This is a genomic window from Roseateles sp. P5_D6, assembly GCF_054049415.1.
Window position 1 is genome coordinate 1 of record NZ_JBFUMK010000032.1, and the last position, 54086, is coordinate 54086.

Sequence of the window (54086 nt, forward strand, 5' to 3'; positions counted from 1 at the left end):
ATGCTGGGTCTCGGATGCTGGGTCTCGGGCGCGCGCTCGGTGAGACGATGGCCGTCACCTTCGTCATCGGCAACATGAACCAGCTGAACTCGCTGTCGGTCTTCGAGGCCGCCAACAGCATTACGTCCACGCTGGCCAACGAGTTCGCGGAAGCCGGCGAGGGCCTGCACCAGGCTTCGCTGATGTACCTCGGCCTCGTCCTCTTCCTGATCACCTTTGTCGTGCTGACCATCTCCAAGCTGCTGCTGATGCGCCTGAAGAAGAGCGAAGGAGCCCGTTCATGAGCTCAACCACCCTCGACGCTCGCCGCCTGGCGATGCACAAGAAGCGCAAGCGCACCAATGTCATCGCGCTGGCGCTGTCCCTGGGCGCCATGGGCTTCGGTGTGTTCTGGCTGGTCTGGATCCTGTTCGAGACCATCTACCTCGGCATCGGCGGCCTGACCCTGTCCACCTTCACCGAGATGACGCCGCCGCCGCAGGGCGAGGGCGGTGGCCTGGCCAACGCCATCTTCGGCAGCTTCGTCATGGTGGGCCTGGCCACGCTGATCGGCACACCGGTCGGCATCCTGGCCGGTGTCTATCTGGCGGAGTACGGACAGAAGACCTGGTTGGGCAGCGCGGTGCGATTCATCAACGACATCCTGCTGTCTGCGCCGTCCATCGTCGTCGGGCTGTTCGTCTACGCGATGGTCGTGGCCAAGCTGAAGAGCTTCTCCGGCATGGCCGGCGCGCTGGCCCTGGCGCTACTCGTCATCCCGGTCGTCATCCGCACGACCGAGAACATGCTCAGCCTGGTACCCAACGCGTTGCGCGAAGCCGCCTACGCCCTGGGTACGCCGAAGTGGAAGGTCATCCTGACCATCACGCTGAAGGCGGCCCGCGCTGGCGTCCTCACCGGCATCCTGCTGGCCCTGGCTCGCGTGTCCGGCGAGACCGCACCGCTGCTGTTCACGGCGCTGTCCAACCAGTTCTGGACCAGCGACATCAGCTCGCCGATGGCCAGCCTGCCGGTCACCATCTTCAAGTTCGCAATGAGCCCTTACGAGAACTGGCAGAAGCTGGCCTGGGCCGGCGTCTTCCTGATCACCGTGGGCGTGCTGCTGCTGAACATCCTGGCCCGCGTGCTCTTCAAGAACAAACACTAAGGACTGACCCACATGGACGCCAAGATCGAAACGCCCGTGGGCGAACGCGCCAAACTCTCGGTGCGCAATCTGAATTTCTTCTACGGCAGCTTCCACGCGCTGAAGAACATCAACCTCGACATCCCCGAGAAGAAGGTCACCGCCTTCATCGGCCCGTCGGGCTGCGGCAAGTCCACGCTGCTGCGCACGCTGAACCGCATGTTCCAGCTATACCCCGAGCAACGTGCCGAAGGCCAGATCCTGCTCGACGGCGACGACATCCTGTCCAGCAAGGACGACGTCTCGCTGATCCGCGCCAAGATCGGCATGGTCTTCCAGAAGCCCACGCCCTTCCCGATGTCCATCTACGACAACATCGCCTTCGGCGTGAAGCTGTTCGAGACGCTGCCGCGCGTGGAGATGGACGAGCGCGTGGAGTGGGCGCTGAAGAAGGCCGCCCTCTGGGGAGAGGTGAAGGACAAGCTCAACCAGAGCGGCTCGGGCTTGTCCGGCGGCCAGCAACAACGCCTGTGCATCGCACGCGGCATTGCCATCAAGCCCGAGGTGCTGCTGCTCGACGAGCCCTGCTCGGCGCTGGACCCGATCTCCACCGGCAAGATCGAGGAGCTCATCCACGAGCTCAAGGCCGACTACACGGTGGCTATCGTGACCCACAACATGCAGCAAGCCGCGCGCTGCTCTGACTACACGGCCTATATGTACCTGGGCGACCTGATCGAATTCGGACCGACCGCTGAGCTCTTCATGAAGCCCAAGCGCAAGGACACCGAGGACTACATCACCGGCCGCTTCGGCTGATCAAGGAGGACGGTATGGTGGACAAACATCTCTCGACCCAGTTCGATGCCGAGCTCAGCGGCATCTCGACCCGCGTGCTCGAAATGGGCGGCCTCGTGGAGGCCCAGGTGGCCCAGGCCGTGCAGGCGCTGGTGGACTTCAGCGCCGCATCGGCCGATGAAGTGCTGACCAAGGAAAGCCGCGTCAACACGATGGAAATCGAGATCGACCGCGATCTCTCGACCATCATCGCGCGCCGCCAGCCGACGGCCCGCGACCTGCGCCTGCTGATCGCCATCAGCAAGAGCATTGCCAACCTCGAGCGCGTCGGCGACGAGGCGGCGCGCATCGCCCGCACCGTGCAGCGCCTGGTGGCCAGCGGCGTGTCGAGCCGCATGCGCTTGCCGATGTCCGACCTGAGCTTCGAAGCCGAGCTCGCCACGACGCAGCTGCGCAAGTCGCTCGACGCCTTTGCGCGCCTGGACGTGGAGCGGGCGCTGGACGTGCTCAAGCACGACGACGAGATCGACAAGGAGTTCGACGGCCTGCTGCGCAAGCTCATCACCTACATGATGGAAGACCCGCGCACCATCTCCTCGTCCATCGACCTTGTCTTCGTCGCCAAGGCGATCGAGCGCGTCGGTGACCATGCCAAGAACCTGGCCGAGGTCGTCATCTACGTCGTCAAGGGCCAGGACGTGCGACACAACTCGCCCGAGGCGGTTGAAACGATGGTGCGCTGATCATGAGCCGAGTCCTTGTTGTTGAAGACGAATCGGCGATTGCTGAGCTGATTTCCATCAACCTGCGCCATGCCGGTTTCGAGGTGACGATCGCCGGCAGTGCCACGCAGGCTCAGTACGAAGTGGACCGCGTGCTGCCCGATCTGGTGGTGCTGGACTGGATGCTGCCCGGCCAGAGCGGCGTGGCCCTGGCTCGCCAGTGGCGCGGCGTGGCCCGCACCAAGGAGCTGCCCGTCATCATGCTGACGGCGCGCGCCGAGGAGGGCGACAAGATCGCCGGCCTCGACGCGGGTGCCGACGACTACATCACCAAGCCCTTCTCAACGAATGAGCTGCTGGCGCGCATCCGTGCAGTGCTGCGCCGCAAGGCGCCCGAGGCGCTGGACAGCGCGGTCGAGGTTGGCCCGCTGCTGCTGGACCCGGGCACGCGCCGCGTCAGCCGTGAGGGCAATGAGGTCAAGCTCGGCCCCACTGAATTCCGCCTGCTGCACTTCCTGATGACCCATCCGGAACGTGTGCACAGCCGCTCGCAGCTGCTGGACCGCGTCTGGGGCGACCATGTCTTCATCGAGGAACGCACCATCGACGTCCACGTCAAGCGCCTGCGCGAAGCATTGGAGCGCGTGCAATGCGCGCGCATGATCGAGACCGTCCGCGGTGCCGGTTACCGACTGACCCAACAGAGCAGCGCGCTCTCCGCTTGAGCTTTTCCCGCCCTACATGACCTGGTTATTGCCCCGACTGCTGATGGCCCTCGTGGCCGCATTGATCGGGTTTGTCATTGGCGTGGTGGTTCGTACGACGACTGGCATCGACAGCCTGGGCCTTGGCATCGGTGTCGTCAGCGGCGTCGTGCTGACCCTGCTGGTCGACGCGGTGCGGGGCCATCGCCTGCTGAGCTGGCTGCGCGGCAACCAGCTCGAGAATGCGCCGCGCGACACCGGTTTGTGGGGCGAGGTCGGCTACCGCATCGAGCGCGCCGTGCGCGACCGCGATCGCAGCGTGGCGCGCGCCCGGCTGGAACTGGAGCAGTTCCTGTCCGCCATCGAGGCTTCGCCCAATGGCGTGCTGATGCTGGACCCGCAGGAGCAGATCGTCTGGTGCAACCGCGTTGCGGCCGACCATTTCTCGCTGGACCCGCAGCGCGACCTGCGCCAGCGCATTACCAATCTCGTGCGTGCGCCGGCCTTCGTCGCCTACCTGCAGGCCGGCAACTTTGCCGAATCCCTGGTGCTGGGCAATGGCCGCGGGCCGGGCACGCTGTCCATCATCGTGCGCGAATACGGCGAGGGCATGCGCCTGGTGTTGTCGCTGGACGTCACCGAACGCGTGCGCTCCGAAGCCATGCGGCGCGACTTCGTCGCCAATGTGTCGCACGAGATCCGCACGCCGCTGACCGTGCTGTCCGGTTTCATCGAGACCATGCACTCGCTGCCGCTGACGGCTGTCGAGCGCGAACGCGTGCTGGTGCTGATGAACCAGCAGACCCAGCGCATGCAGACCCTCGTGGCCGACCTGCTGACGCTGGCCCAGCTCGAAGGCAGTCCGCGCCCCGCGCCGGACCGCTGGGTGGGCCTGGATGGCCTGCTGCTGCGCATTGCCGCGGATGCCGAGGTGCTGTCGGCCGGGCGGCATCAATTGCACCTGAGGCCGGAGACCAACGTTGAGCTGGCCGGCATCGAGAGCGAGCTGCTCAGCGCCATCGCCAACCTCGTGACCAACGCCGTGCGCTACACGCCGGACAGCGGCGAGGTCGAGGTGGCCTGGCGGCTGCTCGAAGGCGGCAACGGCGAGCTGACCGTCATCGACACCGGCCTGGGTATTTCGCGCGAGCACATTCCGCGCCTGACCGAGCGTTTCTACCGCGTCGACGGCAGCCGCTCGCGCGAGACCGGTGGCACGGGCCTGGGCCTGTCCATCGTCAAGCATGTCATGCAGCGCCACGGCGGCGAGCTGATGATCCAGAGCGACGTTGGCAAGGGCTCGCGATTCCGTCTCGTCTTCCCGGCCGCGCGTGTGCGCCAGGCCAGCGATTCGGCGCTGGGCGATGAGGCGGCTTTCAACGCAGCGGCCCTGTCAGATCATTGACGCTTCAAGAGGACCAGGCCGGCGCTGCCGCTGCGGTCCGTCGGTCGCTTCACCTGCGCAACGACCTGCCAGCCCTTGGGCGTCGGCTGGCCCGCGCTGATCACGGCATGACTGCATCCTGATGCATTCAGGGGCCCGCGGCCTTTCACCTGCCAGCCGCCATGCCATTCCAGTGCCGCCAGCGTGGCGAGGTTCTGGCCCGTTGCGGCCAGGCAATTGGCATCGGCGGGCACGCGCGTCTTCAGCCGAGCCACCAGCGGCGCCAGGCTGCGCGCGTAGTCCAGCGGCGGCAGCAGCAGGCTCATGACGAGCAGCCAGCCCAGCGCGACGCCGCCGGCCGGCAGGGCCAGGCTCTTCCATAGCGCATGGCGATGGCGGGCTGTGCGCCAGCGCACCAGGGCCAGCCAGGACAGCGTCGCGGCGATGGCAAACAGCAGGGCCAGCGGGCTGAAGTGCGGCTCGAAGCCCTCGGCCAGCCGACGCAGATTGGCCATGGGCCGTGCCGGCCAGCCGGTGTGCATGGAGACGTAGTAGAGCCAGCCGAACAGCGCCACCGCCGAGAAGATGAACACGCAGAACCAGTCCACTGCTGCCGAGACGCTGCGGCGCAGTGTGGGCAGCGCGAAGGCGGCCAGGATGGCCAGCGACGGCAAAGCCAGCAGCAGCGCCCGCTCGGAAGCGTCCATCAAGATGCAGGCAGCCAGCGGCACCAGCAGTGCAATGGCGGGCACCGTGATGTGGCGGCGCAGGCCGTGGCGGCGCCAGCGCCACAGCGTCCACAAGGCCAGGGGCCCCGACGGCCAGCAGAACCAGGCCAGCAGGCTCAACAACGAGGCGAACTGGATGCCGGGCAGGACACGCCAGGCCCAGCCATTGAAGACCCAGGCCGCCAGGACCGCCAGCGTCAGCGAGGCCAGCAGCCAGACCCGTTGGGCCTTGGCCTCGTCATGGCTGGAGCGGTGGTTCAGCAGCAGGCCGAGCAGGCCGAGGGCGCAAGCCACGGCGGGGGCACCGCTGGCGGCCAGCACGGGCAGGGCGAGCAGGATGGCGACCCGCGCACGGCCTCGCTTGAATGGTGCCGCGGCCAGGCCGTAAAGGTAGACCGAGACAGCCAGCAATTGCATCAGCTCGGGCGTCGTCTCATGGCCGAGCTGCAGCAGGCCGAGCGACGCCATCAGCGCAAGCAGGGCACCATCGGCCAAGGCCCGGGCGTAGTCGACGGCCTGTGCTTCGCCGCCGAAGGCAAAGGCCACCGGTTGGGCAGCCTCCGTGCGGGCGAGATGAAAGCAGGTGTACCAGACCGCCACCAACACGCCGACCAGCACAAAGGCATAAGGCAGGCGGGCGGCGACCGGTGCGTCCAGGAAGGGCAGGGCCTTGATGGCCAGCGCGCCCAGCCAGTAGGGCAAGGGGCCGCCCTCGGCCGGAATGCCGGCGATCGCCGGCTGCCACCAGGGCGCGTGGCCCTGGGCGATGCTGGCCATGAAACCGAAGCTGCTCAAGTCGGCATTGCGCCAGGGGTCGCGGCCGAACAGGCCGGGCAGCACATATGCCGCGCACAGCAGCAGCAGGGCCAGGCGCGGCAGGCGCTCGACGCCGCGCTCGGCGACGATGGCAGGGGTGGGGAGATTCACGCGCTTAAGTTCGATGAAACCGGCCGGCATGATGCCGTCAAACGGCGGTCAAAAATGAAAAATGGCAGCCCATGCTGCCAAATGAGAAAAGGGCAGCGCGAATGCCGCAGCAAAACAAAAGGGCAGCCTGAGCTGCCCTTTGGTCGTTGGCGCGGCGAAACGCCGCCAAGCCGATTACTTCTTGAGGTGCGAGAACTTGTTGCGGAACTTCTCGACGCGGCCACCGAGGTTGTCGATGCTCTTTTGCGTACCCGTGTAGAAGGGGTGCGACTCGCTGGTGGTTTCCAGCTTCACCAGCGGCAGCTTCTTGCCGTCCAGCTCGATCATTTCCTTGGTCTGGACGGTGGAACGCGTCACGAACTGGAAACCGTTGGACTGGTCGACGAACACGACGTCGCGGTAGTTGGGGTGAATGCCGTCTTTCATGGGAACCTCTTGGCTAGGTCGGGAGCCACGCCGACGATGTCAATCGCTGGTCGGCGCACTTTCCGGGGGTGTCTGGGCGGAAAACCCGCGATTGTAGCGGGCTTCCCTGCGGTTTGGCTAGTTTGGGCTGAAAGTGCCCGCGCATGCGAGACATGCGCGGGCGTTTGACGGGCGTCGGACAGGACGCAGGTCCTGTCCTCGGTCCCGTCTCACTACCCGCCGCGCCGCATCATGTCGAAGAAGTCATGATTGTTCTTCGACGCCTTCATCTTCTCGAGGATGAACTCCATCGCCTCGATCTCGTCCATGTTGTAGAGCAGCTTGCGCAGGATCCAGCTCTTTTGCAGGATCTCGGGCTTGAGCAGCAATTCCTCGCGGCGCGTGCCGGACTTGTTGATCAGCAGCGAAGGGTAGACGCGCTTTTCGGMCAKGCGGCGRTCCAGGTGGATTTCGCAGTTGCCGGTGCCCTTGAACTCTTCGTAGATCACCTCGTCCATCTTGGAGCCGGTGTCGATCAGCGCGGTGCCGATGATGGTCAGCGAGCCGCCTTCCTCGATGTTGCGSGCCGCGCCGAAGAAGCGCTTGGGGCGCTGCAGYGCGTTGGCGTCCACGCCGCCGGTCAGCACCTTGCCGGAGCTGGGCAGCACGTTGTTGTAGGCACGGGCCAGGCGGGTGATCGAGTCCAGCAGGATGATCACGTCCTTCTTGAGCTCCACCAGGCGCTTGGCGCGCTCGATGACCATCTCGGCCACCTGCACGTGGCGGGCGGCCGGTTCGTCGAAGGTGGAGCTGATGACCTCGCCGCGCACGGTGCGGATCATCTCCGTCACTTCCTCGGGGCGCTCGTCGACGAGCAGCACGATGAGGTGGCAGTCCGGATGGTTGGCCACCAGCGCATGCGCCAGGCTCTTCATCATCTCGGTCTTGCCCGTCTTGGGCTGGGACACGATGAGGGCGCGCTGGCCTTTGCCGATGGGCGCCACCAGGTCGATGATGCGACCGGTGATGTTCTCTTCGCCCTTGAAGGCTTCACGCTCGAGCTTGAACTGCTCCTTGGGGAACAAGGGAGTCAGGTTCTCGAACATGATCTTGTTCTTGCTCTCCTCCGGCGTCTGGTTGTTGACGCGGTCAACCTTGACCAGAGCAAAGTAGCGTTCGCCATCCTTGGGCACGCGCACTTCGCCTTCCACCAGGTCACCGGTGTGCAGGTTGAAGCGGCGGATCTGGCTSGGCGASAGRTAGATGTCGTCCGTSGASGCCATGTAGCTGGCSTCGRKCGAGCGCAGGAAGCCGAAGCCGTCGGGSAGCACTTCGAGCACGCCGTCRCCGAAGACCTGCTCGCCAGCCTTGGCGCGCTTCTTCATGATGGCGAACATCAGCTCCTGCTTGCGCAGGCGCGTGACGTTGTCGATCTCCAGCGCCTCGCCCATCTCGATGAGGGCGGAAACGTGGAGCGCTTTGAGTTCGGAAAGATGCATGGGTGAATACCCGTCAGGGGCCGCAGCGCCAGCCAAGGCGCAACGGCGATTCCACGGCCGCCCCAGAAAAGGATCGAATGGCTACCGCTCAAACGGCGAGCGACGCAGATTCGACAACTGACTCAGTGGTGGGAGGGGGAGCCGAGTCCACGCTGGCTGGGTGCTGAATTCGTATCCAGGAACCCGGGGCGTGTTGGCTTTGGCTGCTGCAGTGACCGCGCGGAGAGCGCCGGCAACACTGCAGCAGTTGGACGCGATTATAGGTTCGCGTCGAGGAAGGCCGTCAACTGGGCCTTGGAGAGGGCACCGACCTTGGTCGCGGCGAGCTGGCCGTCCTTGAAAAGCATCAGTGTCGGAATGCCACGGATACCGAATTTGGCCGGCACTTCGCGGTTCTCGTCGACGTTCATCTTGGCGATCTGCAGCTTGTCACCGTAGCCGGTGGCGACCTCGTCCAGGATGGGCGCGATCATCTTGCAGGGGCCGCACCACTCGGCCCAATAGTCCACCAGCACGGGCTTGCCCGACTGGATGACGTCGGCGTCGAAGGACGCGTCGGAAACATGCTTGATCAATTCGCTGCTCATGGGAGGGTTCCTTGGCCTCAAAGGGTTGGCGGTCGCCGCAGTGGGCGCCGTCCGAATAGGCAAAATGATTGTGACATAGCCACTTTTGTCCGGACGGTCGCGAGGGTGACCGAAACGGTGGCAAACATGCGGGCGGGAGGCCTGCTTTACAAGTGCAGCAAGCTTTGAATCTGGGCCTGGCGCCTGGCGAGGACAACGAAGCCTTCTGGCGCCGCGTCGCGGCCGTCAGTGCCGACTGGCTGGAAGGGCGAGGCGCGGCCGTGCGCGATGCCGTGCTGCTGCTGCCTTTCGCCCAGCAGATCGCGCCGGCGCGCCGCGCCTGGCTCGCCCACGGCGGCTGGCAGCCTCGCATCACGACCAGCCGCAGCCTGGCTTCGGCGCTAGGCCCCACGACGCTGGCCGCACCGGACCAGCTCTCCGGCGATGCGGCCATCGACGCCTTCACCGCCGACCGGTTGCTGGCCGAGCAGAGCTGGGTCCAGCCCCTCAAGCGCAGCAGCCCGCGCGACTACCGTGTGGCGCTCGCCCGGCTCGTCGACACCGCCCACGCGCTGGCCCGCGCCGCCGCCCAGGTGCCACCGATTGAGCGCCTTGCGTTCATGGACACCGCCCGGCAACGGCTTGCGGCCCTGGACGCCGGCCCCGGCCTGCTGGAGCGCGCACTGGCCCAGGTCGCGCTGGCCTGGGTGGCCTCTGACGAGCGCCGCCCAGCCACCGACACGCTGTTCGCGCTGCGCCCCAGCGCCTGGATCTGGCTGCGCGCCGGCGGGCCCGACCCGCTGGCCCAGGCGCTGCTGGCGGGCGACGTGCCAGCGCTGTGCCTGAACGCCGACCTGGACCTCGACCACGCCTGGGCCGGTTTCACGCCCGCAGCACGCGTGGAAGAGGCTGTTGCGCCCGACTTCGAGACGCTGGCCCAGCAGACCGCCACGGCCGTCGTCCAGCACCTCAACGCGGGCCGGCGGCCGGTGGCCTTGCTTGCGCAAGACCGCGTCGTCATCCGCCGCGTGCGGGCGCTGCTGGCGCGCCAGGGCGTGCCGATGCATGACGAGACCGGCTGGACGCTCGCGACCACCCCAGCCGCCGCCGCATTGATGGCCCTGCTGCGCGCCGCGCTGGCTGGTGGCGCAGTTGACGACTGGCTGGCCTGGCTGAAGTCCGCGCTGGCCACGGGTTGGGATGCCGAAGGCCTGTCCGGCCTGGAGTCGCGCTGCCGCCGCTTCGGTTGGCGCCAGGCCGCCCAGCTCGATGCTGCGACGCTGCCGCCGGCCGTCGGTGCGGCCTGGCAGCGGGCTCGGCGCCAACTGGAGCCGCTGGCCGGCGGCGCGCGCACGCTGGGGGGCTGGCTCGCTGCATTGAGCCAGGCGCTGAGCGGGCTGACGCCGCTGGCTGAAGTCGAAGGCGGCGAGGCCCTGCTGGAAACGCTGTGGATTTCGCGCAACCCCTGGGCTGGCAGCGCCCACGAGGCGGCTCTGGCGCAGACGCGGCTGCGGCCCGACGAGTTCCTGGCCTGGGTGGACGACACCCTGGAGGCGGCGCAGTTCGAGCCGACCGAAGCAGCGGGTGCGGTCGAGGTTGTCATCACGCCGTTGGCGCGGGCCATGCTTCGGCCCTTCGGCGCCGTCGTGCTGCCTGGCGCGGACGCCGCCACACTGGGGCCGGTGAACCCGCAAGCGGGTCTGCTGGCCGATGCCGACGCGGCGGCCCTGGGCCTGCCCAGCCTGGCCGAACGCCGCGAGGCCGAGGGCTTCAGTTTCGCGCAGCTGCTGCGCGCGCCGGTGCTGACGCTGCTGCGCTGCGCCTTCGCAGGCGCCGAGCCGCTGCCCGCCAGCCCGCTGCTGGAGCGGCTGGCCGGCGCGGCAGCGCGCAGCGGTCAGGGCCTGCATGAATGGCGCGACGGGCGTGAGCTTCTGACGCCGCCGGGCCAGCCCCAACACCGCGCTGCCGCTGATGCCGATGGCCGCTTGCCGGCGGCCCTGAGCGCCAGCGCCATCGACGCGCTGCGCAACTGCCCCTACCAGTTCTTCAGCCGCGTGCTGCTGGGCCTGCGCGAGGCCGACGAACTGGAGCAGGAGCCTGACAAACGCGACTACGGCACCTGGCTGCACGCCGTGCTGAAGCGCTTCCACGACTCGCGTGGCGAGGGCGATGACGACGCCGCATTGCGCGCCGCGGCCGAGGCCGAGCTGGCGTGGCTGGACGCGGCGGACTTCCTGCCTTTCTCGGCCGCCTTCGAGCGGCTGCGCCCGCTGTATCTCGCCTGGCTGGTCGAGGCCGAGGCGGGTGGCCAGCGCTTCGCCGCCGGCGAGGTGGACCGCGACTGCCAACCATTCGATGCGCCACTGGACGCGCTGACGCTGCGCGGCCGCATCGACCGCATCGACGACGCTGCAGGCAAGACTTGGCTGCTTGACTACAAGACCGGTGATGCCAAGGGGTTGAAGGAAAAGCTGGCCGCGCCGCTGGAGGACACCCAGCTTGCCACCTACGCGTTGCTGATGGGCGCAGAGCCGGGGCTGCAGGCGGCCTATCTGGTGCTCGACGACGGCAAGGGCATTGCGCTGCTGCCGCATGCCGACGTCAGCGACACCGCGCTGGCACTGCGCGGCGGGCTGCAGGCCGACCTGATGGCCGTGCGCGATGGCGCGCCGCTGCCGGCGCTGGGCGAGGGCAAGGTCTGCGACTACTGTGAAGCGCGCGGCCTGTGCCGAAAGGATGATTGGGTATGAGCGCAGAACTCGCCTACTGGGCCGACGGCCTGCGCGTGCCGCGCGAGCACTTCTACGCGCTGGCCTGCAATCCTTCGCGGAGCATCGTCGTGGAGGCCTGTGCCGGCGCCGGCAAGACCTGGATGCTGGTGTCGCGCATCCTGCGTGCGCTGCTGGCCGGCGCCGAACCGCAGCAGATCGTCGCCATCACCTTCACCCGCAAGGCCGCCGGCGAAATGCGCCAGCGCCTGGCCGAGTGGTTGGCCGAGTTTGCGCAGGCGCCCGATGCCGAGCAACTGGCTGCGCTTCGCCAACGCGGCGCGGCCGAGGCCGACGCGCCGATGCTGCGCCCGCGTCTGGCGGCCCTGCAGGCCGAACTGCTGCGCGGCGGCCGGGCTGTCGAGGTGCGCACCTTCCATGGCTGGTTCTCGCAGCTGCTGCGGGCCGCGCCGCTGGCCTTCCTGCAGGCCCAGGGCATTGCGCCCGAGCTGCAGCTCATCGAGGACGAAGAGGAGCTGATGCCGACGCTGTGGCGGCGCTTCCACGTCGCGGTGCTGGCGGACGAGGCGTTGCGCGCCGACTTCCAGGCGCTGACCCAGTCGCGCGGCCGCTTCAACCTGCGCGAGTGGTTGCTGGGCGCGTTCGCCAAGCGTGTGGAGTTGCGGCTGCCCGAGATGGCTGGCGTGCTGGAGGCCRGCCTGCCCGGTGCAGTGGATGTGCTGGGCACCACGCCGGAGCAGTTCTTCGAGCATCTGCGTGAACCGCTGAAGGCACTGGCCCGGCTGCTCGGCGCAGCCAAGGGCAAGAAGGCGCAGGAAGCGGCCGCGTCAATTGAACAGGCCGCCGATTTCGACGGCTGCTTCGCGGCGCTGTTCACCCTGAAGGGTGAACCGCGCAAGCTGGGCGTCGACCACCCGGACCTGGACGAGCTGTGCGATGAATTGCTGCATTTGCGCGCGGCAATAGCCCAGCAGCGCGCCGCCGACGAACACGCCGCGATGCGCCGCCTGGCCCTGGTGCTGGTGGACGCCTTCGAGGCCATCAAGCGCGAGCGCGGCCTGGTCGACATGAACGACCTGGAGCGCGGCGCGCTGGCCCTGCTGGCTGATGCGCAGACCGCTGGCTGGGTGCAGCAGCGCCTGGACGCCCAGGTGCGCCACCTGCTCATCGACGAGTTCCAGGACACCAGCCCGCTGCAATGGCAGGCGCTGCATGGCTGGCTCTCGGCCTATGCCGGCGCGGGCGCGGGCTCGCCGCTGTCCGTCTTCATCGTCGGCGACCCCAAGCAGAGCATCTACCGCTTCCGACGTGCCGACCCGCGCGTGTTCGCAGCGGCGCAGGCCTTCGTCTGCGACGGCCTCGCCGGCGTGCGCCTGGCCTGCGACCACACGCGGCGCAACGCGCCCGAGGTGCTGGCCGCCGTGAACGCCACTTTCGACAGCGCCCAGCGAGCCGGCGCCTACCAAGGCTTTCGCGTGCACACGACCGAGGTGGCCGAAGTGGACGACCTGGCCGGCTTGTGGGCCCTCGACGCCGAGGTCATGGCGTCGCCCGCCCAGGCGGACGTTGACCCGCTGCGCTGGCGCCCCAGCCTGACCGAGCCCCGCCGCGAGGCGGAGATCAGCCGCCGTGCGCCGGAATGCGAGCGCGTCTGCGGGGCCATCGTCGGGCTGCTGCAGGCCCGGCCTGAACTCAAGCCGGGCGACCTCTTCGTGCTGGCCCGCAAGCGCGACCCGCTGCGCCAGCTCAGCGAGGCGCTGACCGCCGCCGGCGTGCCGCATGCGGCGCCCGAGGAGCAGCCACTGGCGGGGCTGCCCGACGTGGCCGACCTGCTGGCGTTGCTGGACGTGCTGGCCTCGCCAGGGCACGACCTGTCGCTGGCCCGCGCGCTGCGCAGCCCGCTGTTCGGCGTCGATGAGACCGACCTGCTGACGCTGGCCGAAGCCGCTGGTACAGCGCAGTGGCTGGGCCATGCGCCCGCCGAGCGACGCTCCTGGTGGGCCGCGTTGCAAGGCCTGGCCGCACCCAGCCCGGCGCTGGCGCGCGCTCAAGGGCTGCTGCGCTGCTGGGCCGAGCAGGCGCGCCAGCGCACGCCGCACGAGCTGCTGGACCGCATCGTCCACGAGGGCGAGCTGCTCATGCGCATCGCGGCGGCTGTGCCCGCAGCAGATGCAGCCGTGCGACTGCAGAGCGTGCAGGCGCTGCTGCGTGCCGCGCTCGACCTGGATGGCGGTCGCTATGCCCAGCTCTACGGCTTCGTGCGCGCGCTGAAGAGCCGGCCCATCAAGTTCGTGCCGGCTGCTGCGCCGGACGCGGTGCAGCTGCTGACCATCCATGGTGCCAAGGGCCTGGAGGCCGAGGTTGTCTTTTTGCTCGATGCCGACGCCGCGCCGCCCAAGGCCGAAACGCTGGGCTTGCTGCTGGACTGGCCGGTGGGCCAGCCGGCGCCGCGGCGCGCGGCCTTCCTCGCCTCAGAGGCCAGGCCGCCGCCGTCATTGCAGGCATTGGTCGATGAGGAGCGTGCTGAGCGTGAACGCGAAGAGCTGAACGGCCTGTACGTTGCCCTGACGCGGGCGCGGCGTGCGGTGGTGCTCAGCCACACGCCGAGCCGCAGCCAGGCCACCAGCTGGTGGGACCGGCTGCAACCGCTGGCCCGCCGCTGGCCCCTTGCGATGACACCGGGCGGCCGGGCCAACACCGCGCCGCCAGCCATTGCGCCGCTGCCAAGCTGGCAGCCTCCAGCGGCAGTGGCTGCACGTGATGGCACGGCCCGTGACGACCGCCTGGCCCGCGTGGGCGAGGCCTTGCACCGCGTGCTGGAGTGGGCCTCGGCAAGCGGCCAGACGCAGGCGCTGGTGGCGCTGATGGCATCTGCCTCGCAGGCCTTCGGCCTGGACGCCAAGTCACGCGAGCAACTCGCCCAGGCGGCCCAGGCCATCCTGGCCAGCCCCGACTGCCGGCCCTTCTTCGACCCGGCCGAGCTGATCTGGGCCGGCAACGAAGTCGCGGTGGGACAGGGCGACGACGACCAGCGCATCGACCGCCTCGTGCAGCGCCGCGATGGCTGCTGGTGGGTGCTGGACTACAAGCTCGGCGCCACGCCGGAGCGCGAGCCGGCCTATCTGGAGCAGATGCGCGGCTATGTCGCGGCAGTGCAAATGCTGCAGCCGGGCGAGCCCGTTAGAGCCGCTTTGATCAGCGGAACGGGGCGCTTCGTTCCTGTGAGCTAGAATGGCAGGCTTGTTCGGGGCGTAGCGCAGCCTGGTAGCGCATCTGCTTTGGGAGCAGAGGGTCGCGAGTTCGAATCCCGCCGCCCCGACCATCTATAACGGAGTGATTCCCTCAAGGAATCTTGTGAAAGGCCCGCCTCGTGAGAGGCGGGCCTTTTCCATTCCTGCTCGACTCGGCCTATTTGCGCGACCGCAGCGCCGTGCGCGCCTGCACAAAGTTGAACGCATACGACACCGCCTCGACGATCGCGTTGTCGATCTCCAGCCGTTCGTGCTCGGTCAGGTAGAAGCTGAAGTCCACCTCATGGCGGATGTAGCGCGGGGGCAGGCGGTTCAGTGCCACGCAGCAGACATCGCAGAGCAGGTCGTTGCTGGCCGCGATGTCGGGGTAGTCGGTGGACGAGTCCATGACCGCGCCGAAGACCTCGCGCTCATGGTGGTTGTAGAGGGAGCTGAAGTCGGCATTCATGGCGGGCCTCGTCAAGGACGGTGAATGCCGATTTATAGCCCCATCAGGCGGCGCCGATACCCGGGGTCATACCGGCAGCGGCAGTCTTTCTCGCCGAGACGAAATCCAGCATGCGGTTGATGCAGCCCTGCGCCTTCACGCGGATGGCTTCATCGACGTGGATCTGCGGCTCGCCGCTCTCCAGGCAGTCGACCAGGTTGGCCAGGCCGTTCATCGCCATCCAGGGGCAGTGGGCGCAGCTCTTGCACGTGGCGCTGTTGCCGGCCGTGGGCGCCTCAATCAGCAGCTTGCCCGGCGCCAGCTGGCGCATGCGGTGCAGGATGCCGTTGTCGGTGGCGACGATATAGGCGGGCGCCGTGCCTTCGACGACGGCCCTGATCAGCGCCGAGGTGGAGCCGACGACGTCGGCCTGCTCGACGACGCTCTTGGGTGATTCGGGGTGGACCAGGATCAGTGCACCCGGGTGCTGCTCGCGCAGCAGTTCCAGCTCCAGCCCCTTGAACTCGTCGTGGACGATGCAAGCGCCGTTCCACATCAGCATGTCGGCGCCGGTCTCTTCCTGGATGTAGCGGCCCAGATGCCGGTCCGGCGCCCAGAGGATCTTCTGGCCCCTGGCATGCAGGTCGGCCACGATCTCCAGCGCGCAGGAGCTGGTCACCATCCAGTCGGCACGGGCCTTCACGGCGGCGCTGGTGTTGGCGTAGACGACGACCTGGCGGTCCGGGTGGGCGTCGCAGAAGGCGGCGAATTCGTCCTCGGGGCAGCCCAGGTCCAGCGAGCAGGTGGCGTCCAGGTCGGGCATCAGCACGCGCTTCTCGGGGCTGAGGATCTTGGCCGTCTCACCCATGAAGCGCACGCCGGCCACGACCAGGGTTTGTGCAGCGTGGTCGCGGCCGAAACGGGCCATCTCCAGCGAGTCGGACACGATGCCGCCGGTCTCCAGCGCCAGATCCTGCAACGCGCCGTCGACGTAGTAGTGGGCAACGAGGACGGCGTTGTGTTTTTGAAGCAGGGCCTTGGCGCGCTCGGTCAGCGCGCTGCGCTCGGGCGCTGTCAGCGGTGTGGGCACCTTGGCCCAGGCGTGGGCCGTCGAGCAGCTGCCGGTGGCATCCTGCTTGGTGAAATCGAACAAGACTTGATCCATGCCGAATCGTAGCCCGCCCGGGTTTACCCCTCCAGCCACTGGCGAAAAGCCGCGGCGCGCTCCTGGCTGATCAGCAGCTCGCCGTCCAGGGCCGGGCTGAGGGCGAGCTTCAGCCTTCCCTTGCCGGCGGGCGCAAAGCGTTGCACGGCGCCCGCGGCCACCAACAGCTGGCGGTTGGCGCGAAAGAAGCGCTGCGGCCCGAGCTCCTCCTCCAGCTCGCCCAAGGTGGGCTCGACCAGATAGCGCTCACCGGCCTGGGTGATGGCGAAGCAGAGTTTGTCCACCGAGACGAAATAGGCGATGTCGGCCAGCTCCAGCGCGTGGAACTGCTGGCCGCCCTTGCGGCCGACGATGCGCTGGCGGCCGGCAGGCGGGCTCAGGCGCTGCAGCAGGCCGTCGAGCTGGTGGTTCCAGCGCTCCTTGGCCTGGAGGTCGAAATGACTGCGCCATTGCTCGGCCTTGGCCAGGGCTTGGGCCAGCGCGGTGTCGGAGACGGGCTTGAGCAGATAGTCCACCGCCAGCGCCTGGAAGGCCTGCAGCGCGAACTGGTCATAGGCGGTCGTGAAGACCGTGGGCAGGGCCAGGCGGCGGTCGCGGAACAGCTCCAGCGACAGGCCGTCGGCGAGCTGAATGTCGAGCAGCAGCAGGTCGGGTGCGGGGTGGTCAGCGAGCCAGGCCAGCGTGCCTTGCACCGTGTCGCTGTGGCCCAGCACGCGGGCCTCAGGCGCGACGCGGGCCAGCGTGGCGGTCAGGCGCTCGCGCGCCGGGGGCTCGTCTTCGGCAATGAAGATCTTCATGGGCGGGCCAGCAGCGGAATGGAGACTTCGAACACGCCAGCCTCGGCGCGGCGTTCCAGCGCGCGGCCGGCCAGCAGGCGGCAGCGCTCGTCGAGGTTGGCCAGGCCCAGGCCTGAGGAGGGCAGGGCGCTGCGGCGCGGCTGCAGCGCGTTGCGGGCGTGCACGCGGTCCCCGTCCAGCGTGAAGCTGACGGTCAGCGACTGCGCGGCGCTGGCCTCGTTGTGCTTGATGGCGTTCTCCAGCAGCGTCTGCAGCGCCAGCGGCGGGATCAGCCACGAGCCGGTTTGCAAGGCCGGGTCCAGCTCCAGTGGCATGGCGGCGCCAAAGCGCAGGGCCAGCAGGCGGTGGTAGTGGCGCAGGAAGGCGAGCTCTTCGTCCAGTGGCACGAGGTCGCGCTGGCGGCTGTCCAGCACATAGCGGTAGATCTCGGCCAGGGTGTCGCTGAACTCGCGGGCGCTCTTCGCGTCGCTCTCGATCAGATGGCCCAGGGTGTTCAGGCTGTTGAACAGGAAATGCGGGTCGACCTGAGCCTTCAGCGCGCCAAGCTCGGCCTGCGTGCGGGCGCGCTCCAGGCGCTCCACACGCAGCATGTCCGACTCGCGCTCGCGGATCAGAAACATGGTCTCGTAGGCATGCGTCACGAACAGCACGCAGATGACGTTGGTGGCCACCACCAGCTTCAGCGCATTGGCGTCGACCGGCTGCCCAGCGACATGGAACCAGGCCCAGATGGCGGCCAGYGTCAGCGGCGCGGTGTAGAGCACATTGGCGCTGACCAGCATCAGGAGCTTGCGCAGCGGGTGGGCGAACCAGTTCAGGTGCTCGCGCTGCTTGAACAGCAGCCAGCGGTTGCCTGCCCAGATAGCAAAGGCCAGCGCGATGAAGCCGGCAAAGCCGACCCAGAAGCGCGCGTCGCCGGGGCCCAGTGGCCCATAGAGCCCAGTCAGCCAGGGGATGGCCAGCCCGAAGGCGAGCGAACCGCCGGCCATCAGCAGCCGGTCATCCAGGCGCGCCTGCATCGGCGGGTTCGGCGGCGATTTGAGCGGCAGTTTGTCGGCTTTGGGCGTGCTCATCTTCGACTTCGGCGCGCGACCGCTGTTGCCGGGGACGGGAGCGCCTCAGCATCGCCGCACCAACAACTTCAAGAGGGGTCTGCGATGGACGCAGTGCAATTCAACTTCCCGGCGGTCATTGTGGCGGCCTTGTCGAGCTTCCTGATCGGCGGGCTCTGGTACTCGCCCATCCTTTTCGCCAAGGCCTGGATGGCCGAGGCGGGCCTGAGCGAGGCCCAGGCCAAGCAGGCCAGCCCGGCCAAGGTCTTCGGCCTGTCGGCGCTGGCCTCGCTGGTGATGGCCTTCAACCTGGCGGCCTTCCTCGGCGCCAAGGCGACTCTGAGCTTCGGCCTGTTCGCCGGCTTGGCCACCGGCCTGGGCTGGGTGGCCATGAGCCTGGGCGTGATCTACCTGTTCGAGCAGCGCTCGCTCAAGCTCTGGCTCATCAACAGCGGCTACCAGGTGGTGGCCTACACGGTGATGGGCGCCATCCTCGGCGCCTGGCATTGAAGCCGGATCGCTTGCGCCTTCCTAGGGCAGCCGCAGCCGGTCGCCTTCACCAACCCGCACCGTGTTCGGCGGCTCGCTGCCGAAGCGATAGGTCACGCTGAGCAGCTTGCGGCGGCCGGGCGCGGGGTCGAAGCCGAACAGCTCGTTGCGCACCTCGGTCTCGAAGCGGTCGCCGCGGACCTGGCCGCGCAGGGCCTGGGTCACGTCGGTCCAGCGGCCGTCGGCGCCGTAGCTGGCGCTGTCGATGATGAGCCGGCCGCTGCCGGGCCGCACCGGGCCCTGGTCGCCGCCGCCGCGGTGGCCGCGGCCCCAGTCGCCGCGGCCCCAGTCGCCGCGGCCCCAGCCGACGAACTGGTTGCCGTCGATGGTGCCGTACTCGCGGTACTCGAAGACGCGCTCCTGGCCGCCACGGTCGCGGGCAAAGATGCGCAGGACCTTGGTCTTTCCGGGAAACGGGTCAACACCGAAGAGTTCATTGGTCAACCGCACGCGTTGGTCGCGCCGCGCCAGTTCGCGCAGGCGGTCGGTGACGTCCACGTCGCGGCCATCGGCGCCATAGGTGGCGTAGAGGATGGTGAACTCGCCGTCGTCGTGGCGGTCGCCGCCCGGGCTGTTGCCGCCCCCTTGCCAACCGCCCGACCCGCCGGACTCGCCCCAGTTGCCGCGGCCCCAGCCGATGAACCTGTTGCCGTCGACCCAGTCGCGTTCACGGAATTCGAAGGTGCGTTCACGCCCCTGGCGGTCGCGGGCAAAGATGCGCAGCGTCTTGGTGCGCCCAGGCTCGGGGTCGACGCCGAAGAGGTCGTTGCTCAAGCGAAAGCGCCGGTCCTGGCGGGCCAGCTCGCGCAGGCGGCCGGTCACGTCCACGTGGTTGTGCTCGGTGCCGTAGCGGGCATGTAGGATGACGAACTCGCCGTCATCGTCGGCCCAGGCGGGCCCGGTGATGGCAGTGGCCAGGGCTGCACCCAGGCCCAGTGTCCATTGGCCCAATTGGCGGCGTTTCATGGCGATCCCCTCGTTGTTGGTCTTGGCCGGGCATGGTCGCACGGCCAAGGGTTCAACGCGAGGACGGCCCGGCGCGAGGACGCCGGGCTTCGCCGGTTGTAAGGGCGGGTAAACCGCGCGATCAGCGGCCCCAGTCGCCGCGGCGCCAACCAGTGAACTGGCTGCCATCCACCCAGCTGCCCTCGGCGTACGCGAAGCTGCGCTGCTGGCCATTGGGGTCGCGCGCAATGATGATCAGCCGCTTGTCGCGGCCCGGGTCGGGGTCGACGCCGAAGGTGTCGTTGCCCATGCGGAAGCGCTCGTCGCGGCGCGCCAGTTCGCGCAGCCTGCCGGTCACGTCCACCTCGCGGCCGGGGGTGCCGTAGTTGGCGTGAAGGATGGTGTAGCTGCCGTCATCGTGGCGGTCGCGATAGGGGTTGCCGGCCCAGCCACCGTTGTAGTTCGGTTCGCCCCAGCGGCCCGCGCCCCAGGCGGTGAATTGCCCGCCGTCAATCCATGCGCGCTCGGGGTAGTCAAAGCGGCGTTCGCGGCCTTGGCTGTCGCGGGCGTAGATGCGCAGGTACTTGTCGCGGCCGGGGTCGGGGTCCACGCCGAACAGGTCGTTGGTCAGCCGCACGCGGCGGTCACGGCGGGCCAGCTGGCGCAGCTGGTCGGTCACATCGACATGGTTGCGGTCCGTGCCGTAGCGCGCTTGCAGGATGACGAACTCGCCGTCGTCATCGCCGCGCTGTGCCAGAGCGGGCAACGAGAGCCCGGCCAGCAAGGTGGCCGCGCCGAGAACGTAGTGGCGTCGATTCATGGTGTCTGTCTCCGAAGTTATGGAGGCAACCATGCTTGCACTGCCACGGCGGCACTCAAGTCGGAGAGGAGGAAGTCCCGCTGCGGGCGGCCACCGTCAGACGCCGGCCGGTTTCCCGCCCAGCAGGTACTCCCGCGCCAGTGCCCGGGCGCGATGCAACCGGCTCTTCACGTTCGGCCGCGTGAGGCCGGTGCGGGCGGCGATTTCCTCGATGGTTAGCTCCTCCAGGTCGCGCAGCAGCATGACCTCGAGGTAGTGGGACGGCAGCGACTCCAGCGCCGCCACCAGTTCCCGCCGCAGGCCCACTTCGTCGCGCACGACCAGCCACTGCTCCAGCTTTTCCTCGTCATACGGGTCATAGCGCAGCGTGAGCCGGCCCAGGCGCCGGCATTCGCGCTGCACCAGGCGGATCAACCAGCCCGAGAAAGCCGCCAGCACGCGCAGCGACGGCAGCTTGCGGCTGACGATGAGCAGGGCCTCCTGCACCGCGTCATCGACGTCGCTGAGCAGGCAGTGCTGCTGGGCATAGCGGCGGATGTCGGGCCGGGAGATCTTCAGCAATTGCTCCAGTGCCCGCGGATCGCCGCCGTGCGCGGCCGCGAGCAGGGGCTGGTGTTGTGGGGCCAGGGCCATGTCAGTGCTGCCCGGCTGCTACTTCAACTTGCGGCCAATCATGGCGCAAGCCGGGCAGAAACCGAACAGCCCGGATGCCACCAACCCGGCCGCCCCGCCAGCCACCAGCCAGCCGCCCATGCCGCCCAACAGCAGCAGCCCCAGGGCCGCGGCCACCAGGCCCGCCGCCACGCGCACGGCGCGCTCGCCGTTCGGAACGTTTTTCACATAGATCATGGTTCGACTCTCAAGTGTTCGAGGACAGCCCTCGGTCACTAAGAGGGAGCCAGGGCGCGATCGGATTCGCGGCCGGTCAAAAATATTTTGTCCTGGCGGACCCTGACAAATGCTCGCGCAGCGCTGGCCGCTAGCGCAGGAAGTCCATGGCACCGTACTCCCAGCCCCATGGCACGCCGGTCTCGCCGAGGATGAAGCGCACGAGTTGCGGAAAGGCCCGCTCGGCGCGCACGTCGTTGGCCAGGATGACGACGCAGCGCCTGCTCGGTTTCACGCAGACCCAGGTGTTGCCGGTGCTGTCGTCATGGCCGCCCTTGTAGAAGCCCGGCCCCTGCGGGCCTTCAAAGACGATGACGCCCAGACCTGCGGTGAGGTCGGCTCGGCGCCTGGCCGGTGGCAGTTCGGGTTGCAATGTCGGGAACTGGGTGGCCGTCGTGATGGGCAACTGGGGCGCCGTCAGCGCGGYGGCGCTCTCGGCCGACCGGCCGACGCCGCGGATGTAGCCGGACGCCATGCGGGCCATGTCGGCAATGGTCGTGTCCATGGAACCGGCCACGCGCACCTTGCTGCGTTCGGCGTGCGGCACCACGCGGCCGTCGGCCGTCCAGCCGTCGGCCAGGTTGGGCCTGAAGTCGGCGCGCCACTTCAGGCTGGTGCGTGTCATGCTAAACGGCGTGAACACGCGGCGCTGCACCTCGGCGCCCACGTCCAGACCCAGGCCGCGCTCCAGCACGAACTGCAGCAGGATGAGCCCTTCGCCGGAGTACGCGTAGCGTGAGCCGGGGTCGAAGTGAATGCGCAGCCGGCGGTCGGGCTCCAGGAAGGCGAAGTTGGCGAAGCCGCTGCTGTGCGTCAGCAGCATGCGAGCGGTCAGCTGGCGCCAGCGGTTGTCGCCCGCCAAGTGCTGCCACGAATAGGGCGTCAAGAAGCCGGCGTACTCCGGCAGCGGCCGGTCCAGGTAGCCTGCCAGTGACCGGTCCAAATCGAGTTTTCCCTCCTCGACCAGCTGCATGGCCCAGTAGGCGAACGCCGCTTTGGTCAGCGAGGCGCCGTACATGACGGTGTCGGGCAGCAGCGGCTCGCCCGCAGCATTGCGCTTGCCGTAGGCGCCGACGTGCACGATCTGGCCGTCGTCAATGACGGCCACGGCCAGGCCCTGGGCCTGGGCGGCGGCCATCAGCCGTGCGGCCTCGGCGTCGATGGCGTCGCTGCTCGGGATCGCGGGCGGGGCGGCCGCGGCCAGCAGGGGCAGGGCGATCAGCAAAGCGGCAAGGCGGGCAGGGCGCATGGTTTCTCCTGGGCGCCAGCCTAACGGCACCCGCGGGCGCGAGGCGAGGCCACCGCCGCTGCTGTTGTAATCGGTGCGCCATCTTTGCTGCCGCCCATGAACCTGCTCGAACTGATTGCCCCCACCCCCGACGTCGCCGACGAGCTGCTGCGCTTCGAAACGGACAACCGCGCCTTCTTCGAGACCCGCATCAACTCACGGCCGCCCGGCTTCTACTCACGCGAGGGCGTTGATGCCGCCATTGCGCTGGCCGAGCGCGAGGCCGCTGAAGACAAGGGCTACCAGTTCCTCGTGCGTACCGTGGCCGGCGAGCTGGTGGGCCGCGTGAACCTGATCGGCGTGAAGCGTGCTCATTTTCAGATGGCTGAGCTGGGCTATCGCATGGCCGAGTCGGCCTGCGGCCGGGGCTATGCCAGCGAGGCCGTCCGGCTGGTGCTGGCCATGGCCTTTGGCGAGCTGGGCTTGATGCGCGTGGAGGCCAACGCACGCGTCGGCAACGGCGGCTCGGTGAAGGTGCTGCTGCGCAATGGCTTTCGCCAGTTCGGCCATTCGCTGCGCAGCTTCGAGCTCGGCGGCGTCTGGCACGACCGGCTTCACTTCGAGCGGCACGCCGACTAAGGCAGGCGGCGTAGCGTCTTCTGCAGCGGCACCAAAAGCCGTTCGCGCTGGGCGGCGTCGGTGACGTCCAGCACGCCGGCCAGCAGCGGCCACAGGAACTCCCGCAGATTGTGCAGATCGATCAGCGCGGTCTCGTCCCAGGCTTTGGCTGCCTTCAACGGCTGCAGCAGCCGGTCCAGCCAGGCCTGCACGGCGGCTTCGTCGGGTTGGAGCCTGAGCTGCAATTGCAACGCGGCGCGCGCCAGGCGCTGGCCCTCGCCGAAGCGGTAGGCATGCCCGTGGTCGGCCAGCACCTGGCTGCTGACGGCGTCCAGAAGTTGTTGGCGCTGCGCCGCGCTCAGCGCCTCGTTCATGCCGAGCTGCAGAGCCAGGTCGGCACCATGGGCCACGCCGTGGCGCCAACCCTCGCCAGGTGTGAAACCGCGGTAGTCGCGCACGCTGCTGAGGAAGCGCGCGGCATGCTCGACGAGCTCGCCGCGCTGCTCGGTGGTCATGAAGGGCTTGAGGCGGTCGGCCCGTGCCACTTCGGCCAGCGTGAGGACCGCAAAGGGCTGGTGCACGCCGGCGGTGTCGGGCTTGGCGTCCAGCACGGCGACGAGGTCGGTGCGCAGGCGTTGCAGCGTGGCGGCCTCCAGCTTGCCGCCGCGCGCCCATGCAGAGATCTGCTCGAAGGCAATGTCGTCGCGCAGCTGGAAGTCGGGATGTCCCAGGCAGGGTAGCAGAGCGATGGCCTGCTGCTGGATGCGCGCTGGGTCGGTTTCGGTCTTCAAGTCGACGGGCGGCGCGCAGGTCTGGGCGGCGACGCCCACGCTCAGCGTGGACAGCAACAGGCAGATGCGGACGGACGCGGTCTTCATGGAGGCACAGTAGCGCACGATGTGGCCCGCGGGCGAAAAGTCACCGCTGCTGACGACAATGCGCCGCATGGAAGATGACCTGGTGGATACGCTGCGGCGTCTGGAAGTCGAACTGCATCACCCCGGCGTGCGCCTGGACGAAGCGCGGTTGCAAGCCCTGCTGCACGCGGATTTTCACGAGGTCGGCCGTTCCGGCCGGGCCTATGACCGACCCACCATCCTGCGTTTCCTGGCCGAGCAGGGCCGCAGAGACGAGGGTCCGCCGAGTGTCGAGCCCGATCAATTCGCCGTGCGGCCCCTCGGCCCTTCGGCGGCGCTGCTGACCTATCGTGCTGCGCACCGCCAGCCGGACGGATCGCTCACGCGGCACACGCTGCGCTCCTCGGTCTGGGTGCGCGAGGGCGAGGCCTGGCAGATGCTCTACCACCAGGGCACCGCGGCCGAGACTTCCTGGTAAGACTCAGGCCGTCGGGTAGGTGCCCGGCACCAGGATGTCGCGCGTCACGTTGGTGAGCTGCGTGTGGCCGCAGAAGGCCATGGTCACGTCCAGCTCCTTGTGCAGGATGGCCAGCGCCTTGGCCACGCCTTCCTCGCCCATCGCACCCAGGCCATAAGCCATGGCGCGGCCGATCATCGTGCCGCGGGCGCCCAAGGCCCAGGCCTTGAGCACGTCCTGGCCGGAGCGGATACCGCCGTCCATCCACACTTCCGTCTGCGAACCCACCTCGGCCGCGATGGCGGGCAGCGCGTGGATGCTGCTGGGCGCGCCATCGAGCTGGCGGCCACCGTGGTTGCTGACGACGATGGCGTCGGCCCCCGCCAGCACGGCGAGCTTGGCGTCTTCCACGTCCATGATGCCCTTGAGGATGAGCTTGCCACCCCATTGCTCCTTGACCCAGGCGATGTCGGCCCAGCTCAGGCGCGGGTCGAACTGCTCGTTGGTCCAGGCCGAGAGGGACCGCATGTCGCTGACGCCCTTCACATGACCCACGAGGTTGCGGAAGGTGTGGCGCTTCGTGCCGGCCATGCCCAGGCACCAGCGTGGCTTGGTCATCAGGTTGATGATGTTGGCCAGCGTCGGCCGCGGCGGCGCGGTGAGGCCGTTCTTCAGGTCCTTGTGGCGCTGGCCGATGACCTGCAGGTCCAGCGTCAGCACCAGGGCCGAGCACTTGGCGGCCTTGCAGCGGTCGATCATGCGGGCCATGGCCTCGCGGTCGCGCATCATGTAGAGCTGGAACCAGAACGGCGCCGAGGTGTTCTCGGCGATGTCCTCGATGGAGCAGATGCTCATCGTGCTGAGCGTGAACGGGATGCCGAACTTCTCGGCCGCGCGCGCCGCGTGGATCTCGCCGTCGGCGTGCTGCATGCCCGTCAGCCCCACGGGGGCGATGGCCACGGGCATCTTGGCCTGCTGGCCCACCATCTTCACGGCCGTGCTGCGGCCTTCCATGTTGACGGCCACGCGCTGGCGCAGCTTGATGGCCTGGAAGTCGCTCTCGTTAGCGCGGTAGGTCGTCTCCGTCCAGGAGCCGGAATCGGCGTAGTCGTAGAACATGCGCGGCACTCGCTTCTCGGCGAGTTGGCGCAGGTCTTCGATGCAGGTGATGACGGGCATGGCGGACTGGTCGGAGTGAGGCCGCGATGCTAGGCCCGCACCGCACCGGTCGCCCCGGAAAAAAACTCAGCCGGGTCGAGAGGAGTTTTCCGCTTCGAGCGCGCGGCAATGCGCATGCAGCCACTCGGCGAAGGCCTCGGATGCCGGGCTGGCGCGGTGGCGAATGAGGCCGTAGTGGCGCTCGGCCGGCACGGTCAGCGCAAACGGCTGGACGAGGCGGCCTTCGGCCAGCTCGTGGCGGGCGAGGCTGAGCCGGGCCAGTGCCACGCCCTGGCCGGCCAGGGCCGCGGCCAGCGTCAGGCCCAGGTCGACGAAGCGCGGGCCTTCGTCCGGCTCGGGCACATCGCCCAGGCCGGCGGCGCGCAGCCAGGGCGCCCAGGGCTGCAGCGGCGTGCGCAGCAGCGGCAGGGCGAGCAGGTCGGCCGGCTCGCGCAGCGGTTCGTGGCGGGCCAGCAGGGCGGGCGCGGCCAGCGGCGTGAGGCGGTCGCGCAGCAGCACCTGGGCGGGCGCGATGTCGTCCGGCACAGCGCCGTGGCGGATCTCCAGGTCCGCCCCCGCGTCGCCCTCGGCCAGCAGCGGGACTGACAGCGTCAGCTCCAACTCCACTTCGGGGTGGGCTGCCGTGAAGCCGGGCAGGCCCGGCACCAGCAACTGGCGGGCGAAGGTGGGCGTGGACGTCACGCGCAGACGCTCGCGCTGCTGGCTGGCGCGCTGGTGCAGCGGCATGGCCTGCAGCAGGGCCAGGGCCTGGCGTACCTGGGGCAGGTACTCGTGGCCGGCGGAGGTCAGGGTCAGGCCCTTGGCGGGTTGACGCAGGAACAGGGGCTGGCCCAGCCGCTCCTCCAGCCCGGCCACGCGCTTGGCGACGGCGCTGGCCGTCAGCGCGAGTTCGGCGGCGGCGGCCTCGAAGCCGCCCGTGCGGGCCACGGCCTCGAAGGCGAGCAGAGCGTCGAGCGAGGGCAGGCGGATGGCGCGCGAGGACATGGGGTCATCCTACCCAGCCACCCCCGGAGCAGGCGAGGGGATGCGGTGCGTCAGAAGTTGATCGTCGTCGGCCCGGCGTCGCGCGACGGCCGGCGCAGGTATTGGCCCAAGGTGCCGGCCATCGCCGCCACGACACCCGCGGCCAGCCGCAGGGCTTGGGGCCTCGCAGCATTTGCGTGACCAAGCCTGGGTGTATCGCCGGGCTGCGCGATGGCGTGCACCAGCGCCAACTCCTGCTGGCGCTCCTGCACGAGGAAGAACATGCGGTTCGGGTCGGCAAAGCGCTGCGCCAGCGCGCGAACCGCCTTCAGCTCGTGGCTGCGTACCCGCACACCTTGCGGGCTCAAGGTGCAGCCCAGGGCACGGCTGCGCAGGTAGAGCGACTTGGCCGCCAGCCGGTCGGGCAGGCAGCCCACGCCGGCGTACAGGCAGTTGGCGAGGTTGAAGGTGGCCTCGGCGTGGCCCATGGCCGCCGCCGTCACGTAGGCCGACAGGCCCGCCGTCTCGTCGACCGGCCCGCCCCGGCCGGTCATCAGCGCCCGCCCGAGCTGGAAGCGCCCGATGGCGCTGCGCCGGGACGCGGCCTGTTCCAGCACCCGCCGCGCCTGCGCCGGGTCCGCGGCCATGCCCAGCCCTTCCAGCTGGCACAGCCCCAGCATGGCGAGCCCGTCCTTGTCGCCGCTGTCTGCCGCGGCACGGAACCAGCCCACCGCGCGCTCATAGTCCGGCGGGTTGGCATGGAACAGGGCCATGCCGTGCTGGAGTGGGTCTACGGGCTGCGCGTTGAGGGCCATGGGCGGGGTCGGCCCCAGGTTGAGGATATTCATGCAGCAGGCGGGCGTTGGAGGTCGATATTGCGACCTGGTTTGGGCGGCCCGAGCGGTGCTCAGGCGCCCGGCAAGGCGTATCCCTGAATTGTTGGTGGGCCGGGCAGCAGGGCAGGGCTGCGCGGCGTGCAGTAATGCTGCAAATTGCCGCAAACCGAGGCGCTCGGCGAGAATTTCAAGGCTTCAGCGGCGGGCCGGCGCACCCTGCGCCGGCCGCCACCACAACGCGAACCCTGCCCGACACCATGAGCTTTTCAGCCCTCGCCAAATACGCCATGGAACTGCCTGGCGCCACGCAGGACATCAAATGGGGCGCCGACTGGGTGGCCAGCGTCGGCGGCAAGATGTTCTTCGTCGGCGGGCCACACCCCGGCAAGTGGACGCATTGCAGCTTCAAGGTCGACGAGCACCGCTTCCTGGAGCTGACCGGTGTGCCCGGCATCGCGCCCGCGCCTTACGCGGCGCGGTATCACTGGGTGGCGGTGGAGGATGCGAAGGCGCTGCCCTTGTCGGAACTCAAGGCACTGGTGAAGCGCTCGCATGAGCTGGTGGCTGCCAAGCTGCCGAAGAGGCTGCGGCTGAGCCTCGGCCTGGCCGAGTAGGTCCGGGCCGAGAGCGTGCACCGCGTGACTCGCGCATTGGGCGCCAGCGAAACGCTCAGCTGGATTGGGCGCGCCACACCAGAACGGGCACTTCGGTGTGTGCAAGCACGCGCTGGGTCTCGCTACCGAGCAGCAGCCCGGTCAAGCCCTTGCGGCCATGCGAAGCCATCACGATCAGGTCGCACTGCAGGCGCTTGGCGACACTGCAGATGGCGTCATGGGGATGGTCGTTCTGTTCCATCAAGGTCTCGCAGGGCACCTTCGCTTCGTTCGCCACGCCGCTGACAAACTTGAGGTAAAGGTCCGCGTGGGCCCGCACGTCTGTCGCGAACTGATCGCGCGAACCCTCCAACTCAGACGCTCGATAGGTCAGCACATGAAAGGCAGGCGTGGCGTAGAACGCCGTCACCCGCGCGCCGGAAAGCCTTGCCAACTCGACGCCATGAAAGACCGCTTGCTCGGAGAACCGAGACCCATCGGTCGGAAGCAGGATGTGCTTGAACATGATGCACCTCTGGCTAGAAGCCGGGCACTCGCACGTCAGAGCAGGCCTAGCATCACCTGCCCAGGTGACCCGACCGGACCCGGCTTGCGGGCAGATCGTCTGCGACGATAGTACGCCGCGGCGGGCAACTTGGGTGGGCTCTTCGGTATCTTGGCTGACCCTTTGCGGTGGGTCTTGATCACGTGCTGTCCCGCACTACGCGCTCTTGGACCGCTCCCGCGCCTCGTGCAGCGTCGCCAGCGTGATCTTGCGCACCTCGGCCTTGCTCTGTTCGACATGGCTGCGCAGCAGCAAATGGGCCTGCTCGACCTTGCGCTGCATGACTGCGCGCAGGATCTTGGCGTGCTCAGCGTAGGTCGCCTCGATGCGGTGGTCGCGCGTGAAATCCAGGTGGCGAATGATGCGGATCTGCTCCGTCACGTCCCAGTGCACACGGGCTATCTCGGCGTTGCCTGCCGCGCTCACCAGCGTGGCGTGGAAGGCCTCGTCCAGCATGCCCACCTCGCGGGCATCACTCAGTCGCTCGGCGGCGGGGACCAGCCAGATGTCCTTCAACGATTCCAGCTCCGGCGGCGGCGTGCCGGTGTGCGTGCACAGCCGCGCCACGGCGGCCAGCTCCAGGACGACGCGCAGGTCGTAGAGCTGCTCCAACCTGCCGAAATCGATCGGCCGCACGGACCATCCCGACTTGGCCTCGACGTCGAGAAAGCCCTCGTTGCGCAACTTGAAAAGCGCTTCCCGCACCGGCGTGCGGCTGACGCCCAGGCGCTGGCCCAGTTCCGCCTCCGAGAAGCGGTCGCCCGGTACGAGCTGGAAGTCGTTCAGCTCGGCCTTGAGCCGGGCGTAGACCTGCTCGGCCAGATTGGGACGGCCGGCACGCGGGGCGCTGGCAGAAGAGTCGACGATGGCCCGCATGCCGGCGATCTTAGCCAGCGGGCGGGGTGAGCAAGCTCTTCTGCTCAGCGAGCATGTTCAACGGCGCACCTCGCGCTGGAAGATCTCCAGGCTCTGCTTCTTGGCCGTGATGAAGCTCGGCTCCGACAAAGTGGCCACCGTGCGCGGCCGCGGGTCCTCGTACTTCAGGATCTCGGCCACCCGGGTCGGCCGCTTGGTCAGCAGCAGCACCTCGTCGGCGAGGTACACGGCCTCCTCCAAGTCGTGCGATACCAGCATCATGGTCGTGCCCGTCTGCATGAAGACCTCCTGGAGCTTCTCGCGGATGAACAGCGTCATCTCGAAGTCCAGCGCCGAGAAAGGCTCGTCGAGGAAGAGCACCTCGGGGCCGGGTGCCAGCGCACGCATGATGGAGGCCGTCTGCTGCTGCCCGCCCGAGAGTTCGTAGGGGTAGCGGTTCAGGTCGAACTTGACGTCGAAGCTCTCCACCAGCTCGGCCATGCGGCGGTCCACCTCGGCCTTGCTGCGGCCTTCCATCTTCAGCGGGTAGGCGATGTTGTCGATGGTGCGCATCCACGGGAACATCGCCTCGCGGTAGTTCTGGAACACGTAGCCGATCTTGGTGTCCTTGAGGCTCTTGCCGTCGAACAGGATCTGGCCCGAGTCGATGGGAATCAGCCCCGCGATCATGTTGATCAGCGTGCTCTTGCCGCAGCCGTTGGGGCCGAAGACGGACACGATCTTGTGCTTGGGGATGTCGAGGTTGAAGTCCTCGTACAGCGGCCAGCCGGCGAAGTATTTCGTCAGCCCGCGGATGGTGATGTGGGTGCCGGCGGGACCGGGCTGGAAGGCGCGCACGGGCACATCGGGCACGACCGGGGCGTTGATGACGGCGGACATGGCTTACCTCCCACTCCAATGGACGATCTTGCGTTCCAGCACCAGGAACAGAATGTTGAGCACATAGCCCAGGATGCCCGCGGCCAGGATGGCGGCGTACATGGTCTTCACGTTCAGCACTTGCTGCGCGTCGATGATGCGGTGGCCCAGGCCGTTGTCCGAGCCGATGAACATCTCGGCCACGACGACGATCACCAGCGCCATCGACACGGCAGAGCGCAGGCCCACGAAGCTGGGCTGCAGGCTTTCCCACACCAGCACGTCCTTGAAGATCTGCCAGCGCGACGCGCCCATCACCTTGGCCGCCATGACGCGCTGCTTGCGCGCGTTGATGACGCCGTAGGCGCTGTTGAACACGACGATCAGCAGCGCGCCAAAGGCCGCGATGGCGATTTTGTTGATGTCCGACACGCCGAAGATCAGCAGGAACAGCGGGATGAGTGCCGACGACGGCGTCGAGCGGAAGAAATCGATCAGGAACTCGACGCTGCGGTAGGCGCGCTCGTTGCTGCCCAGCAGCACGCCCATCGGCACGCCGATGACCGCGGCGATCAGGAAGGCCTGCACCGTGCGCCACACCGTGGTGGCGAAGTCCAGCAGCAGCGGCCCGCCGGCCAGGCCGACGACGAGCGTCTGCAGTGTGGCCAGCGGCGGCGGCAGCAGGATGGGCCGGATGAGGCCGAGGCGCACCACCAGGTCCCAGATGATGAAGAGCAATAGCGGGCCGATGAAGGGCAGCAGCTTGGCGACGTTGAAGCGCGGCAGGCGCACGGCGGGTTGGCCATCGGCGGCCTTTTGCCAGGGCGGCGTGGCGGCAGGAGCTTGTTCCATGGCTTCAGGCTTTGTAGATAAGGGTCGTGACGTCGAGCTTCTTCTCGAACACGCCCTTCTCGGTGAACAGGTCGAAGAACTTCTGGAAGGCCGCCACGTCGCTCGGTGTGAACTCGTTGTAGAGCATGTAGGAGGCCAGCGGCACCTCGCCGGTGAGCGGACCTTCGATGGCCGTGTAGCCCTTCAGGAAGTTGCGCGCCTGGGCCGGGTCCTTGCGCACGAGGTCGATGCCGCGGGCATAGGCGGCGATGTATTTCTTCGTCTCGGCCGGGTGCTTCTTGATGAACTCGGTCGTCAGCGTGGCCGAGCCGCCGTGCCAGGGCGCCAGCGGGTCGCCGAGGATGTACTTGGCGATGACGCCGGCCTCCAGCACGCGCGTCGTGCCATTGAGCCGGCCCACGGTGCCGGTGGGTTCCAGCGTGTAGACGGCGTCCACCTGGCCGGCGGCGAGCGCGGCCACGTGCTGGCCGATGGGCAGCTCGGTCACCGTCGTGCCCGCGGCGCCGGCGCGCTCCAGCACGGCCATGGCCAGCGTCTTGTTCTGGATGCCGGGGCCGCTGGCCACGCGCTTGCCCTTGAGCTCGGCCAGCGTCTTGACGGGGCTGTCCTTGGGCACGAGGAACTGGTCGAGCACGTACTTCTGGTTGCTCGGGTTGGTGGCGATGATCTTGAACAAGCCCGGCGAAGCAATCTCGCCCACGCCCAGGTTGCCCGAGCCGGTGCCGTTGGAGCTGCCGTCACAGCGGCCCGCCAGCATGGCCTCCATCACCTGCTGGGCGCCGGCGAACTTGAGCGCCTCGACGTCCAGCCCCGCTTCCTTGAAGTAACCCTTCTCCACCGCCGCATAGAACGGCAGCCCGGCCGCCACCGGCCAGTAGCCGATGCGGATCTTGGGTGTCTGGGCACGCACCAGTGCGGGCGCGCCCAGCGTGGCCACGGCGGCCGCCGCACCCAGCAGGGTGCGGCGCTGGGGTTTGAACGAATCGGTCATGGTCGGCTCCTTGGGTGATTGAGAGGGGGAGGCAAGAAGGGGTGAGGCTTCAGGCGCGGTGCAGTTCGGCCATGCGGGCCCGCCAGCCTTCGCCGAGCATGGCCGGGTCGTGCGGGCCGATGAGGCCGGCAAGCGCGCCCAGCAACTCACGGGGCGGCGCGCCGTCCAGATAGGCCTGGTGCCAGTCTCCAAGGGTCAGAAGGCTTCGCTTGTTCATGGTGCACATGCTGGTATACCAATTGGTACGCCAGCATCAAGCGTGCCAGTTTGCGGCGCGCCTGCCTCTGCGCAGGTTCTGCATGTGGTGTACCGGGCGTCGCTCGGTCTGCCGCTTTCTGGCAGTCCTCCTTCAAGCCTTCGCGGCTGAGATCGCGTGCCTCGCCGTGGGGCGTTGATGCACCAGTCGGCGGTGCGGGGCGCCCTTGACACGTTTCGATGATTAGCTAATCATCAAGCCATGAACAAGGTCTTCAAAGCCCTTTCCGACCCCACCCGTCGCCAGGTGCTGCAGCTCCTGAGGCAGGGCCCCTTGAGCGCCGGTGAGCTGAGTGACCAGTTCCATGTCTCCAAGCCCACGATGTCGGCGCACTTCACCGTGCTGAAGGAGGCCGACCTCGTACACGCCGAGAAGGCGGGCAAGTCCGTCCTGTATCACCTGAAGCTGTCCGTGCTCGAAGAAGCGTTGCTGGGCTTCGTCCATTCGTTCAGCCCGAGCGCCGACGCGCCGGAACCCAAGAAGGAGATTGCGCGATGAAAGCTGATCTGATTGCAGGCCTTGCTTGGGGCGGCGGCATCGTCGCCGTGGCGTTGGGCATGACCTGGGCGCGCAAGCTGGGCTATGCGGACGGCGAAAACGTCACCCGGGTGGTCATCGCCATGAACGGGCTCATGATTGCCTGGTATGGCAACCGCATGCCCAAGCGCTTCTTCCCGAGCGAACTGGCCCGCAAGGTCAACCGGCTTGGGGGCTGGTCCATCACGATCAGCGGGCTTGTCTATGTGGCGCTGTGGGCCTTCGCTCCGATCCCCGTGGCAGTCGCCGCGGGTTCCGCCTCAGTCCTGGCGGGGGTGGCTGTGCCGCTGGTCTATTGCCTGTCGCAGCGGGACAAGTTCAAGAGCGCGACGTGAGCGGGGTGATCTGCCTGCAAGCGCACTCGAACCCACGCCTCAGCCCACCGTCCGATGGCTCACCTCCACCAGGATCCCGCCGGGCGCGTGGCAATAGAACATCAGGCTGCCGCGCATCACGCGCGGAGGCTGCGCGAGTTCGATGCCTGCATCCAGCATCCGTGCGTGCGCGCTCATGACGGCCTGCTCGGAAGCGAGCAGAAAACCGATGTGAAAGGTCTTCGGATACATCGGCTCGGTGGCATCTTTCGCCCGGGTGAGGACGAGCACGAAGCCGCCTTCACCATCGAGGATCGCCATGCCGTCGTTGCCTTTGATCTGGCGCAACGTGAAGCCGAAGGCGGCCTCGAAAAAGGCGGTGGCTGCGGTCACATCAGGCACTGAGAGATCGAGGTGGTTGAGTTGCATTGATTTGTCCTTTGAGTCAAATGGACTCGACCGGATCACAATGCGAAGCACCGTCGGCACCCGCTTTGCCACACAGACGAGCCCGCAGCGCGAAAGGCGCTGAGGTTCGTCGTGGGTTCTCATGCAATGCATGGAGCAGAGCTCTCGTCAGAGAGGGGTCGGGCTTACCGAAAAACCGACCCTGCCTTTTTCGACGTCGCCAGTGTAGCCATAGGCTCTTGGCCACCCCCAGTGGCCGTAGCGCGTCAGCCCCGGCTCCAACGGCTGGGGATCGCCCAGAAGATCAGCAGCCCTATCAGCGATACGGCCGCCAGCACATGCGGCGTATCGAGCGGCCGGTTCCCATCAGCGAGCAACGCAGCGGCACCGCAGGCCGCGATGCTGATCGCCACCCATTGCGCCCGCCTGACCCACCGCGCCCAGCGGCGCTGTTGCGGCGCGACGCCGGATGGCAGCGCCGCCATCACCCGCAGGTTGAAGCCAGCGTCATCGGGCTCGGTGCCGCTCTGCATCAGCTCCCGCAGCGCGTCATCAAAAGAAGCGTCGTCGTCGTGGTTCGTGGAAATCGTCATGGCGTGGGCTCCCATGCTTGCAGTTGCGCGCGCAGCTTGGCCTTTGCGCGCAGCACTTGTGTCTTGACCGTGCCGAGCGGCCAGCCCAGCACCAGCGCCGCTTCGGCGTGGCTGAGGTCGGCGCCGTAGCAGAGCAGGAGCGCGTGGCGCTGGGGCTCGCTGAGATCGGCCATGGCGCGGTCGAGGTCGATGCGCCAGTCGGCGCCGGGGGCGAAGTCGCTGTGTGCGCCCAGCTCCGGCGGTGCGTCGTCCACCAAAGACAAAGCCGGCCGTTCGGCCGACAGCGCGGAATAGGCCAGCCGCGTGAGCCAGGTGCGAAAGCGCGCCTCGCCGCGGAACTTGGGCAGGGCGCGCCAGGCACGCACGAAGGCTTCCTGGGCCAGGTCGTCGGCACGGCCTTGGTCGCCGCGGCAGACGCGGCCGAGCAGCTTGCGCAGATAGCCCTGGTGGGCCTGCACGAGGGCGGCGAAGGCCGCGCGGTCACCGGCGGCGGCACGGGCCACCAGGCGATCCTCTTGCAGGGCCGCTTCGGTCGGCGCGGCGGGGACGCCGGAGGTCACGGTTGCGGGGATTGCGGCGGTTGCTGCTTGCGTTCAACGGCCCAGTACACCGCCAGGCCCAGGCCCAGGAACAGCGGAATCAGGCCGATGCTCCAGAGCCAGGCGCCCGGCATCATGGCGTTGAACATGCCCATCAGGCCCAGGCCGACGCCGATGTTGATGACCGCAGGCACGAGGATGCGGTTGGGGTTGGCCTGGTCGCGCTTGGCGCGGTGCCAGTCGCTGTCCTGCACGTCGCCCAGCAGCTCGGGCGGGATGGGCTGGCCGGCGCGGGCCAACTCGCGGATGGTCTCGTGGCGCTGGCGCTCGGTGTGAGCCTTGCCCAGGTAGTGGGCCACGATGGCGACGATGGGAATCAGCAGCGACAGGATCGGGATCATCAGTGGGCTGATTTCCTGAAAGCGGTCGAAGAACATGGGCGGGCTCCAGGGAAACGGGTGGATGGTGCTTCCTTGGAGCGCCCGGCCGTGGCGTTTGGATTCAGCGAGCGAAAGAAAAAGCACTGTCGCACCCCCTCAAGTTGAGGGTTTTTGAATGTCAAAGAAATTTACACCCCTAGATCAAACTAGGGATACGAGCTCGCTAAGCTATTGATTTTTAAGAAATACTGCTGCCTGGCACGGCCGTTGCATTGTGGGGATCATTGAAATTTCTTGAGGAGATCCGCCATGAAGTTGGCTTCTTTCGCAGCTGCAATCCTGACGGCTTCCCTTTGCAGCCTGGCCAACGCGGGCATCGTCTTCACGTTCACCGAATCCGGCGCCAACGTGGTGATGAACTCCTCCGGCACCATTGACACCAGCAAGCTGGTGCTTCAGCAGGGCGTGTCTGGCTGGGGCGGCACCGGTATCGAGGAGAACGGCAACCACGACATCATGGGCGGCACGGCCGTCGGCGGCGTGAACATGTCCTTCGGTTTCCACGCCGGCACCGCTTTCTCGGCCTGGTCCGCTGCGAGCGGTCCCTGGGCCCAATCCAGCTTCAACACGACGGTCGACGCTGGTCACAAGGGCTTCACCACCTACGTTCGCCCCGTCAGCACCCAGCTTCCGGGCATCGGTATCGAGCGCGAAGACCTGGAAGGCACGTTCTGGTCGCCCGATCAAGCCTGGACTTTCCACAACGCCTCGTTCGCCTCCCTGCAGATGTTTGCCGGCACCTACACCGTGACCGACGCGCAGACCGGTGAGTTCATCACCTTCCAGATCGGCGCCGCCGGCAATCAGTTGCCCGAGCCCGACGCGGCGGCCCTGGTCGGCCTCGCCCTGCTGGGCGCATACGCTGCCCGTCGCGCCAAGGCAAAGAAGGCCTGACCCCTCGGTTCGGTCAACGAGCCACGAAGGCGAGTCGCAATGACTCGCCTTCGTGGCTTTTTTCGTTGTTGGTTGACCGACTCAACGATCCGGCCCCGCGAGTCCGGAACCTATCGCGGCGTGCCGAAGTCCTGCGTCCAGTAGCTGCGGTAGGCGGTGCTGGCGTTGCCCGCCACGCAGGCCACGCCGATGTCGCGGAAGGTCGCGTTCATCAGGTTGGCGCAATGGCCATCGCTCTTCATCCAGCCGTCCACCACCTCGGCCACGCTGGCCTGGCCGGCGGCGATGTTCTCGCCCAAGCTGCTCCAAACATAGCCGGCGGCGGTCGCGCGGGTGCCGAGGGTGCTGCCGTCGCTGCCGGTGTGGCTGAAGAAGTTGTGCGTGACCATGTCGTCGCTRTGSGCCACGGCGGCCTGGGTSAGSGCGGCGTTCCAGGTCAGATCAGGTGCCGGGCCGAAGGCGCCCTGAGCGCCGCAGGTGGCGCCACTGCGGCGCCGGGCGTTGACGGCCGCCAGCATGTCGGCCTGGAAGTTGGCGAGATCGCAGGTGATGCGCGTTCCGGCGGTCGGTGGTGCCGGCGCTGGAGCCGGTGCAGGGGCAGGGGGCGTTGTCGGCGTGGTGGTGGCTGAGTCGGAGCCGCCACCGCCGCAGCCGGCCAGCGAAACCAGGGTCGCCACGGCGAGAGGCGCCAGGCGGGACGCTCTCGCGCGGGTGGGTGAGGGTGGCGCGGGGAAGTGGCTCATAGGCCCGCAGCGTGGCACGCCCTGGCCTGGCGCCGGTTACCGGGTGCAGCCCGCGAGAGCCGGCTCGCAACATCCCTACACAAAGACGGCGATATCAGGCCTTGGGAGCGTGGCAGACCGCTTCGATGTTGTGGCCGTCCGGGTCGATGACGAAGGCGGCGTAGTAGTTCGCGTGGTACTTCGGACGCAGGCCCGGCGCGCCGTTGTCGGCGGCGCCGGCGTCCAGCGCCGCGCGGTAGAACGCATCGACCTGCTGGCGTGTCTGCGCCATGAAGGCGAGGTGCAGATGGGCCGGCTTCTCCTGGGTCTCGAACAGGCACAGGCTGGTCACCTGGCCCTCGATGACGAGCTCGATGCCGTAGCTCGGCTCGCCTTCCGCACCCGCCGTGACGCCGAGCGGCGCCAGCGCCTTCAGATAGAAGGCCTTGCTCGCGGCGAAGTCGCTGACGCCGAACTTGACGTGGTCAAACATGAGTTCTCCTTTGATCGCGCAATCTGACCAGGCTGCCGCTACAGCTGCCACCAGCCCGGCAACAAGGCCCGCACCTCGGGTCGGACATAGCGCTTGTCCAGCAGCCACACCCAGCCGCGGTCGTCCACCGAGCGCAGCACGCGGCCGGCGGCCTGCACGACCTTCTGCATGCCGGGCACAAGGTCGGCATAGCCGTGGTCGGCGCCGAACAGGGTGTCCAGGCGCTCGCGCACCTGGTCCTGCAGCGGTGACACCGGCGGCAGGCCGAGGGTGGCGATGAAGGCGCCGATCAGCCGCGTGCCGGGCAGGTCCACGCCCTCGGCGAAGGCGCCGCCCAGCACGGCGAAGCCGATGCCGCGGCCGCCCTCCACGAAGCGGTCCAGGAAGGCGCGCCGTGCCGCGTCGCCCATGGCGCGCGACTGGTTCCACAGCGTGACCTGCGGGTGCCGCTGCGCCAGCCGCGCCGAGGCCTTGTCGAGGTAGTCGAAGCTGCTGAAGAAGGCGAGGTAGTTGCCGGGGTGCTCGGTGAACTGCTGGGCGAGCAGGTCCACCAGCGCGTCCAGCGATGCATTGCGATGTTCGTAGCGCGTGGACAGGCGGTGGGCCACCTGCACGGTCAGGTGCTCGGGCGGGAAGGGCGCGGGCACGTCGATCCAGGCGGTGTCCTCGGGCATGCCAAGCAGCTGGCGCTGGTAGTCCGGCGGCCCGAGCGTGGCCGAGAACAGCGTGACGCTGCTGAGCCCCTCGAAGCGCTCCTTCAGGAAGTGCCCTGGCACGACGTTGCGCACCGACAGCAGCACGTCGCGACCGTCGTTGGGATCGTCCTCGTCGTCGTCTTCCAGCAGCGAGAGGTTCCGTGGCGCGTCCAGCGCCGGCTTGGGGTCCCCCGGAGCGGCGCTGCGCTGCAGGTCGCAAATCGAATGGGCATCGAAACGGTCCAGCAGGCGCTGCAGGCCCAGCACCTCGAAATAGAACTGCAGCATGGCCCCGACGTCGAGCGGGTGGTTCTGTACGTGGTCGCCCAGGGCGACGTTGACGCGTTGCAGGGCCTCGGCGAGGGCGTCGGGCACCGTGTCCAGCGCCTGGTAGTCGCCTTGCTGGCGGCGGCTCAGCGTGGCCAGTTCCTTGGCCAGCCGGCGCAGCGGCGGGCGCAGGCTGGCCGGCGCTTCGGCAATGACCTCGCGCACGCGCGCCAGGCTGAGGCTGACGCTGTACATGTCGCGGGCGCGGTCGATGAGGTTGTGGGCCTCGTCCACCAGCAGGGCGAGCTTCCAGCCCTGAGCCTGGGAGAGGCCGTAGAGCTGGCCATAGGGGTCGAAGGCGTGGTGTACGTCGCCGACGACGACGTCGGCCCAGCGCAGCAGCTCCTGGCCGAGGTAGTAGGGGCAGACGTCATGCTGCAGTGCGATGCGGCGCTGGGCAGTGGGGTCCAGCCAGGCCGTCTGCACGGCCTCGGCGCGGGCGGCGGGCAGCTTGTCGTAGAAGCCGTTGGCCAGCGGGCAGGCGTCGCCATGGCAGGCCTTGGTGGGGTGCTCGCAGGCCTGCTCCTTGGCCACCAGCGTCAGCACGCGCAGCGATTTCGTCGGCGTGTGTTCTCGCAGCGCATGCAGGGCCTCCAGCGCGGTGATGCGGCCGGTGCCCTTGCAGGTCATGTAGCCGATCTTGTCGAGCTGCTGCAGCGGCATGGCGCGCAGCAGCGGGTACAGCGTGCCCAGGGTCTTGCCGATGCCGGTGGGCGCCTGGGCCAGGAGGCAGCGGCCGTTGGCGGCCACGCGGTAGACGGCCTCGGCGAGCAGGCGCTGACCGGGGCGCAGTTCGCCCTTGGGGAAGGGCAGGGCGCTCAGGTCGGCGTCGCGTGCTTTGCGGTGCTCCGCCTCCTGTCGTGCCCAGGCCTCGAACTGCCGGCAGCGCAACTCGAAGGCGGCTTGCAGCTCGCTGGCCGTCACCTTCTCGCGCAGCACGGTCTCGTTTTGCGTGTCGGCATCGACGTAGACGAGGGCCAGCTCCAGCTCGGTCAGGCCGCGGTCGGCGGCAATCAGCGCGCCATAGGTTTGCAGCTGGGCCCAGTGCAGGGCGCGGCGGTTGTCGGGAATGGCCTCGACGGGGCCGCGGATGGTCTTGATCTCCTCCAGCCGGTTCACGTCGGCCTCGTAGCCGTCGGCCCGGCCGCGTACGCGCAGGTTGCCGTGGACGGCCTCCAGCGGCAGCTCGGTCTCGTAGCCCGGCGAACGGCGCGCCAGCACGGCCATCTGGCCGGCCTGGCCCTCCAGCGCCGTGGCCGAGGGCGTGAAGCGGCGGTCCAGGCTGCCGCGCTTGGCAGTGAACTCGCACAGGCTGCGTACCGAGATGCTGTAGCTCCAGTCGCTCAAAACAAGCTCAGGTTGTCGAGCGTGGGCAGGGGCTCTGCTCGCGCTGGCGCCGGGGGCGGCACCTCGCTTGCATGCACGAGGTTGCCGATGCGCACGCCCATCAGCCGCAGGCGCTTGTCGAACGTGACGCGCTTGAGGCACAAGCCCACGGCATGGCGGATGTCGGCGGCGCTGGTGATGGCGGCCTTCAACGTCTGGTCGCGCGTGACAGTGACGAAGCCCTCGAAGCGCAGCTTGATGCCCACCGTCTTGCCAGCGTAGTGCTTGCGGGCCAGATCGCGCGACAGGCTCTCGCACAGCTCGTCCATGATGCCGCCGAGCAGGGCACGGTCGTGCACGGCGCTCAGGTCGCGCTCGAAGGTGGTCTCGCGGCTGATGGACACGGGCTCACTGTGCGTGACGACGGGCCGCGAATCGCGACCATGCGAGGCGGCGTGCAGCCACTGGCCGTAGCTTTCGCCGAACTGCTCGACCAGCCAGGCCGGGTCGGCGGCGGCGATGTCGCCGACAGTTTCCAGGCCGAGCTTGACGAGCTTCTCGCCCGCCTTGGGGCCGATGCCGTTGATCTTGCGCACGCCCAGGGGCCAGACGCGTGTGGGGATGTCGTCCAGCGTCAGCACGCTGATGCCGTCGGGCTTGTCCAGCTCACTGGCTATTTTTGAGAGCAGCTTGTTGGGTGTGACGCCGATGGAGCAGGTCAGGCCGGTGGCGCGGCCCACCGAGTTCTTGATCTCGCGGGCCACCGCCTTCACGCCGCCCAGCGGGTCGTGGCCGACGGCGTCGCGCACGCCAGGCACGTCGCTCAGGTCGATGTAGATCTCGTCGATGCCACGGTCCTCGATGACCGGTGCGACTTCGGCGACGGCGGCCTTGAAGAGGCGCGAGTACTTGCGGTAGCTGTCGAAGTCGGCCGGCAGCAGGATGGCGTCGGGCGCGCGCAGGGCGGCTTTCATCAGGCCCATGGCCGAGAACACGCCGAGGTCCCGCGCGGCGTAGGTGGACGTCGTGACGACGCCGCGGCCGGTGTAGTCGCGCAGCTTGGAGTAGCGCCAGCTGCCGTCTTCCAGCTGCTGCGGCGCATCCGCCCGCCGGCCACCGATGACGACCGCCTGGCCCTTGAGCTGCGGATAGCGCAGCAGCTCGACGGACGCATAGAAGGCGTCCATGTCGAGGTGGGCGATCCAGCGGTCGGGCTGTTGCATGGCCTGGATTGTCACTGGGAATAAAGACAGGGTCTGGCAGCATCGGCAGAATGCCCCGACCTTGATGGAAAGACGCTCCATGCGCGCCCTGCTGCTGCTTTGCACCTGCCTGCTGCTGGCCGCCTGCGCCAGTGCCCCGATGAACCCGCCGCGCAACAAGCCGGTGGCCGTGCAGACCGTGCAGCGCGCACCCATGCCGCTGGATGCCGATACCGTCGTCGCGCTGAGTTTCTCGGGTGGTGGCCTGCGTGCGGCGGCGTTTTCCTACGGCGTGCTGGAGGGACTGCGCGAGCAGGCGTCGACGCCAGGGCGCACGCTGCTGGATGAGGTCAGCTTCATCACCAGCGTATCGGGTGGCTCGCTGACGTCGGCCTACTTCGGCCTGCACGGCGCCGAGGGCCTGCGTGAGTTCCGCGACAAGGTGCTGCTGCGCGACGGCGAAGCCAACCTGCGCTTCAGCCTGCTCAACCCCAACAACCTGCGGCGTCTGTTTGCCGGTGGCCTGAACGATCGCAGCGACTTCAACGACTGGCTGGAGAACGATGTCTTCAAGGGCGCGACATTCGCCGACATGTTCAAGCGCTCGCGGCCCGTGGTGTGGATCAGCGCCAGCAATGTGCAGTACCGGCTGGCCTTTCCCTTCCATGAGCGTGCCTTCGATGCGCTGTGCAGTGACCTGGCGAGTTATCCGGTCTCCGAGGCGGTGGCGGCGTCGATGGCGGTGCCGCTGCTCTTCGCGCCTGTGGTGCTGGAGCGCTTTCCCGATGCCTGCCAGGTGCAAATGCCGCCGGGCCTGGCGGTGCGCCGGGACGAGCGCGACGACCAGTACCGGCTGCGGCTGGCGCTAGCGCGGTTGTTCCGCGACAACGCCGACCCCAAGGCGGGCCGCTATCTGAAGCTCGTCGACGGTGGACTGACCGACAACCTCGGCCTGGTGGCCATCCTGCAAAGCCGCGTGCTGCTGAACACGCCCTATGGCCCCATCCCCGAGCAGGACGCGGCGACGATGCGCCGCCTGCTTTTCATCGTCGTCGATGCTGGCCAGGGCCCGAGCGCGGACTGGGCCCGCGAGGTGGCCGGCCCCTCGGGCATGGAGATCGCATCCGGCGCCGTCGACACGGCCATCGAGAGCACCATGCGCATGAGCTATGCGAGCTTTGTGCCCATGGTGCGCAACTGGGAGCGCGACCTGGTGACCTATCGCTGCAGTCTCAGCGACGAACGCAAGGCCGCGCTGCGGGCGCTGAACCCGGAATGGCATTGCGAGGACATCAAGTTCAGCGTCACCCAGATCAGCTTTGCTGATTTGCCCGAGACCGAGGAGCAGGCACTGAACGCGATTCCGACGCGGCTCAAGCTGCCCGCGGAGCAGATCGACAGGCTGATCAATGCTGGACGCCAGGCGACGGCCCAGGATGCCGGCGTGAAACGATTCTCGAAAGCCGTTCAGCGCGGCGACTGATCGTTAACCGGATATCTGATCGGCATTGGGTGGCAATCTCCTGACGGGTCATTTCAGCGCAATGGCCTAACCCTAGGGTTTGCCGCATGTCGAGGGAATTTCCACCTTCAACCGTGGGGGCATTTCAAGGTTGCCTGCGGTGCTCGTCCTACTGGACCGTCCTACAAGCGGCGAGGTGTTGGCATGGTTGATGCGCTAGGGATTGTGCGTCGCCCCAAAGCGTGTCGTTGCGTCAACAGGGCCTGCAAAACATTGCCCACACTGGAGACAAACAGATGATCAAGAAGATGCTTGCCACGGCGGCTTTCGCCGGCCTGGCCCCGCTCTCGGCGCATGCCGCCTTGACGATGTTGACGGCGGCGGATGGTTGGCCGCCTGCGGGCAGCAGCGGCCTGGAGACCGTGCAGTTCGCCGCTGTGGCGGCCAGCGGCGTGAAGGTCGCCATTGGCGCCCACGCGTACAAGAACAGCGCCTTTCTGGCCAATGACGGCGTGCGTAACTTCCAGGCGCAAGGTGGCGTCTACCTGCCAGACGGCAAGAACTACGCGAACTGGAGCTTCGACTTTGCCTACGACATTCGGGGCTGCCAGGGCTGCAAGATCTGGCTGGGCATCGACACCGACAGCAGCGCCGCCGTCAGCTACACCGACATCGACCTGCTGACCGCGGGCCTGCCGACGTTCCTGGGCGAATCGTGGAATCTGGAGATGTCCTTCCTGACGACACCGGGCTTCAACTTCAACCCGTATGCGGCCAGCTCGACGGACTTCCGCCTCTTCGTCACCGATGCGGCCGGCGCCACCCTTGCGACCACCGACATCACCGTCAATGTGCCGGAGCCGGCGTCGATGGCCCTGGTGGGCATCGCACTGGCTGGCCTGGCGGCAGGTCGCCGTCGCCGTACCTGAGCCGTCGGGGGGCAAAGAACGAAGCGGCCCGCGGGCCGCTTTTTTAATGCTGCACGAAAGGCGCGAGGGTTCACCAGAGGCTGTGCACCTGCGGCGCGATGCGGCGCTGGTAGACGTCCACTAGTGCCTGCATCAGCGGCGCGGGCAGGGCGGCCAGGTCGGCAGCGCTGACGTTCTCATCCACCTGCTCGGGTGTGCGGCCGCCGGGGATGGCGGTCGTGACGGCCTCATTCATCAGGATCCAGCGCAGCGCCAGTCTGGCCATGCTCACTCCCGGGGGCAGCAGGGCGCGTAATTCCTCGACGGCGGCGAGGCCCTGCTCGAAATCGACCCCCGAGAAGGTCTCGCCCTTGTCGAAGGCCTCGCCCTGGCGGTTGAAGCCGCGGTGGTCGTCTGCACCGAAGCGGCTGTCGCGCGTGAACTTGCCGCTCAGCATGCCGCTGGACAGTGGCAGCCGCGCCAGCACGCCAACCTGCGCCGCCTGGGCCGCAGGCAGGAAGGCTTCGGCCGGCCGCTGGCGGAACAGGTTGTAGATGATCTGCACCGACTGCACGCCGGGAAACTTCAGCGCCGCGAGGGCTTCGTCGATGCGCTCAACGCTGACGCCGTAGTGGCGTAGCTTGCCTTCGCGCACCAGGTCGTCCAGTGCGGCGAAGACCTCGGGCATGGCGTAGACGGCGCTGGGCGGGCAGTGCAGCTGCAGCAGGTCCAGGCTGTCGGTCCCGAGGTTCTGCAGGCTGCGCTCGATGAAGGGCCGCAGATCGCGGTAGCCCTCGGCGATGTGCGGGTTCAGGCGCCGGCCGGCCTTGGTGGCGATGTAGAAGGCTTCACCGGGGCGCTCGCGCTTGAGGCGGGCCAGCAGGCGCTCGCTGTGGCCATCGCCGTAGACGTCGGCGGTGTCGAAGAAGTTCACACCGCGGTCCAGCGCCCGGTGCAGGGCCGCCATCGCGGCGCTGTCGTCCGTATGGCCCCAGGTGCCACCGATGGCCCAGGCGCCGAAGCCGATGGCAGAGATGTTCCAGCCAGTGCGGCCGAGGGAGCGGTAGATCATGGGAATGCCAGACAGTGGATGCGAAATGGTATCGCAACCATTTGATGGAAAAGAAACGGCCCCACGAAGGGGCCGCATCGGTTCAAAGAACTTCGGAAGCGAAATCCGCCAACCGCGAGCGCTCGCCGCGGGCCAGCGTCACGTGGCCGCTGTGGGCCCAGCCCTTGAAGCGGTCAACCGCAAACGTCAGGCCTGAACTGCCCTCGGTCAGGTAGGGCGTGTCGATCTGCGCCAGGTTGCCCAGGCAGACGATTTTGGTGCCCGGTCCGGCGCGCGTGATCAAGGTCTTCATCTGTTTGGGCGTCAGGTTCTGGGCCTCGTCGATGATGACGAACTTGTTCAAGAAGGTGCGCCCGCGCATGAAGTTCAGGCTTTTGATCTTGATCTTGCTGCGCACCAGGTCATTGGTGGCGGCACGGCCCCATTCGCCGGCGGTGGAGCCGCCCTTGGCCAGCACCTCGAGGTTGTCGTCGAGSGCGCCCATCCAGGGGCTCATCTTCTCTTCCTCGGTGCCCGGCAGGAAGCCGATGTCCTCGCCCACGGGCACCGTCACGCGGGTGACGATGATCTCGCTGTAGCGGCGGTCATCGAAGACCTGAGCCAAGGCGGCAGCCAGCGTCATCAGCGTCTTGCCGGTGCCGGCGGTGCCGGTCAGCGTGATGAAGTCGCATTCCGGGTCCATCAGCAGGTTCAGCGCGAAGTTCTGCTCGCGGTTGCGCGACGTCACGCCCCAGACGGCGTGCTTCTGATTGCCGTAGTCCTTCAGCGTGCGCAGCACGGCCGTCTTGCCGGTGATCTCGGTGACCTTGGCGTACAGGGGCGTCTCGCCGGGCGCCTCCAGGTAGACCAGCTCGTTGATCAGCAGCGTGGGCACGAGCGGGCCGCTGATGCGGTAGTAGGTCGTGCCGCCCTGCTGCCAGCTCTCCATGGTCTTGCCATGGCGGTCCCAGAAATCCGAGGGCAGAGCCTGGACGCCGGTGTAGAGCAGGTCGGAGTCTTCCAGCGTCTTGTCGTTGCGGTAATCCTCGGCGGGCAGACCAAGGGCCCGCGCCTTGATGCGCATGTTGATGTCCTTGGACACCAACACCACTTCCCGGCCTGGGTGCATGCCCTTCAGCGCCTGGACCACGCCCAGGATCTGGTTGTCCGCCTTGCCCTGGGGCAGGCCTTGCGGCAGCGGCGCATCGATCAGCTCGGTCTGGAAGAAGAGCTTGCCCTCGGCTTCGCGGTGGCCCGTGCCGGCCAGGGGCAGGCCCTTGGCCATCTCCTCGATGCCGCTGGTCTTCAGGCTGGCGGCGAGCTGGTCCAGTTCGCGGCTGACCTGGCGCACGTTGCGGGCGACCTCGGTCATGCCCTTCTTGTGGCCGTCCAGCTCCTCGAGCGTGATCATGGGCAGGAAGACGTCGTGCTCCTCGAAGCGGAACAGCGASRTCGGGTCGTGCATCAGCACRTTSGTGTCGAGCACGAAGAGCTTGGCGGCGCCGGCGGGTTTTCGCGTGCGTTTGGGCGCGGCGGCTCTGGCCGGCGCCTTGCTGGCTGTTTTTATGGGCAGTCCCGGCCTGGCGGCAGCGGGGCTGGAGGTGGGGGTGGGAAGCCGCAGCACTTCGGCTGTCGGCACCGCGACCGGAGCGGCGGCGGGCGCGACGACGACGGGAGGCGTCGCGCGAGGTTTGCTGGGGGTCAGAGTGGCCGAATAAGCAGAGGCATCGAGGCGGCTGGCGCGTTGTGCAGGAGGCTTAGGCAGTGGCATTTACGGCGGATGGGCGACAAGTGAACCCCACGCGATCCAGGCTCCAGAAAGCAAAAAGCCGCACAGGATGAGTGCGGCTTTGCAGTCTGTGACAAGGATTCGACCCGGGGCATGAGCTGATTATGCACATACCGCGGGGGCCCGCGATGTCAGCAAACAACGCGTTTTTCGCGCGTCATGTGGCGCCTTGTGCGGCTTAGGCGGCTTCCTTCTTGAGGCCCTTCACGGCCTTCAGCACCTCGTCGACGTGGCCGGCGACCTTGATGCCGCGCCATTCGCCCACCAGGATGCCGTTCGGGGCGATCAGGAAGGTCGAGCGCTCGATGCCCTTGACCTTCTTGCCGTACATGATCTTGTTCTTGACCACGCCGAACATGTGGCAGAGCTTTTCTTCCGTGTCGGCGATCAGCTCGAAGGGCAGCTCCAGGGCCTGCTTGAACTTCTCGTGCGAGGCCATGTTGTCGCGCGAAACACCGAGCACCACCGCGCCGGCCTTCACGAAGTCCTTGTGGCGGTCGCGGAATTGCATCGCCTCGGTGGTACAACCGGGCGTGTTGTCCTTCGGGTAGAAATACAGCACGACCGACTTGCCCAGGAAGGCATTGGCAGTGAACTTCACGCCGCCGGTGGCTTGAGCCTCAATTTCCGGCAGGGGTTTGTTGAGCGCAGGCGTCATTGGGGGGTGCAGCAGGAGTTGTGCTCACGGGGTCCCCGGTTCGTGATCGCTCTGTGAAGCCTTTCACAAAAACAATCTACGCGGGCGCCCGCAAGCAATAGCCCGTGATTATAAAGCCTCCCCGGTCTCCCGACCGGCGGAGGTCATCCCTCAATGAGCAATGCTGCCAGAACGTTGCGGCCTTCACTGGCAAGCACGTTGTAAGTGCGGCAAGCGGCTGCGTTGTCCATGACTTCGAAGCCGATGCGCGCTTCAACCAGCCCACGCCACAGGGCCGGGCTCGGGAAACGCAACCGGGCGCCGCTGCCGAAGACGACCAGTTCGGGGTTCAAGGCCTTGATCGCTTCGAAATGTGCAGGCTGAAGTTCCTCGAAGCGCGAAGGCGCCCAGGCAGCCACGTCGCCTTTCCAGGGGACCAGGACACTCGCCGTGTGCGGCCGGCCGTTGACCCAGACCCCCTGGGCGTCATGGCGCGAAATGCTGTTGCCGCCTTGCGGCTCGTCAAGCTGGAACTTCATCGGGAAAAGGTGCGAAAAGCCGGGCGCGAGTGTCGCGCAGAACGGCAGGCCGCATGCCCGGGCCTTGCTTAAACTCCAAGATCCCCCTTTTTGCACCTTCTTGCACTGCAGCATTGCTGCGCCGGAGCCCCTTTTGAAGCCCATCGCCAAGTCCAGCAAGCTCGCCAGCGTCAGCTATGACATCCGCGGCCCCGTGCTGGACAAGGCGCGCCAGATGGAGGAAGAGGGCCAGAAGATCATCAAGCTGAACATCGGCAACACGGCGGTGTTCGGCCTGACGCCGCCGGACGAGATCGTGCAGGACATGATCCGCAACCTCGGCGACGCCGGCGGCTACACCGACAGCAAGGGSCTGTTCGCGCCGCGCAAGGCGGTSGTGCACTACACGCAGCAGCAGGGCGTCAAGGGTGTGACGGTGGACGATGTCTACCTGGGCAACGGCGCCTCCGAGCTGATCCAGATGGCGATCAACGCCCTGGTCAACGATGGTGACGAGATCCTGATCCCGGCGCCCGATTTCCCGCTCTACACCGCCGTCGTCGGCTTGTCGGGCGGCAGGCCGGTGCACTACCGCTGTGACGAGGGCGCCGGCTGGCTGCCCGACCTGGCCGACATCGAGGCCAAGATCAGCCCGCGCACCCGCGGCATCATGGTCTGCAACCCGAACAATCCGACCGGCGCGCTGTATCCGGACGACCTGCTGCTGGGCATCATTGAACTGGCTCGCAAGTACCAACTCGTCATCTTTGCCGACGAGATCTACGACAAGACGCTTTACGACGGCAACACGCACACCAGCATGGCGTCCCTGGCCGACGACGTGCTCTTCATCACCTTCAACGGCCTGTCCAAGAACTACCGTGCCTGCGGCTACCGTGCCGGCTGGATGATCGTCAGCGGCGAGAAGCGCCATGCCCGCGACTACATCGAGGGCCTGAACATGCTGGCGTCCCTCCGCCTGTGCTCCAACACGCCGGGTCAATTGGCGATCCAGACCGCGCTGGGCGGCTACCAGAGCATCAAGGATCTGGTCGCGCCGACCGGGCGGCTGTGCCACCAGCGCGATCTGGCCTATGAGCTGCTGACGCAGATCCCGGGCGTCAGCGTCGTCAAGCCCAAAGCGGCCCTCTACATGTTCCCGAGGCTGGACCCCAAGGTCTACCCCATCGCCGACGACCAGCAGTTCGCCTACGAGCTGCTCGCCGAGGAGAAGGTGCTGATCGTCCAGGGCACCGGTTTCAATTGGCCCGAGCATGACCACTTCCGCCTCGTCTTTTTGCCCAATGTGGATGATCTGCGTGAGGCCATTGGCCGCATCGACCGTTTCCTGGCCGGCTACCGCCGCCGCCACACTTCCTGATTTCCTGTCCTGAGAGCCCTGCGATGAAAGCGATTCAAGTTGGCCTGATCGGCCTCGGCACCGTCGGTGCCGGCACCTTCCACGTCTTGCAGCGCAACCAGGCCGAGATTCGCGGCCGCGCCGGCCGGGGCATCGAGATCGCGATGGTGTCCGCCCGCAACGCCGAGCGCGCCAAGGCCTACCAGGCCATCGTGGGTGACGGCGTGCCCTGCGTCGGTGACGCGCAGCAGCTCGTCAACAACCCGGATATCGACATCGTCGTCGAGCTGATCGGCGGCATCGAGCCGGCCCGCAGCCTCGTGCTGCAGGCGATTGCCAACGGCAAGCATGTCGTCACCGCCAACAAGGCCCTGCTGGCCCTGCACGGCACTGAGATCTTCGAAGCGGCGCGCGAGAAGGGCGTCGTCGTCGCCTTCGAGGCGGCCGTGGCCGGCGGCATCCCCATCATCAAGGCGCTGCGCGAAGGCCTGACGGCCAACCGCATCGAGTGGATCGCCGGCATCATCAACGGCACCACCAACTTCATCCTGTCGGAGATGCGCGGCAAGGGCCTGGACTTCGCCACCGTGCTGAAGGAAGCGCAACGCCTGGGCTATGCCGAGAGCGACCCGACCTTCGACATCGAAGGCGTGGACGCGGCCCACAAGCTGACCCTGATGAGCGCCATCGCCTTCGGCGTGCCGGTGCAGTTCGACAAGGCCCACGTCGAGGGCATCAGCAGCCTGCAGGCCACCGACATCAAGTACGCCGAGCAGCTCGGCTACCGCATCAAGCTGCTGGGCATCACGCGCCGTCGTGACAATGGCATCGAGCTGCGCGTCCACCCGACGCTGATCCCATCCAGCCGCCTGATCGCCAACGTCGAAGGCGCGATGAATGCCGTCGTCGTGCAGGCCGATGCCGTCGGTACGACGCTCTACTACGGCAAGGGTGCCGGCGCCGAGCCGACCGCGTCGGCCGTCGTCGCCGACCTGGTGGACGTGACCCGCCTGCACACGGCCGACCCCGACCACCGTGTGCCGCACCTGGCCTTCCAGCCCGACGCGATGAGCGACACACCCATCCTCGAGATGGCCGACGTGCACACGGCCTTCTACCTGCGCCTGGTCGTGGCCGACCAGCCGGGCGTGCTGTCGCGCATCACCACCATCCTGGCCGAGCACGACATCTCCATCGACGCCGTGCTGCAGCGCGAGTCGGGCGAAGGCGAGCGCCAGACCGACCTCATCATCCTGACGCACGACACGGTGGAAGGCCGCATGAACGAGGCCCTGGCCAAGATGCAGGGCCTGCCCACCGTGCTCGCCCCCATCGTCCGCATCCGCAAGGAAGAGCTCGCCTGAGCCTGAACTGACATGAAGTACATCTCCACCCGCGGCGACCAGACCGAGCGCGGCTTCTCCGACATCCTGCTCGAAGGCCTCGCTCCCGACGGCGGCCTTTACCTGCCCAAGGCCTACCCGAAAGTCGACGCCGCCACGCTCACTCGCTGGCGCGGCCTGGCCTATGCCGACCTGGCCTTCGAGATCCTGTCGCTCTATATCGACGACATCCCCGCCGACGACCTGCGCGCCATCACGCGCAAGGTCTACACAGCCGAAGTGTTCGGCACCGAGCAGATCACGCCGCTCACCTGGCTGGGCGACCACATCGCGCTGCAAGGCCTGTCCAACGGCCCGACGCTGGCCTTCAAGGACATGGCCATGCAATTGCTGGGCGCGCTGTTCGAGTACGAACTCGGCCGTCGCGGCGAGACGCTGAACATCCTGGGCGCAACGCCCGGCGACACCGGCAGCGCSGCCGARTACGCCATGCGCGGCAAAAAGGGCGTCAATGTCTTCATGCTCAGCCCCAACGGCCGCATGAGCCCCTTCCAGCAGGCGCAGATGTTCAGCCTGCARGACGAGAACATCCACAAYATCGCCRTCGAYGGYGTRTTYGACGACTGCCAGGACATCGTCAAGGCCGTGTCCAACGACCTSGCCTTCAAGCGCSAGCACMRSATYGGCACGGTCAACTCCATCAACTGGGCGMGSCTGMTGGCYCAGGTSGTCTACTACTTYGCMGGCTATTTCCAGGCSACGARSARCAACRCCGAGAAGRTCARCTTCACGGTSCCSWSCGGCAACTTCGGCAACGTCTGYGCCGGCCACGTSGCSCGCATGATGGGCCTGCCCGTCAAGCAGCTGGTTGTSGCGACCAACGAGAACGATGTGCTGGACGAGTTCTTCCGCACCGGCGCCTACCGCCCGCGCAGCACGGCCGACACSCACGAGACSTCCAGYCCGTCGATGGACATCTCCAAGGCSAGCAATTTCGAGCGCTTCGTCTTCGACCTGCTCGGCCGCGACGGTGGTCGCGTGAAGCAGCACTTCGGCGCCAGCCAGTTCGAGCTGGGCGGCGGCGAGCATGCCGACATCGCCGGCTTCGGCTTCGTGTCCGGCCGCAGCACGCATGCCGACCGTGTGGCAACCATCCGCCGCTGCCATGCCGAGCACGGCGTCATCATCGACCCGCACACCGCCGACGGCCTCAAGGTGGCGCTGGAGAAGCGCGATCCCAACGTCACGATGCTGGTGCTGGAGACGGCCCTGCCGGCCAAGTTCGCGGCAACCATCCACGAGGCCCTGGCCATCGAGCCGCCGCGGCCCGCCGGGCTGGAAGGCATCGAAGAACTCCCCAAGCGCGTGAAGGTCATGCCGGCCGATGTAGGCCAGGTGAAGGCCTACATTCACGCCCATGTCTGAAGCCCCCAGGAAGCCGCTGATCCCGTTGGACGAGGCGCTGGCCGCGCTGCTGGCGCAGGTCCAGCCGCTGGCTGAACGCGAAACGCTGGCGACGAGCGCTGCCGTAGACCGCGTGCTGGCTGCGAACCTGATCTCGCCGGTGGACGTGCCACCGGCCGACAACTCGGCGATGGACGGCTATGCCCTGCGCGCCGCCGATGCGGGCCAGGCATTGCCTGTCACGCAGCGCATTCCCGCCGGCAGCGTGCCCGCACCGCTGCCACCCGGCGAGGCGGCGCGCATCTTCACGGGCGCCCATGTGCCACCGGGTGCGGACACCGTCGTCATGCAGGAGTTCACCGAGCTGGTGGGCGACAAGGTCAGCGTGACCCAGCCCGTCACCGCCGGCGCCAACGTGCGCCTGCGTGGCGAGGACGTGCGCGCCGGTTCGGTCGTGCTGCCTGCGGGCACGCGGCTCGACGCGGTCTCCGTCGGGCTGGCCGCGACCGCTGGCGCCGCCGAGCTGACCGTCACCCGCCGACCGCGTGTCGCACTGTTCTCCACCGGCGACGAACTCGTCATGCCCGGCGAGCCGCTGCCGCCCGGTGCCATCTACAACTCCAACCGCTTCACGCTGCGGACCCTGCTCGAAAGCCTGGGCTGCGAGGTCATCGACCTTGGCATCGTGCCCGACCGCCTCGATGCAACCCGCGCCGCGCTGCGCGAAGCCGCGTCCCAGGCCGACGTCATCCTCACCTCGGGGGGCGTGTCCGTCGGCGAGGAAGATCATCTGCGCCCCGCCGTGCAGGCTGAGGGCCAGCTCGACCTGTGGGCCATCGCGATCAAGCCCGGCAAGCCGTTCGCGTATGGCCGCGTCGGCGAGGCGCACTTCATCGGCCTGCCCGGCAACCCGGTGTCCAGCCTCGTGACCTTCCTCGTCCTCGTGCGGCCCTTCCTGCTGAAACTGCAGGGCGCCGCGCGCCTGACGCCGCGGGGCTATCGCCTGGCGGCCGGCTTTGATTGGCCCAAGCCCGACAAACGCCGCGAGTTTCTGCGGGTGCGTCTGGACGAAGAGGGTGGCTTGGCCATGTTCTCCAACCAGAGCAGCGGCGTCTTGACCTCGGCGTTCTGGGCCGACGGCCTGCTCGACAACCCCGCCGGCCAGGCCTTCAAGGCCGGCGACGCGGTGCGCTTCATTCCGTTCGCGGAGCTGCTGGCGTGAGCATCACGGTCCGACTGCGGTTCTTTGCGTCGCTGCGCGAGAAGCTGGGCGGGGGCGAGGCGATCACCTTGCCTGAGGGCAGCACCGTCGCCGTGGCGCGCGAGTCGCTGCAGGCACGTGGTGGCATTCATGCTGAGGCTCTGGCATGTGGTCGCGCAGTGCGCGCAGCGTTGAACCAGAAGATGTGCGCCGAGTCCGCCGTACTGTCGGACGGCGACGAGCTGGCCTTCTTTCCTCCCGTCACTGGAGGCTGACGTGCAGGGCCTGCATCTGACGGCCGACCTGCACGGCGTCGACCCGGCGCTGGCGATCATGCGCGACGCCGACGCGCTCGCCGCGCTGTGCCGCGACGCAGTGACCCGTTCAGGGCTCACCGGCGTCGCCGAACTCTTCCACCGTTTCGCACCCAAGGACGAGCAGAGTGGCGTCACCGGCGTCGTGTTGCTGGCCGAATCCCACCTGGCCGTGCACACCTGGCCGGAACTGGGCGGCGTGACGCTGGACGTCTATGTCTGCAACTACGGCGCCGACAACAGCGCCAAGGCCGAGGCCCTGCTCGATGCCTTGCTGAAGGCGTTCGCGCCGCGCGAGACGGCAGTTCAAAGGCTGAGCCGCGCGGCCGCCTCAATGCCCGCGGTGTAGGCCTCCTCGAACACCGAGTACCCCGCCAGGTCGCTGTGTGCGAACACGACGCGGCCGCGCTGGGCGTTCAGCGCGGCCAGCTCGGCCGAGCCACGCAGGCCAGGTGTGGGGATGCTCATCGCATGGCCGAAGCGGCAGAGGTCGATGCGCTCGAGCTTGGCCGGCAGGTCCGGGTGGGTCTGGGCCAGCTCCTGGGTGACGATCCGGGCCCAGTGCTGCCAAGGCTGCTTCAGCAGCTCGCCACGCTGGCTTTCGGGCAGGGCGAGGTAGGCCGTCAGCACCGGCGGGCGCGGTGTCGGATCGCGCGACTGGTGACGCGCGTCGACATAGCCCAGGGCCGCGCTGCCATAGCGCACGTTGTCCCAGGAGGGTGGCGCGCCGGGGCGTTGCAGCAGCGGCTCGCGAAGCGCGATGCTGGCCGTCAGCCAGGGGGCGTGGGCTTGTTTCACCGAGCGCAGGGCGTCAGGCGGCGCGGCCAGCAGCCGGGCCGACACGAACAAGGGCGCGGCCATGACGACGGCGCGCGCTGCCCAGCGTTCGGGCGCGCCGGTCGCCTCGTTCCAGGCCAGCAGTTCGACGCCCTGGCGCTGTTCGCTGACCCGCAACACCGTGCGGCCAAGGTGGATGCGCTCGCGCAGCGGCGCGGCGA

General features: G+C 67.8%; 58 protein-coding genes, 1 tRNA gene and 1 pseudogene (1 of these 60 running past the window's edge). 24 read left to right on the plus strand and 36 right to left on the minus strand.

What is annotated here, in order from left to right:
* The 6 genes and pseudogenes from pstC to phoR form a co-directional block, all read left to right on the plus strand.
* Nucleotides 1-284: pseudogene (gene pstC, locus ACXJKM_RS28030) on the plus strand (phosphate ABC transporter permease PstC); the annotation flags it as partial.
* Nucleotides 281-1147, plus strand: a complete 867-nt coding sequence (gene pstA, locus ACXJKM_RS28035; protein ID WP_457325194.1) for a phosphate ABC transporter permease PstA — start codon at nucleotides 281-283, stop codon at nucleotides 1145-1147. The pseudogene pstC and the gene pstA, both read left to right, overlap by 4 nt.
* 12 nt (nucleotides 1148-1159) lie before the next feature.
* Nucleotides 1160-1945: a phosphate ABC transporter ATP-binding protein PstB gene (pstB, locus tag ACXJKM_RS28040; RefSeq protein WP_056195472.1), complete on the plus strand. Its 786-nt coding sequence runs from the start codon at nucleotides 1160-1162 to the stop codon at nucleotides 1943-1945.
* Between the two features lie 14 nt (nucleotides 1946-1959).
* Nucleotides 1960-2667, plus strand: coding sequence for a phosphate signaling complex protein PhoU (gene phoU / locus ACXJKM_RS28045; RefSeq protein WP_056195475.1), 708 nt, complete (start codon nucleotides 1960-1962; stop codon nucleotides 2665-2667).
* Nucleotides 2668-2669: 2 nt separating this feature from the next.
* Complete coding sequence (phoB, locus tag ACXJKM_RS28050; protein ID WP_056195477.1) at nucleotides 2670-3371, plus strand: phosphate regulon transcriptional regulator PhoB; 702 nt, start codon at nucleotides 2670-2672, stop codon at nucleotides 3369-3371.
* Between the two features lie 16 nt (nucleotides 3372-3387).
* Nucleotides 3388-4755, plus strand: coding sequence for a phosphate regulon sensor histidine kinase PhoR (gene phoR / locus ACXJKM_RS28055; protein WP_082532552.1), 1368 nt, complete (start codon nucleotides 3388-3390; stop codon nucleotides 4753-4755).
* Here the strand turns inward: phoR and ACXJKM_RS28060 are convergent.
* From ACXJKM_RS28060 to trxA, 4 genes are all read right to left on the minus strand, one after another.
* Nucleotides 4749-6389, minus strand: a complete 1641-nt coding sequence (locus ACXJKM_RS28060; protein ID WP_457356380.1) for a hypothetical protein — start codon at nucleotides 6387-6389, stop codon at nucleotides 4749-4751. The genes phoR and ACXJKM_RS28060 overlap by 7 nt on opposite strands.
* Nucleotides 6390-6563: 174 nt before the next feature.
* Nucleotides 6564-6815 (minus strand): type B 50S ribosomal protein L31, encoded by a 252-nt coding sequence (locus ACXJKM_RS28065; RefSeq protein ID WP_056195481.1) that lies wholly within the window; start codon nucleotides 6813-6815, stop codon nucleotides 6564-6566.
* A gap of 212 nt (nucleotides 6816-7027) precedes the next feature.
* Nucleotides 7028-8293, minus strand: a complete 1266-nt coding sequence (rho, locus tag ACXJKM_RS28070; RefSeq protein WP_457356381.1) for a transcription termination factor Rho — start codon at nucleotides 8291-8293, stop codon at nucleotides 7028-7030.
* Nucleotides 8294-8550: 257 nt separating this feature from the next.
* Entirely contained in the window at nucleotides 8551-8880 is a 330-nt protein-coding gene (gene trxA, locus ACXJKM_RS28075; protein WP_056195487.1) for a thioredoxin TrxA, read from the minus strand.
* 164 nt (nucleotides 8881-9044) lie between these two features.
* On the opposite strand from trxA, the gene ACXJKM_RS28080 reads away from it, so the two are divergent.
* From ACXJKM_RS28080 to ACXJKM_RS28090, 3 genes are all read left to right on the plus strand, one after another.
* Entirely contained in the window at nucleotides 9045-11609 is a 2565-nt protein-coding gene (locus ACXJKM_RS28080) for a PD-(D/E)XK nuclease family protein (protein ID WP_457356382.1), read from the plus strand.
* Entirely contained in the window at nucleotides 11606-14818 is a 3213-nt protein-coding gene (locus ACXJKM_RS28085) for a UvrD-helicase domain-containing protein (RefSeq protein ID WP_457356383.1), read from the plus strand. The genes ACXJKM_RS28080 and ACXJKM_RS28085 overlap by 4 nt, the downstream gene beginning before the upstream one ends.
* A 15-nt stretch (nucleotides 14819-14833) precedes the next feature.
* A tRNA-Pro gene (locus ACXJKM_RS28090) sits at nucleotides 14834-14910 on the plus strand.
* Between the two features lie 86 nt (nucleotides 14911-14996).
* Here ACXJKM_RS28090 and ACXJKM_RS28095 read toward each other — a convergent pair.
* The 4 genes from ACXJKM_RS28095 to ACXJKM_RS28110 are packed head-to-tail and all read right to left on the minus strand — an operon-like array spanning nucleotide 14997 to nucleotide 18301.
* Complete coding sequence (locus ACXJKM_RS28095) at nucleotides 14997-15287, minus strand: late competence development ComFB family protein (RefSeq protein ID WP_056195496.1); 291 nt, start codon at nucleotides 15285-15287, stop codon at nucleotides 14997-14999.
* 43 nt (nucleotides 15288-15330) lie between these two features.
* Nucleotides 15331-16431 (minus strand): quinolinate synthase NadA, encoded by a 1101-nt coding sequence (nadA, locus tag ACXJKM_RS28100; protein WP_056195499.1) that lies wholly within the window; start codon nucleotides 16429-16431, stop codon nucleotides 15331-15333.
* A gap of 23 nt (nucleotides 16432-16454) precedes the next feature.
* A complete protein-coding gene (locus ACXJKM_RS28105; RefSeq protein WP_457356384.1) occupies nucleotides 16455-17228 on the minus strand; it encodes a LytR/AlgR family response regulator transcription factor in 774 nt (257 codons plus the stop codon).
* Nucleotides 17225-18301, minus strand: a complete 1077-nt coding sequence (locus ACXJKM_RS28110) for a sensor histidine kinase (RefSeq protein WP_056195504.1) — start codon at nucleotides 18299-18301, stop codon at nucleotides 17225-17227. Before ACXJKM_RS28110 ends, ACXJKM_RS28105 begins: the two co-directional genes overlap by 4 nt.
* An 84-nt stretch (nucleotides 18302-18385) precedes the next feature.
* Between ACXJKM_RS28110 and ACXJKM_RS28115 the strand changes: the two genes are divergently transcribed.
* Complete coding sequence (locus ACXJKM_RS28115; RefSeq protein ID WP_457356385.1) at nucleotides 18386-18790, plus strand: DUF1761 domain-containing protein; 405 nt, start codon at nucleotides 18386-18388, stop codon at nucleotides 18788-18790.
* Nucleotides 18791-18811: 21 nt separating this feature from the next.
* Here the strand turns inward: ACXJKM_RS28115 and ACXJKM_RS28120 are convergent, their stop codons facing one another.
* The 5 genes from ACXJKM_RS28120 to ACXJKM_RS28140 all read right to left on the minus strand — a co-directional run bounded on the left by ACXJKM_RS28120 (nucleotide 18812) and on the right by ACXJKM_RS28140 (nucleotide 22731).
* On the minus strand, nucleotides 18812-19795 hold the full coding sequence (locus tag ACXJKM_RS28120) for a hypothetical protein (protein WP_457356386.1): 984 nt from the start codon (nucleotides 19793-19795) through the stop codon (nucleotides 18812-18814).
* 121 nt (nucleotides 19796-19916) lie between these two features.
* Nucleotides 19917-20594, minus strand: coding sequence for a hypothetical protein (locus ACXJKM_RS28125; protein ID WP_457356387.1), 678 nt, complete (start codon nucleotides 20592-20594; stop codon nucleotides 19917-19919).
* Between the two features lie 96 nt (nucleotides 20595-20690).
* Nucleotides 20691-21227 carry an RNA polymerase sigma factor gene (locus ACXJKM_RS28130; RefSeq protein ID WP_457356388.1) on the minus strand — a complete coding sequence of 179 codons (537 nt, stop codon included), beginning with the start codon at nucleotides 21225-21227 and terminating at the stop codon, nucleotides 20691-20693.
* An 18-nt stretch (nucleotides 21228-21245) separates the two neighbouring features.
* On the minus strand, nucleotides 21246-21443 hold the full coding sequence (locus ACXJKM_RS28135; RefSeq protein ID WP_056195517.1) for a YgaP-like transmembrane domain: 198 nt from the start codon (nucleotides 21441-21443) through the stop codon (nucleotides 21246-21248).
* Nucleotides 21444-21573: 130 nt separating this feature from the next.
* Nucleotides 21574-22731, minus strand: a complete 1158-nt coding sequence (locus ACXJKM_RS28140; RefSeq protein ID WP_457356389.1) for a serine hydrolase domain-containing protein — start codon at nucleotides 22729-22731, stop codon at nucleotides 21574-21576.
* A 96-nt stretch (nucleotides 22732-22827) separates the two neighbouring features.
* Here ACXJKM_RS28140 and ACXJKM_RS28145 point away from each other — a divergent pair, with 96 nt between their 5' ends.
* Nucleotides 22828-23349: a GNAT family N-acetyltransferase gene (locus ACXJKM_RS28145; protein ID WP_457321599.1), complete on the plus strand. Its 522-nt coding sequence runs from the start codon at nucleotides 22828-22830 to the stop codon at nucleotides 23347-23349.
* Here the strand turns inward: ACXJKM_RS28145 and ACXJKM_RS28150 are convergent.
* A complete protein-coding gene (locus ACXJKM_RS28150; protein WP_457356390.1) occupies nucleotides 23346-24275 on the minus strand; it encodes a DUF2785 domain-containing protein in 930 nt (309 codons plus the stop codon). The two genes, ACXJKM_RS28145 and ACXJKM_RS28150, sit on opposite strands and share 4 nt — an antisense overlap.
* Here ACXJKM_RS28150 and ACXJKM_RS28155 point away from each other — a divergent pair.
* Nucleotides 24274-24663 carry a nuclear transport factor 2 family protein gene (locus ACXJKM_RS28155; RefSeq protein WP_235531916.1) on the plus strand — a complete coding sequence of 130 codons (390 nt, stop codon included), beginning with the start codon at nucleotides 24274-24276 and terminating at the stop codon, nucleotides 24661-24663. The two genes, ACXJKM_RS28150 and ACXJKM_RS28155, sit on opposite strands and share 2 nt — an antisense overlap.
* A gap of 3 nt (nucleotides 24664-24666) precedes the next feature.
* Here ACXJKM_RS28155 and ACXJKM_RS28160 read toward each other — a convergent pair whose 3' ends face one another.
* The 3 genes from ACXJKM_RS28160 to ACXJKM_RS28170 all read right to left on the minus strand — a co-directional run bounded on the left by ACXJKM_RS28160 (nucleotide 24667) and on the right by ACXJKM_RS28170 (nucleotide 27632).
* A complete protein-coding gene (locus ACXJKM_RS28160; protein ID WP_056195533.1) occupies nucleotides 24667-25821 on the minus strand; it encodes an alpha-hydroxy acid oxidase in 1155 nt (384 codons plus the stop codon).
* Between the two features lie 66 nt (nucleotides 25822-25887).
* On the minus strand, nucleotides 25888-26805 hold the full coding sequence (locus ACXJKM_RS28165) for a LysR substrate-binding domain-containing protein (protein WP_457356391.1): 918 nt from the start codon (nucleotides 26803-26805) through the stop codon (nucleotides 25888-25890).
* A gap of 50 nt (nucleotides 26806-26855) precedes the next feature.
* The gene (locus ACXJKM_RS28170) at nucleotides 26856-27632 is read right to left on the minus strand and encodes a tetratricopeptide repeat protein (RefSeq protein ID WP_457356392.1); all 777 of its coding nucleotides are present in this window, start codon (nucleotides 27630-27632) and stop codon (nucleotides 26856-26858) included.
* A gap of 245 nt (nucleotides 27633-27877) precedes the next feature.
* On the opposite strand from ACXJKM_RS28170, the gene ACXJKM_RS28175 reads away from it, so the two are divergent.
* Nucleotides 27878-28234 (plus strand): MmcQ/YjbR family DNA-binding protein, encoded by a 357-nt coding sequence (locus ACXJKM_RS28175; RefSeq protein WP_457356393.1) that lies wholly within the window; start codon nucleotides 27878-27880, stop codon nucleotides 28232-28234.
* Nucleotides 28235-28289: 55 nt separating this feature from the next.
* On the opposite strand, the gene ACXJKM_RS28180 is transcribed toward ACXJKM_RS28175, so the two are convergent.
* The 6 genes from ACXJKM_RS28180 to ACXJKM_RS28205 form a co-directional block, all read right to left on the minus strand.
* Nucleotides 28290-28739, minus strand: a complete 450-nt coding sequence (locus tag ACXJKM_RS28180; RefSeq protein ID WP_056195544.1) for a universal stress protein — start codon at nucleotides 28737-28739, stop codon at nucleotides 28290-28292.
* Nucleotides 28740-28934: 195 nt separating this feature from the next.
* Nucleotides 28935-29654 (minus strand): GntR family transcriptional regulator, encoded by a 720-nt coding sequence (locus tag ACXJKM_RS28185; RefSeq protein WP_457356394.1) that lies wholly within the window; start codon nucleotides 29652-29654, stop codon nucleotides 28935-28937.
* Nucleotides 29655-29711: 57 nt separating this feature from the next.
* A complete protein-coding gene (locus tag ACXJKM_RS28190; protein ID WP_056195551.1) occupies nucleotides 29712-30533 on the minus strand; it encodes an ABC transporter ATP-binding protein in 822 nt (273 codons plus the stop codon).
* 3 nt (nucleotides 30534-30536) lie between these two features.
* Nucleotides 30537-31364: an ABC transporter permease gene (locus tag ACXJKM_RS28195; protein ID WP_457356395.1), complete on the minus strand. Its 828-nt coding sequence runs from the start codon at nucleotides 31362-31364 to the stop codon at nucleotides 30537-30539.
* A 4-nt stretch (nucleotides 31365-31368) separates the two neighbouring features.
* Nucleotides 31369-32355: an ABC transporter substrate-binding protein gene (locus ACXJKM_RS28200; protein WP_457356396.1), complete on the minus strand. Its 987-nt coding sequence runs from the start codon at nucleotides 32353-32355 to the stop codon at nucleotides 31369-31371.
* Between the two features lie 49 nt (nucleotides 32356-32404).
* Entirely contained in the window at nucleotides 32405-32572 is a 168-nt protein-coding gene (locus tag ACXJKM_RS28205; protein WP_457356397.1) for a hypothetical protein, read from the minus strand.
* Between the two features lie 240 nt (nucleotides 32573-32812).
* Between ACXJKM_RS28205 and ACXJKM_RS28210 the strand changes: the two genes are divergently transcribed.
* Nucleotides 32813-33109: an autorepressor SdpR family transcription factor gene (locus tag ACXJKM_RS28210; RefSeq protein ID WP_056195558.1), complete on the plus strand. Its 297-nt coding sequence runs from the start codon at nucleotides 32813-32815 to the stop codon at nucleotides 33107-33109.
* Nucleotides 33106-33483 (plus strand): hypothetical protein, encoded by a 378-nt coding sequence (locus ACXJKM_RS28215; protein ID WP_457356398.1) that lies wholly within the window; start codon nucleotides 33106-33108, stop codon nucleotides 33481-33483. The genes ACXJKM_RS28210 and ACXJKM_RS28215 overlap by 4 nt, the downstream gene beginning before the upstream one ends.
* A 39-nt stretch (nucleotides 33484-33522) precedes the next feature.
* Here ACXJKM_RS28215 and ACXJKM_RS28220 read toward each other — a convergent pair whose 3' ends face one another.
* The 4 genes from ACXJKM_RS28220 to ACXJKM_RS28235 all read right to left on the minus strand — a co-directional run bounded on the left by ACXJKM_RS28220 (nucleotide 33523) and on the right by ACXJKM_RS28235 (nucleotide 35439).
* Nucleotides 33523-33891: a VOC family protein gene (locus ACXJKM_RS28220; RefSeq protein WP_457356399.1), complete on the minus strand. Its 369-nt coding sequence runs from the start codon at nucleotides 33889-33891 to the stop codon at nucleotides 33523-33525.
* Nucleotides 33892-34136: 245 nt separating this feature from the next.
* Nucleotides 34137-34463, minus strand: a complete 327-nt coding sequence (locus ACXJKM_RS28225; protein ID WP_457356400.1) for a hypothetical protein — start codon at nucleotides 34461-34463, stop codon at nucleotides 34137-34139.
* Nucleotides 34460-35023, minus strand: a complete 564-nt coding sequence (locus tag ACXJKM_RS28230; RefSeq protein WP_457356401.1) for an RNA polymerase sigma factor — start codon at nucleotides 35021-35023, stop codon at nucleotides 34460-34462. The genes ACXJKM_RS28225 and ACXJKM_RS28230 overlap by 4 nt, the downstream gene beginning before the upstream one ends.
* On the minus strand, nucleotides 35020-35439 hold the full coding sequence (locus ACXJKM_RS28235; protein ID WP_056195572.1) for a DUF6249 domain-containing protein: 420 nt from the start codon (nucleotides 35437-35439) through the stop codon (nucleotides 35020-35022). The genes ACXJKM_RS28230 and ACXJKM_RS28235 overlap by 4 nt, the downstream gene beginning before the upstream one ends.
* A gap of 252 nt (nucleotides 35440-35691) precedes the next feature.
* Between ACXJKM_RS28235 and ACXJKM_RS28240 the strand changes: the two genes are divergently transcribed.
* Nucleotides 35692-36336 carry a hypothetical protein gene (locus tag ACXJKM_RS28240; protein WP_056195574.1) on the plus strand — a complete coding sequence of 215 codons (645 nt, stop codon included), beginning with the start codon at nucleotides 35692-35694 and terminating at the stop codon, nucleotides 36334-36336.
* Nucleotides 36337-36446: 110 nt separating this feature from the next.
* Here ACXJKM_RS28240 and ACXJKM_RS28245 read toward each other — a convergent pair whose 3' ends face one another.
* The 4 genes from ACXJKM_RS28245 to ACXJKM_RS28260 all read right to left on the minus strand — a co-directional run bounded on the left by ACXJKM_RS28245 (nucleotide 36447) and on the right by ACXJKM_RS28260 (nucleotide 41122).
* Nucleotides 36447-37013 (minus strand): CAP domain-containing protein, encoded by a 567-nt coding sequence (locus ACXJKM_RS28245; RefSeq protein ID WP_200955255.1) that lies wholly within the window; start codon nucleotides 37011-37013, stop codon nucleotides 36447-36449.
* A 160-nt stretch (nucleotides 37014-37173) separates the two neighbouring features.
* Nucleotides 37174-37551: a VOC family protein gene (locus ACXJKM_RS28250; RefSeq protein WP_056195580.1), complete on the minus strand. Its 378-nt coding sequence runs from the start codon at nucleotides 37549-37551 to the stop codon at nucleotides 37174-37176.
* A gap of 38 nt (nucleotides 37552-37589) precedes the next feature.
* A complete protein-coding gene (locus tag ACXJKM_RS28255) occupies nucleotides 37590-39920 on the minus strand; it encodes an ATP-dependent DNA helicase (RefSeq protein WP_457356402.1) in 2331 nt (776 codons plus the stop codon).
* Entirely contained in the window at nucleotides 39917-41122 is a 1206-nt protein-coding gene (locus ACXJKM_RS28260) for a DNA polymerase Y family protein (protein WP_457356403.1), read from the minus strand. Before ACXJKM_RS28260 ends, ACXJKM_RS28255 begins: the two co-directional genes overlap by 4 nt.
* A gap of 64 nt (nucleotides 41123-41186) precedes the next feature.
* On the opposite strand from ACXJKM_RS28260, the gene ACXJKM_RS28265 reads away from it, so the two are divergent.
* A complete protein-coding gene (locus ACXJKM_RS28265) occupies nucleotides 41187-42584 on the plus strand; it encodes a patatin-like phospholipase family protein (RefSeq protein ID WP_235531917.1) in 1398 nt (465 codons plus the stop codon).
* A gap of 275 nt (nucleotides 42585-42859) precedes the next feature.
* Entirely contained in the window at nucleotides 42860-43492 is a 633-nt protein-coding gene (locus ACXJKM_RS28270; protein ID WP_457356404.1) for a PEP-CTERM sorting domain-containing protein, read from the plus strand.
* A 70-nt stretch (nucleotides 43493-43562) separates the two neighbouring features.
* Here the strand turns inward: ACXJKM_RS28270 and ACXJKM_RS28275 are convergent, their stop codons facing one another.
* The 4 genes from ACXJKM_RS28275 to ACXJKM_RS28290 form a co-directional block, all read right to left on the minus strand.
* On the minus strand, nucleotides 43563-44543 hold the full coding sequence (locus ACXJKM_RS28275; RefSeq protein WP_457356405.1) for an aldo/keto reductase: 981 nt from the start codon (nucleotides 44541-44543) through the stop codon (nucleotides 43563-43565).
* 82 nt (nucleotides 44544-44625) lie between these two features.
* Nucleotides 44626-46293, minus strand: coding sequence for a PhoH family protein (locus tag ACXJKM_RS28280; protein WP_457356406.1), 1668 nt, complete (start codon nucleotides 46291-46293; stop codon nucleotides 44626-44628).
* Between the two features lie 196 nt (nucleotides 46294-46489).
* Entirely contained in the window at nucleotides 46490-46969 is a 480-nt protein-coding gene (locus ACXJKM_RS28285; RefSeq protein ID WP_056195593.1) for a peroxiredoxin, read from the minus strand.
* Between the two features lie 143 nt (nucleotides 46970-47112).
* Nucleotides 47113-47601, minus strand: coding sequence for an Mth938-like domain-containing protein (locus ACXJKM_RS28290; RefSeq protein WP_235531919.1), 489 nt, complete (start codon nucleotides 47599-47601; stop codon nucleotides 47113-47115).
* Between the two features lie 19 nt (nucleotides 47602-47620).
* Here ACXJKM_RS28290 and ACXJKM_RS28295 point away from each other — a divergent pair, with 19 nt between their 5' ends.
* Genes ACXJKM_RS28295 through speD form a run of 6 tightly spaced genes read left to right on the plus strand, consistent with a single transcriptional unit; the run spans nucleotide 47621 to nucleotide 53437 of the window.
* Nucleotides 47621-48847 carry a pyridoxal phosphate-dependent aminotransferase gene (locus ACXJKM_RS28295; protein ID WP_457356407.1) on the plus strand — a complete coding sequence of 409 codons (1227 nt, stop codon included), beginning with the start codon at nucleotides 47621-47623 and terminating at the stop codon, nucleotides 48845-48847.
* A 23-nt stretch (nucleotides 48848-48870) separates the two neighbouring features.
* Nucleotides 48871-50190: a homoserine dehydrogenase gene (locus ACXJKM_RS28300; RefSeq protein ID WP_457323918.1), complete on the plus strand. Its 1320-nt coding sequence runs from the start codon at nucleotides 48871-48873 to the stop codon at nucleotides 50188-50190.
* 12 nt (nucleotides 50191-50202) lie between these two features.
* Nucleotides 50203-51594 (plus strand): threonine synthase, encoded by a 1392-nt coding sequence (gene thrC, locus ACXJKM_RS28305; protein ID WP_457356408.1) that lies wholly within the window; start codon nucleotides 50203-50205, stop codon nucleotides 51592-51594.
* Nucleotides 51587-52795 (plus strand): molybdopterin molybdotransferase MoeA, encoded by a 1209-nt coding sequence (locus ACXJKM_RS28310; protein ID WP_457356409.1) that lies wholly within the window; start codon nucleotides 51587-51589, stop codon nucleotides 52793-52795. Before thrC ends, ACXJKM_RS28310 begins: the two co-directional genes overlap by 8 nt.
* The gene (gene moaD, locus ACXJKM_RS28315; protein WP_457356410.1) at nucleotides 52792-53049 is read left to right on the plus strand and encodes a molybdopterin converting factor subunit 1; all 258 of its coding nucleotides are present in this window, start codon (nucleotides 52792-52794) and stop codon (nucleotides 53047-53049) included. The genes ACXJKM_RS28310 and moaD overlap by 4 nt, the downstream gene beginning before the upstream one ends.
* A gap of 1 nt (nucleotide 53050) precedes the next feature.
* Nucleotides 53051-53437: an adenosylmethionine decarboxylase gene (speD, locus tag ACXJKM_RS28320; protein WP_457356412.1), complete on the plus strand. Its 387-nt coding sequence runs from the start codon at nucleotides 53051-53053 to the stop codon at nucleotides 53435-53437.
* Here speD and ACXJKM_RS28325 read toward each other — a convergent pair.
* Nucleotides 53395-54086, minus strand: the final stretch of a protein-coding gene (locus tag ACXJKM_RS28325; RefSeq protein WP_457356413.1) for a flavin monoamine oxidase family protein. 895 nt of this gene lie beyond the right edge of the window; 692 of the gene's 1587 nt are visible here — the last part of the coding sequence; its start codon lies off the right edge, out of view — the gene reads right to left on this strand; it ends in the stop codon at nucleotides 53395-53397. The genes speD and ACXJKM_RS28325 overlap by 43 nt on opposite strands.

Bases quoted from the DNA above. Each gene is read 5' to 3' on its own strand.
- pstA (WP_457325194.1), top strand. From the start codon at position 281: ATGAGCTCAACCACCCTCGACGCTCGCCGCCTGGCGATGCACAAGAAG.
- pstB (WP_056195472.1), top strand. From the start codon at position 1,160: ATGGACGCCAAGATCGAAACGCCCGTGGGCGAACGCGCCAAACTCTCG.
- phoU (WP_056195475.1), top strand. From the start codon at position 1,960: ATGGTGGACAAACATCTCTCGACCCAGTTCGATGCCGAGCTCAGCGGC.
- phoB (WP_056195477.1), top strand. From the start codon at position 2,670: ATGAGCCGAGTCCTTGTTGTTGAAGACGAATCGGCGATTGCTGAGCTG.
- phoR (WP_082532552.1), top strand. From the start codon at position 3,388: ATGACCTGGTTATTGCCCCGACTGCTGATGGCCCTCGTGGCCGCATTG.
- ACXJKM_RS28065 (WP_056195481.1), bottom strand. From the start codon at position 6,815: ATGAAAGACGGCATTCACCCCAACTACCGCGACGTCGTGTTCGTCGAC.
- trxA (WP_056195487.1), bottom strand. From the start codon at position 8,880: ATGAGCAGCGAATTGATCAAGCATGTTTCCGACGCGTCCTTCGACGCC.
- ACXJKM_RS28095 (WP_056195496.1), bottom strand. From the start codon at position 15,287: ATGAATGCCGACTTCAGCTCCCTCTACAACCACCATGAGCGCGAGGTC.
- nadA (WP_056195499.1), bottom strand. From the start codon at position 16,431: ATGGATCAAGTCTTGTTCGATTTCACCAAGCAGGATGCCACCGGCAGC.
- ACXJKM_RS28105 (WP_457356384.1), bottom strand. From the start codon at position 17,228: ATGAAGATCTTCATTGCCGAAGACGAGCCCCCGGCGCGCGAGCGCCTG.
- ACXJKM_RS28115 (WP_457356385.1), top strand. From the start codon at position 18,386: ATGGACGCAGTGCAATTCAACTTCCCGGCGGTCATTGTGGCGGCCTTG.
- ACXJKM_RS28120 (WP_457356386.1), bottom strand. From the start codon at position 19,795: ATGAAACGCCGCCAATTGGGCCAATGGACACTGGGCCTGGGTGCAGCC.
- ACXJKM_RS28125 (WP_457356387.1), bottom strand. From the start codon at position 20,594: ATGAATCGACGCCACTACGTTCTCGGCGCGGCCACCTTGCTGGCCGGG.
- ACXJKM_RS28130 (WP_457356388.1), bottom strand. From the start codon at position 21,227: ATGGCCCTGGCCCCACAACACCAGCCCCTGCTCGCGGCCGCGCACGGC.
- ACXJKM_RS28135 (WP_056195517.1), bottom strand. From the start codon at position 21,443: ATGATCTATGTGAAAAACGTTCCGAACGGCGAGCGCGCCGTGCGCGTG.
- ACXJKM_RS28145 (WP_457321599.1), top strand. From the start codon at position 22,828: ATGAACCTGCTCGAACTGATTGCCCCCACCCCCGACGTCGCCGACGAG.
- ACXJKM_RS28155 (WP_235531916.1), top strand. From the start codon at position 24,274: ATGGAAGATGACCTGGTGGATACGCTGCGGCGTCTGGAAGTCGAACTG.
- ACXJKM_RS28150 (WP_457356390.1), bottom strand. From the start codon at position 24,275: ATGCGGCGCATTGTCGTCAGCAGCGGTGACTTTTCGCCCGCGGGCCAC.
- ACXJKM_RS28160 (WP_056195533.1), bottom strand. From the start codon at position 25,821: ATGCCCGTCATCACCTGCATCGAAGACCTGCGCCAACTCGCCGAGAAG.
- ACXJKM_RS28165 (WP_457356391.1), bottom strand. From the start codon at position 26,805: ATGTCCTCGCGCGCCATCCGCCTGCCCTCGCTCGACGCTCTGCTCGCC.
- ACXJKM_RS28170 (WP_457356392.1), bottom strand. From the start codon at position 27,632: ATGAATATCCTCAACCTGGGGCCGACCCCGCCCATGGCCCTCAACGCG.
- ACXJKM_RS28175 (WP_457356393.1), top strand. From the start codon at position 27,878: ATGAGCTTTTCAGCCCTCGCCAAATACGCCATGGAACTGCCTGGCGCC.
- ACXJKM_RS28180 (WP_056195544.1), bottom strand. From the start codon at position 28,739: ATGTTCAAGCACATCCTGCTTCCGACCGATGGGTCTCGGTTCTCCGAG.
- ACXJKM_RS28185 (WP_457356394.1), bottom strand. From the start codon at position 29,654: ATGCGGGCCATCGTCGACTCTTCTGCCAGCGCCCCGCGTGCCGGCCGT.
- ACXJKM_RS28190 (WP_056195551.1), bottom strand. From the start codon at position 30,533: ATGTCCGCCGTCATCAACGCCCCGGTCGTGCCCGATGTGCCCGTGCGC.
- ACXJKM_RS28195 (WP_457356395.1), bottom strand. From the start codon at position 31,364: ATGGAACAAGCTCCTGCCGCCACGCCGCCCTGGCAAAAGGCCGCCGAT.
- ACXJKM_RS28200 (WP_457356396.1), bottom strand. From the start codon at position 32,355: ATGACCGATTCGTTCAAACCCCAGCGCCGCACCCTGCTGGGTGCGGCG.
- ACXJKM_RS28205 (WP_457356397.1), bottom strand. From the start codon at position 32,572: ATGAACAAGCGAAGCCTTCTGACCCTTGGAGACTGGCACCAGGCCTAT.
- ACXJKM_RS28210 (WP_056195558.1), top strand. From the start codon at position 32,813: ATGAACAAGGTCTTCAAAGCCCTTTCCGACCCCACCCGTCGCCAGGTG.
- ACXJKM_RS28215 (WP_457356398.1), top strand. From the start codon at position 33,106: ATGAAAGCTGATCTGATTGCAGGCCTTGCTTGGGGCGGCGGCATCGTC.
- ACXJKM_RS28220 (WP_457356399.1), bottom strand. From the start codon at position 33,891: ATGCAACTCAACCACCTCGATCTCTCAGTGCCTGATGTGACCGCAGCC.
- ACXJKM_RS28225 (WP_457356400.1), bottom strand. From the start codon at position 34,463: ATGACGATTTCCACGAACCACGACGACGACGCTTCTTTTGATGACGCG.
- ACXJKM_RS28235 (WP_056195572.1), bottom strand. From the start codon at position 35,439: ATGTTCTTCGACCGCTTTCAGGAAATCAGCCCACTGATGATCCCGATC.
- ACXJKM_RS28240 (WP_056195574.1), top strand. From the start codon at position 35,692: ATGAAGTTGGCTTCTTTCGCAGCTGCAATCCTGACGGCTTCCCTTTGC.
- ACXJKM_RS28250 (WP_056195580.1), bottom strand. From the start codon at position 37,551: ATGTTTGACCACGTCAAGTTCGGCGTCAGCGACTTCGCCGCGAGCAAG.
- ACXJKM_RS28260 (WP_457356403.1), bottom strand. From the start codon at position 41,122: ATGCAACAGCCCGACCGCTGGATCGCCCACCTCGACATGGACGCCTTC.
- ACXJKM_RS28265 (WP_235531917.1), top strand. From the start codon at position 41,187: ATGGAAAGACGCTCCATGCGCGCCCTGCTGCTGCTTTGCACCTGCCTG.
- ACXJKM_RS28270 (WP_457356404.1), top strand. From the start codon at position 42,860: ATGATCAAGAAGATGCTTGCCACGGCGGCTTTCGCCGGCCTGGCCCCG.
- ACXJKM_RS28275 (WP_457356405.1), bottom strand. From the start codon at position 44,543: ATGATCTACCGCTCCCTCGGCCGCACTGGCTGGAACATCTCTGCCATC.
- ACXJKM_RS28285 (WP_056195593.1), bottom strand. From the start codon at position 46,969: ATGACGCCTGCGCTCAACAAACCCCTGCCGGAAATTGAGGCTCAAGCC.
- ACXJKM_RS28290 (WP_235531919.1), bottom strand. From the start codon at position 47,601: ATGCTGCAGTGCAAGAAGGTGCAAAAAGGGGGATCTTGGAGTTTAAGC.
- ACXJKM_RS28300 (WP_457323918.1), top strand. From the start codon at position 48,871: ATGAAAGCGATTCAAGTTGGCCTGATCGGCCTCGGCACCGTCGGTGCC.
- ACXJKM_RS28310 (WP_457356409.1), top strand. From the start codon at position 51,587: ATGTCTGAAGCCCCCAGGAAGCCGCTGATCCCGTTGGACGAGGCGCTG.